Source organism: Parahoeflea olei, assembly GCF_001703635.1.
Lineage (GTDB): Bacteria > Pseudomonadota > Alphaproteobacteria > Rhizobiales > Rhizobiaceae > Hoeflea > Hoeflea olei.
The window spans coordinates 234,288-291,958 of sequence record NZ_LQZT01000023.1 but is presented as its reverse complement, the minus strand read 5'-3'; the positions used below and the strand labels follow the sequence as shown (position 1 = coordinate 291,958).

Annotated in this window: 45 protein-coding genes (1 of these 45 only partly in view); 25 read left to right on the top strand and 20 right to left on the bottom strand. The window is 65.0% G+C overall.

Going from position 1 to position 57,671, the window contains the following annotated elements:
• The 8 genes from AWJ14_RS14190 to AWJ14_RS14155 form a co-directional block, all read right to left on the bottom strand.
• Positions 1–770: the 5' portion of an EH signature domain-containing protein gene (locus tag AWJ14_RS14190; protein ID WP_066180347.1), read on the bottom strand. It extends 661 nt beyond the left edge of the window; 770 of the gene's 1,431 nt are visible here — the first part of the coding sequence; its start codon is at positions 768–770; its stop codon lies off the left edge, out of view.
• A gap of 24 nt (positions 771–794) precedes the next feature.
• The gene (locus AWJ14_RS14185) at positions 795–1,676 is read right to left on the bottom strand and encodes an OmpA/MotB family protein (protein ID WP_066180345.1); all 882 of its coding nucleotides are present in this window, start codon (positions 1,674–1,676) and stop codon (positions 795–797) included.
• The gene (gene zorA / locus AWJ14_RS14180) at positions 1,676–3,838 is read right to left on the bottom strand and encodes an anti-phage ZorAB system protein ZorA (protein ID WP_066180343.1); all 2,163 of its coding nucleotides are present in this window, start codon (positions 3,836–3,838) and stop codon (positions 1,676–1,678) included. The genes AWJ14_RS14185 and zorA overlap by 1 nt, the downstream gene beginning before the upstream one ends.
• 302 nt (positions 3,839–4,140) lie before the next feature.
• Positions 4,141–4,875 (bottom strand): hypothetical protein, encoded by a 735-nt coding sequence (locus AWJ14_RS14175; RefSeq protein WP_066180341.1) that lies wholly within the window; start codon positions 4,873–4,875, stop codon positions 4,141–4,143.
• Positions 4,872–6,197 carry a restriction endonuclease subunit S gene (locus tag AWJ14_RS14170; protein WP_066180339.1) on the bottom strand — a complete coding sequence of 442 codons (1,326 nt, stop codon included), beginning with the start codon at positions 6,195–6,197 and terminating at the stop codon, positions 4,872–4,874. The genes AWJ14_RS14175 and AWJ14_RS14170 overlap by 4 nt, the downstream gene beginning before the upstream one ends.
• On the bottom strand, positions 6,194–7,729 hold the full coding sequence (locus tag AWJ14_RS14165) for an N-6 DNA methylase (protein WP_066180337.1): 1,536 nt from the start codon (positions 7,727–7,729) through the stop codon (positions 6,194–6,196). Before AWJ14_RS14165 ends, AWJ14_RS14170 begins: the two co-directional genes overlap by 4 nt.
• A gap of 96 nt (positions 7,730–7,825) precedes the next feature.
• Positions 7,826–11,239, bottom strand: a complete 3,414-nt coding sequence (gene hsdR, locus AWJ14_RS14160) for a type I restriction-modification system endonuclease (protein ID WP_066180335.1) — start codon at positions 11,237–11,239, stop codon at positions 7,826–7,828.
• Between the two features lie 147 nt (positions 11,240–11,386).
• Positions 11,387–12,295 (bottom strand): helix-turn-helix domain-containing protein, encoded by a 909-nt coding sequence (locus AWJ14_RS14155; protein ID WP_171904884.1) that lies wholly within the window; start codon positions 12,293–12,295, stop codon positions 11,387–11,389.
• Positions 12,296–12,357: 62 nt separating this feature from the next.
• Here AWJ14_RS14155 and AWJ14_RS14150 point away from each other — a divergent pair, with 62 nt between their 5' ends.
• Both AWJ14_RS14150 and AWJ14_RS14145 read left to right on the top strand, forming a co-directional pair.
• A complete protein-coding gene (locus tag AWJ14_RS14150) occupies positions 12,358–13,779 on the top strand; it encodes a tetratricopeptide repeat protein (protein ID WP_083220289.1) in 1,422 nt (473 codons plus the stop codon).
• A gap of 278 nt (positions 13,780–14,057) precedes the next feature.
• A complete protein-coding gene (locus AWJ14_RS14145; protein WP_171904883.1) occupies positions 14,058–16,958 on the top strand; it encodes an autotransporter domain-containing protein in 2,901 nt (966 codons plus the stop codon).
• A gap of 159 nt (positions 16,959–17,117) precedes the next feature.
• Here the strand turns inward: AWJ14_RS14145 and AWJ14_RS14140 are convergent, their stop codons facing one another.
• A complete protein-coding gene (locus AWJ14_RS14140) occupies positions 17,118–17,981 on the bottom strand; it encodes a MurR/RpiR family transcriptional regulator (RefSeq protein WP_083220272.1) in 864 nt (287 codons plus the stop codon).
• A gap of 125 nt (positions 17,982–18,106) precedes the next feature.
• Here AWJ14_RS14140 and AWJ14_RS14135 point away from each other — a divergent pair, with 125 nt between their 5' ends.
• The 20 genes from AWJ14_RS14135 to AWJ14_RS14040 all read left to right on the top strand — a co-directional run bounded on the left by AWJ14_RS14135 (position 18,107) and on the right by AWJ14_RS14040 (position 40,941).
• Positions 18,107–19,366: an ABC transporter substrate-binding protein gene (locus AWJ14_RS14135; RefSeq protein WP_066180325.1), complete on the top strand. Its 1,260-nt coding sequence runs from the start codon at positions 18,107–18,109 to the stop codon at positions 19,364–19,366.
• 10 nt (positions 19,367–19,376) lie between these two features.
• Positions 19,377–20,261 carry a carbohydrate ABC transporter permease gene (locus tag AWJ14_RS14130; RefSeq protein WP_066180324.1) on the top strand — a complete coding sequence of 295 codons (885 nt, stop codon included), beginning with the start codon at positions 19,377–19,379 and terminating at the stop codon, positions 20,259–20,261.
• Entirely contained in the window at positions 20,254–21,072 is an 819-nt protein-coding gene (locus AWJ14_RS14125; RefSeq protein WP_066180322.1) for a carbohydrate ABC transporter permease, read from the top strand. Before AWJ14_RS14130 ends, AWJ14_RS14125 begins: the two co-directional genes overlap by 8 nt.
• Positions 21,069–21,869 carry an ROK family protein gene (locus tag AWJ14_RS14120; RefSeq protein ID WP_066180319.1) on the top strand — a complete coding sequence of 267 codons (801 nt, stop codon included), beginning with the start codon at positions 21,069–21,071 and terminating at the stop codon, positions 21,867–21,869. Before AWJ14_RS14125 ends, AWJ14_RS14120 begins: the two co-directional genes overlap by 4 nt.
• Positions 21,866–22,711 carry a class II fructose-bisphosphate aldolase gene (locus AWJ14_RS14115; RefSeq protein WP_066180317.1) on the top strand — a complete coding sequence of 282 codons (846 nt, stop codon included), beginning with the start codon at positions 21,866–21,868 and terminating at the stop codon, positions 22,709–22,711. Before AWJ14_RS14120 ends, AWJ14_RS14115 begins: the two co-directional genes overlap by 4 nt.
• 7 nt (positions 22,712–22,718) lie before the next feature.
• Entirely contained in the window at positions 22,719–23,282 is a 564-nt protein-coding gene (locus AWJ14_RS14110) for a P-loop nucleotide/nucleoside kinase family protein (RefSeq protein WP_066180315.1), read from the top strand.
• Between the two features lie 32 nt (positions 23,283–23,314).
• Positions 23,315–24,382, top strand: a complete 1,068-nt coding sequence (locus AWJ14_RS14105) for an ABC transporter ATP-binding protein (RefSeq protein WP_066180313.1) — start codon at positions 23,315–23,317, stop codon at positions 24,380–24,382.
• Positions 24,383–25,074: 692 nt separating this feature from the next.
• Positions 25,075–25,902: an IclR family transcriptional regulator gene (locus tag AWJ14_RS14100; RefSeq protein ID WP_066180311.1), complete on the top strand. Its 828-nt coding sequence runs from the start codon at positions 25,075–25,077 to the stop codon at positions 25,900–25,902.
• The gene (locus tag AWJ14_RS14095) at positions 25,902–27,959 is read left to right on the top strand and encodes a hydantoinase/oxoprolinase family protein (protein ID WP_066180309.1); all 2,058 of its coding nucleotides are present in this window, start codon (positions 25,902–25,904) and stop codon (positions 27,957–27,959) included. Before AWJ14_RS14100 ends, AWJ14_RS14095 begins: the two co-directional genes overlap by 1 nt.
• Positions 27,949–29,961 carry a hydantoinase B/oxoprolinase family protein gene (locus AWJ14_RS14090; RefSeq protein WP_066180306.1) on the top strand — a complete coding sequence of 671 codons (2,013 nt, stop codon included), beginning with the start codon at positions 27,949–27,951 and terminating at the stop codon, positions 29,959–29,961. The genes AWJ14_RS14095 and AWJ14_RS14090 overlap by 11 nt, the downstream gene beginning before the upstream one ends.
• On the top strand, positions 29,958–30,707 hold the full coding sequence (locus AWJ14_RS14085) for an SDR family NAD(P)-dependent oxidoreductase (RefSeq protein WP_342587262.1): 750 nt from the start codon (positions 29,958–29,960) through the stop codon (positions 30,705–30,707). The genes AWJ14_RS14090 and AWJ14_RS14085 overlap by 4 nt, the downstream gene beginning before the upstream one ends.
• Positions 30,708–30,717: 10 nt before the next feature.
• Positions 30,718–31,611, top strand: a complete 894-nt coding sequence (locus AWJ14_RS14080; RefSeq protein WP_066180304.1) for a polysaccharide deacetylase family protein — start codon at positions 30,718–30,720, stop codon at positions 31,609–31,611.
• Between the two features lie 80 nt (positions 31,612–31,691).
• On the top strand, positions 31,692–33,296 hold the full coding sequence (locus AWJ14_RS14075) for an ABC transporter substrate-binding protein (RefSeq protein ID WP_066180302.1): 1,605 nt from the start codon (positions 31,692–31,694) through the stop codon (positions 33,294–33,296).
• Positions 33,297–33,412: 116 nt separating this feature from the next.
• The gene (locus AWJ14_RS14070; RefSeq protein WP_066180299.1) at positions 33,413–34,375 is read left to right on the top strand and encodes an ABC transporter permease; all 963 of its coding nucleotides are present in this window, start codon (positions 33,413–33,415) and stop codon (positions 34,373–34,375) included.
• The gene (locus AWJ14_RS14065; RefSeq protein ID WP_066180298.1) at positions 34,372–35,214 is read left to right on the top strand and encodes an ABC transporter permease; all 843 of its coding nucleotides are present in this window, start codon (positions 34,372–34,374) and stop codon (positions 35,212–35,214) included. The genes AWJ14_RS14070 and AWJ14_RS14065 overlap by 4 nt, the downstream gene beginning before the upstream one ends.
• A complete protein-coding gene (locus AWJ14_RS14060) occupies positions 35,211–36,269 on the top strand; it encodes an ABC transporter ATP-binding protein (RefSeq protein WP_066180296.1) in 1,059 nt (352 codons plus the stop codon). The genes AWJ14_RS14065 and AWJ14_RS14060 overlap by 4 nt, the downstream gene beginning before the upstream one ends.
• Positions 36,266–37,276: an ABC transporter ATP-binding protein gene (locus AWJ14_RS14055; RefSeq protein WP_066180294.1), complete on the top strand. Its 1,011-nt coding sequence runs from the start codon at positions 36,266–36,268 to the stop codon at positions 37,274–37,276. The genes AWJ14_RS14060 and AWJ14_RS14055 overlap by 4 nt, the downstream gene beginning before the upstream one ends.
• On the top strand, positions 37,273–38,016 hold the full coding sequence (locus tag AWJ14_RS14050; protein WP_066180291.1) for an SDR family NAD(P)-dependent oxidoreductase: 744 nt from the start codon (positions 37,273–37,275) through the stop codon (positions 38,014–38,016). Before AWJ14_RS14055 ends, AWJ14_RS14050 begins: the two co-directional genes overlap by 4 nt.
• Positions 38,017–38,089: 73 nt before the next feature.
• Positions 38,090–39,322 carry an MFS transporter gene (locus AWJ14_RS14045; protein ID WP_066180289.1) on the top strand — a complete coding sequence of 411 codons (1,233 nt, stop codon included), beginning with the start codon at positions 38,090–38,092 and terminating at the stop codon, positions 39,320–39,322.
• A gap of 47 nt (positions 39,323–39,369) precedes the next feature.
• Positions 39,370–40,941, top strand: a complete 1,572-nt coding sequence (locus AWJ14_RS14040) for a gamma-glutamyltransferase (protein WP_066180288.1) — start codon at positions 39,370–39,372, stop codon at positions 40,939–40,941.
• Positions 40,942–41,098: 157 nt separating this feature from the next.
• Here AWJ14_RS14040 and AWJ14_RS14035 read toward each other — a convergent pair whose 3' ends face one another.
• Positions 41,099–41,887: a glutaredoxin family protein gene (locus AWJ14_RS14035; RefSeq protein WP_066180287.1), complete on the bottom strand. Its 789-nt coding sequence runs from the start codon at positions 41,885–41,887 to the stop codon at positions 41,099–41,101.
• A 74-nt stretch (positions 41,888–41,961) separates the two neighbouring features.
• Here AWJ14_RS14035 and AWJ14_RS14030 point away from each other — a divergent pair, with 74 nt between their 5' ends.
• Positions 41,962–42,345: a MerR family transcriptional regulator gene (locus AWJ14_RS14030; protein ID WP_066180286.1), complete on the top strand. Its 384-nt coding sequence runs from the start codon at positions 41,962–41,964 to the stop codon at positions 42,343–42,345.
• An 85-nt stretch (positions 42,346–42,430) separates the two neighbouring features.
• Here the strand turns inward: AWJ14_RS14030 and AWJ14_RS14025 are convergent, their stop codons facing one another.
• On the bottom strand, positions 42,431–45,544 hold the full coding sequence (locus tag AWJ14_RS14025; protein ID WP_066180281.1) for a multidrug efflux RND transporter permease subunit: 3,114 nt from the start codon (positions 45,542–45,544) through the stop codon (positions 42,431–42,433).
• A 10-nt stretch (positions 45,545–45,554) separates the two neighbouring features.
• Entirely contained in the window at positions 45,555–46,586 is a 1,032-nt protein-coding gene (locus AWJ14_RS14020) for an efflux RND transporter periplasmic adaptor subunit (protein ID WP_245304281.1), read from the bottom strand.
• 323 nt (positions 46,587–46,909) lie between these two features.
• Between AWJ14_RS14020 and AWJ14_RS14015 the strand changes: the two genes are divergently transcribed.
• On the top strand, positions 46,910–47,599 hold the full coding sequence (locus AWJ14_RS14015) for a response regulator (protein ID WP_066180648.1): 690 nt from the start codon (positions 46,910–46,912) through the stop codon (positions 47,597–47,599).
• Complete coding sequence (locus AWJ14_RS14010) at positions 47,596–48,657, top strand: ATP-binding protein (RefSeq protein ID WP_066180277.1); 1,062 nt, start codon at positions 47,596–47,598, stop codon at positions 48,655–48,657. Before AWJ14_RS14015 ends, AWJ14_RS14010 begins: the two co-directional genes overlap by 4 nt.
• 129 nt (positions 48,658–48,786) lie before the next feature.
• Here AWJ14_RS14010 and AWJ14_RS14005 read toward each other — a convergent pair whose 3' ends face one another.
• The 8 genes from AWJ14_RS14005 to AWJ14_RS23100 all read right to left on the bottom strand — a co-directional run bounded on the left by AWJ14_RS14005 (position 48,787) and on the right by AWJ14_RS23100 (position 57,625).
• The gene (locus AWJ14_RS14005; protein ID WP_066180275.1) at positions 48,787–50,469 is read right to left on the bottom strand and encodes a Na/Pi cotransporter family protein; all 1,683 of its coding nucleotides are present in this window, start codon (positions 50,467–50,469) and stop codon (positions 48,787–48,789) included.
• Between the two features lie 122 nt (positions 50,470–50,591).
• Positions 50,592–52,190 (bottom strand): glycerol-3-phosphate dehydrogenase, encoded by a 1,599-nt coding sequence (gene glpD, locus AWJ14_RS14000; protein ID WP_066180273.1) that lies wholly within the window; start codon positions 52,188–52,190, stop codon positions 50,592–50,594.
• Complete coding sequence (locus tag AWJ14_RS13995) at positions 52,183–53,019, bottom strand: phosphodiesterase (RefSeq protein WP_066180271.1); 837 nt, start codon at positions 53,017–53,019, stop codon at positions 52,183–52,185. The genes glpD and AWJ14_RS13995 overlap by 8 nt, the downstream gene beginning before the upstream one ends.
• Positions 53,016–54,050 carry an ABC transporter ATP-binding protein gene (locus AWJ14_RS13990; RefSeq protein ID WP_066180269.1) on the bottom strand — a complete coding sequence of 345 codons (1,035 nt, stop codon included), beginning with the start codon at positions 54,048–54,050 and terminating at the stop codon, positions 53,016–53,018. The genes AWJ14_RS13995 and AWJ14_RS13990 overlap by 4 nt, the downstream gene beginning before the upstream one ends.
• A complete protein-coding gene (locus tag AWJ14_RS13985) occupies positions 54,047–54,838 on the bottom strand; it encodes an ABC transporter permease (RefSeq protein WP_066180267.1) in 792 nt (263 codons plus the stop codon). The genes AWJ14_RS13990 and AWJ14_RS13985 overlap by 4 nt, the downstream gene beginning before the upstream one ends.
• A 3-nt stretch (positions 54,839–54,841) precedes the next feature.
• Entirely contained in the window at positions 54,842–55,645 is an 804-nt protein-coding gene (locus tag AWJ14_RS13980; RefSeq protein ID WP_066180645.1) for an ABC transporter permease, read from the bottom strand.
• Positions 55,646–55,718: 73 nt separating this feature from the next.
• On the bottom strand, positions 55,719–56,717 hold the full coding sequence (locus tag AWJ14_RS13975; protein WP_066180265.1) for an ABC transporter substrate-binding protein: 999 nt from the start codon (positions 56,715–56,717) through the stop codon (positions 55,719–55,721).
• 2 nt (positions 56,718–56,719) lie between these two features.
• A complete protein-coding gene (locus tag AWJ14_RS23100; protein ID WP_425349639.1) occupies positions 56,720–57,625 on the bottom strand; it encodes a substrate-binding domain-containing protein in 906 nt (301 codons plus the stop codon).
• Positions 57,626–57,671 lie beyond the last annotated feature (46 nt).

Below are 57,671 nucleotides of genomic sequence, written 5' to 3'. Positions count from 1 at the left end.
AGCAAAGCATTGGCGACGAGCGCCTTCAGACGCGGAAACAGCAGCGCGCCTTTCGCAGGATCGATGGCCAGCGCCTTGACGAAATCTAGCCGCGCCTCGGGCCTGAGGCCCCTGTCGTGCACGAGCCGTTCGAGCGCGGCGCCGACGCAGGGTTCCACGAAACCGCCCTGCAGGCTCATGGCTCCCGAAACGCCAAGCGACCGCAGCAGTTCGATCGGCGTGCGCCGCTCGCGCAGGGCGCGGGCGCCCATGTTGTCCGGCCCCTGCGGCAGGGAGAAAAGCTGCAGGTCGCGCTGCAGCCCGTTATACGGATCGCCCGCGACGAGGCTGACCGTTTCGAGTGTCCTGCTGACCTGCTGCAGACCGGGCCTGTCTGGCCGAAACTGGTTCAGATAGGCATTGCACAGCGACCGCGACGCCCGCTTGTCGGCAAGCGCTTCGAGCTGTCTGAGATAGCGTTCGAGCACCGGCTCGTAAGCGGCAATCGCCGGGCTCGTCTCCCACAGGCACCAGGCCCCGTCGCGGGCGCGGCGCGCATTGAGCATGGCATTCTGCTTGAGGTCGGACAGCAGCATGTCCGCAATGCGGTCATAGTCCCGTCCCTCGCGCTTCTCCGCCGTGGCATCCCCGGACATGCTCGCTGCCAGAACCTCCAGCCTCGAGGGCGGAACCTCCTCCCCGCGCGGGCGGGCGAAGCGGGCGCCGATATCGGCAATGGCATCCCGAAGCGCCGTTCCGGCCTGCCTGTCCTGTTCCCCGTGCTGATCCATCAGACACCCTCTCCCGAAGCGGCCTCAGCCACCCTTTCCCACCCGGTTTCCCTTCCGGCTCGTCCGGTCCGAACCGCGCAGTTCCTGGATCTTGCCTTGCATGTCGATGAGCAGCTTTTGCACCTGAACCAGCCGCTCCCGCTGGTTTGCCTCCATCACGAAACGCAGGTCGATGCGGCGGTTCAGCCCGTAATCCTCCTTCGTTTCGCCCAAGCTGATCGGACGCGTCGAAGCATAGCCCGACACCGACAGGACTTCGCTGCCCTTGGAATTGTGCAGCCCGCGCAAGGCCGGTGCCGTTTCGACGATCATGCGATAGGTATTGACCGCGCGCTCCGTCGAAAGCGGCCAGTTCAAGGCATCGCCCCCGACGACGTCGGTATGTCCCTCGATGAACACCGTTTCGATGCGGTTGCTGGCTGCATCCTCCGGGCAGCTTGCCGGAGCGGTGCAGTGGGCATAGGCCGGCAGGGTCTCGGCAAGCGTGCGGGCGATCTTCTGGACGTTTGCGCGCGCCACCGGATCGAGAACGGACTGGCTTGAGGCAAAGCGGACCGCATTCTCCGTCAGGCGCAGCACGCCGTTGGCCTCATCGACCTGAACCGAGAGCCCCTGTGCCTGAAGCCGCTCCTTGATGGTCTCCAGCAATTGCCGGCGCGCCGTGTCGGCCCTGTCGAGGAGCGCGAATTCCTCGTTGATGCGCTGCTGCAGGATCTCGATCTGCTCGGTGAGCTCGAGAGCGATTTCCAGCTTGTCTTTCTGCTCATCGGTCTTCTGCCGGAAATTCAGCGCGAAAACCATCAGCATGATGATGAAGATGAACAGGATGCCGACCATCATGTCGGTCATCGACACGAAATAGTTCTCGGCCTCCGCTTCGTGGCTGCTTTCACCTTCCAGCAACATCAGCCTTCACCCTCGAACCTGACACGCGCCTTTTCAACGCCGGTGGCGATGTCCTCGGCCGCCGTCCTCAAATCGCTGAGCAACGGGCTGAGCTTGCTGACCGCATCGGCCAGCCCGCTGTCGACGCTTGCGACCTGCTTTTCGAGAAGCTGGGACTGGTCTCCGGTCGCCCGGGCAAGCGTGGCCACCGCTTCGCCCAGCGCGGTATCGACCTGATCGAACTTGGCGCGAAATCCCTCCCAGAACTCCCGCGCCCTGCCGTTCGCCTCCTGAAGCGATGCGGCAAGCGCGGCGATCTCGTCCTGCATCCCGCGCACGGTGTCCGCCGTCCTTTCGAGGTTGCCGCTCATGCTCTCGCTCGCCGCCGAGAAGCGGTCCCCGACTTCGCCCAGCGGCGCCATGGCCAGGCGCACATCCTGCGCTGTCGCACTGAAGGCGTCCGCCGTCTTGCGCGCTTCGCTGGCCGTGCCTTCCAGCGCCAGCCGCTGGTGGCCCAGGGCCTGTTCCACCCCTTGCATCTGCGCCCCGAGCGCATCGAACCGTTCCGCGATCTGGGCGACAGTCCTGGAGACCGCCTGGTTGAGCATCGCGCCGATGTCTTCGATCGCCCCGGCCACGCCTTCCTGCATGCGGCTCTGGGCCAGCGCCGCGGCTTCCGATGTCCGCTCGATCAGGGCATTTTGCGACGCTTGCCGCTGATCCGAGGCCCGGGACTGCGCGTCCATGGCCGCACGCATGCTGTCGAGGTGGTCGGTCAGCCCCCCGACCTGGGCTTCGAGCTTGCCCATGACGACACCCATGGCCTCCTCAAGCTTGCCGGACGCGCTGCCCGCCGCCGCCCCGAGCCCCGCGGCCATGTCGGCATTGGCGCGCTCCAGCGTCTCGCGCAAGGTCGCGGCGACGCCGGCCAGCGCCTCGCGACTTTCGCTCGAACTCTGGCCGAAGCTGCTGCCGGCATCGACCACGAACTGCTTGAGCTGTTCCGCGGCCTCCACCATCCGGCGGCTGAAATCCTCGCCGCTGCCGCGCAGGTCGTTCTGCATGGCGGACAGGGTCTTTTCCATCTGGCCGAGCGTGGAGGTCAGCGCCTGCATCTCGACCCCGGCGCCTCCCTGCACGGCCCGGCCGAACTCCTGCAGCATGTCGCTCATGCCCGACTGGCTGTTCGATTTCAGGTCGCTGACCGCCTCCCGGATATGGTCCGAAACGGGCGTCATGGCCGAGGCGATGGCCTCTTGCATGCGCGGCGCGATCTCCGTGCCCATGCGCGCGAAGAAATCTCCCTGCGTGATGGTCTTGAGCTGAACAAGCTGCTCCTTCATCGTCGTGTTCATTTCATCGGTGATCTTCTGCGGGGACGCGTAGAGCAGGCCCTGCTCGAGGGCGCTGCAGAACCGCTCGAAGGCCCCCTCCATCATGATGGAGTAGATCCGGAACACGAAAGACAGCACGATGGAGGCGCCGAGCCCGGCAATCGAGGTCGAAAACTTGAAGGTGGCGATGTTGAGCAGATCGGTCATGGCGCCCTGCATCTGGTCCGCATCCGACGCCGCGGTCGCCTGGCCCGCCTTGGCCAGCGCCAGCACCAGGCCGATGAAGGTGAGAAGCAGGCCGATCCCGACGAAATAGCCCGGAATGGCATTCATCATCTTGAAGCCGGGCATGGCCTCCCGCGCCACGCCGGAATGGAAGAAGGATTGCGGCCTGACGGTGTTGCGGATCTCATCCTCGTCGGTGTTGACCAGCGTTTCGCAGAATTCCAGAAAGGCGTGCCCGATCACCGGCCATCTTTGCAGCACGTCGCTGGCGCCGTCGAAGCCCTGGGCGAAGAGGCGCCGCCGCTCCCCGGGGCTGGTCGCAGGCTTCATGATGCGCTCGACGCGCTGGCGTGCGCTGCGCAGCGTGACCACGATCAGCAGCGTGTTGACCAGGAAGGCAACCAGCAAGCCGAGCCCGACCACGGCAATTGCCGCAGCAAAGGCGAACACGAAAGTCCTTTCGCTCAATCCCTCGACCGCGCCCGTGCGGTAGGAGGCAGCGACGGTCGAGCCGATCTTCGACAGGTCGTGATACGGGACAAGGCCTTGGGAGAAAAAGAAGATCGCCAGGAGAATTGCCCAGAAGACAATCGTCCGAACGGACCAATTGACTAAAAACCCCACTATCACGCCCCCACGCCCACGCCAGCAGCATGATTTATTCACAACCCAGAATTTAATTTCAAGTCAATCGGCACATCCATCGACGAAAGTCTGCGGACTGCCGGGCAACCGCACAGCAATGCGGCTGCCATCCGGGCAGGCGGGCGATGGCGCGAGACGGGCCCGAACGGCGCCTGACGGCGGGGGGCCGCCCGTTCAGGGTCAGGGTGAAATTGCCGGCGCCACCCGGCCGCGCGCGCTGCGCGGGTTGCGGCGGGAGACGGCGGATTCGGCATGGGGCAGCAGGCGAAGGGCCGGCTCCCTCACCCCCGCCCTTGATCCTTGACAAGGGTCATCAGGCGCCGGAACTCGGGATCGGGCATGTCGCTTTTCCATTTGTTGACGAACCGGCAGACCACCTGAAGATTGCCCTTCGCGTAATGCCCATTGCTATCGATCCGGTCGAGGGAGGCGAGCATCTGACTGTCCTGCTCGGCGCCGTCGAACTGCAGCGGCAATCCGGACAGGACGCAAACACCACCTTGTTCCTCGATCAGGGCCGCGATGTGAAGCTCCAGTTCGGGTCCCGAAAGGTGCCGCTCCTTGTTCTTCATCGTCTTTGCGACAACCTGCCCATTGGCGCCGGCCACGGTGCTCGCGACCTGCCTTGCCATGCGCGATACGGCTTCCTTCCGGGGATCGGGGGCTTCGGGGGGCGCCGCGCCACGCCGCTCCAGCGAGAGCCGGTAATGCCTGGGGGACAGCGGCGTGAACAGAACCACGTCGCCGGCCGAGGCGCCCGACCGCGTGAAGAACTTGCCGACGAAGGAGCGGGCCTGAAAGTGGTTTCTCGGCTTTTCCGTCCGGGTGTCGTTGGGGACATAGGTCTCCACTTTCAGGTCCTCATATTCAAGTGTCACCTTGTTCGGCGATCTCTTCGTGGCCTTGATCTCGAAGACGTCTCCGGGAAGCTCCTTTCGCAGGGCGGTGATGTAAATATGCCGGTTTTGCGTCTTCAGGTTCGCTTCGGTCAGCGGCTGGCTTCTCAGAACCTTCATCGCCTGGCCCCCCGGCCGCGCTTGCGCTGCGGCGCTGCCTCGCGCTCGGCGCGGATGCGGGCGAGCAGCCGTTCGGCGGGTTCGTCGTTCTCATCCTGGGGCACCAGTTCGCCGCGGAAGGCCTTGGCCAGGATCGCCTCGTCCAGCCGCCCCACCAGCTTGAGCGCGCGCTTTGCCTCTTGCGCCAGCCGGTCGATCTTGGCGAAGGCGGATTCGATGCGGCGGACGATTTCGTGTTGTTCTTCGAGAGAGGTTTCCGGAGCGGGTAAATTCTCAAGCGATTTCTGGCTTATGGTCTTCTGCCCAGAGGTCGAGACAAATTTGCGTTCAATAATCGAACGGATCGGAGGGCAATTGAGAAAGAGTACCGCAAAATCGGGATCCAAGGTCGGCTTAAGGCTGATGCGAATGAAGTGATCGCAGAATGCCCAGACATCACCGGCCTTGAAGCAGAATGTTCTGCCCACCAAGTTCGCACTCCCATTTACGCGAATGACGACGAGTTCACCCTCAGACAGGCGGTACTTCTCGATTTCCTTGTTCGTTAACTTGATTTGCCGCGGTTCCTCAGGTGCGAACTGCCCTTGTTTTAGATCAGTTAACCGAAGCACGTTCGTCCACTCACCATCATCACCCTCGCGTTTTGAAAGGCCATTTTCCGCGGAATTGATGAACTCGCCAAATCGAACTTTTGAACGCGTCAACTCCCCGCTGAACGCCTTGCTGAGCACGGCCTGCTTGTAGCGGGAGACGAGGGTTTCGATGCGGGCGAGTTCGGTGCGGGCGCGGGCGGATTTCGCGTTCAGCGCCTCCAGCTTGGCCACGATGCGCTTTTGCTCGGCCAGAGGTGGGAGAGGAAGCTTGAAAGCTCGGCACTGCGACAACGAGATGTTTACTTGGCCCGCCGAACCGCGGGTCTCATTAATCACGCTCTTCACGCTGTCGCCACCGCAAAGGAAATAGTAGAGCCACTCGGAAGTCAGGGCTTCGCTCGGCCTAAAAATCGTCAATGCTTGATTGACGTTCCACGTTGGGAATGAGCACGGAATTACCGCCACTTTGCCAAGTGGCGGTCCAACGATATTCATTAGCACGTCGCCAGGCAACGCCTGTGACTTGGCCATCGAAGAACGGTGAATGTCAGCGTCGATGAACTGGGGCCGGTATTCAAAGTCGATCTTCTGATCAACGATGTTGTATACCTTCAAGAACGGCACTCCGGGCTTGTCGATGAAGCCTTCCTTTGGCGTACCGCCACTCTGCACTAACTCGCAGATCGTTGAGGCTTCGTCTTCAAACCACCCCCTCGGCAACCCGCTCATTCCGCCGCCTCCGGCGTTTCGTCGCCGAGTTCCGCCATCAGCGCCTCGATCTCCAGCGTCGCGGCTTGCAAATGGCCGAGGATGGCGGCGGCGATGTCGTCGGGTTCGATCAGGCCTTCTTCCGCCTCTTCCTCGGCCTCGCGCAGCCAGGCGATGTCGAGATTGTCGCCGCGGGCGGCGATATCCTCGCGGGTGAACGCGCGCCAGCGGCCGGCCTCGCCCTCGTCAGGTCCGCGCTCCCTGCCAAACGGGTCCTTGCCAAACGCCTGTTCGAAGCCTTCGAAATGCGCCTGTGTGAGCGGCGTGGTCTTGCCGAATTTCGGCATCTGCGCGCGCAGGTCATAGATCCAGACGGACTTGGTGTTGCCGCTCTCGGTCTTGCCGCGCGTGAGGAAGATGACATTGGTCTTCACCCCTTGCGCGTAGAAGATGCCGGTGGGCAGGCGCAGAATGGTGTGCAGCTCGCACCAGTCCATCATCATCTGCCTGAGAGCCTTGCCGCGCCCGTCCTCGAACAGCACATTGTCGGGTACGACGATCGCCGCGCGGCCGCCGGGCTCGAGCGCGCGGATGCAGTGCTCGACGAAGGGAAGCTGGTAGGAGGAGACGCTGGCCGTGACCGAAAGGTCCTGCCGGGTCGGCGCGCCGCCGGCCGGGCCGAAGGGCGGGTTGGTGAGGATCAGGTCGGCGCGGCCAAGCGCGGTGCCCTTGTCGGACAGCGTATCGCCGAGATCGACGTGATCGCCCTCGATGTCGTGCAGATAGAGGTTCATCAACAGCAGGCGCAGCGTGCCCGGCACGTTTTCCATGCCGCGGAAGGCGCGGCGCTTCTGGAAATCCTGCTCCTTTCCGCCGAGCGCCAGATAGTCGTCGGTGCGCGCCTTCATGTAGCGATCGGCGGCAATCAGGAACCCGCCGGTGCCGGCGGCCGGATCCTGGATGATCTCGCCGGGCTGTGGCTGCATCAGCCGGACCAGAAGCTCGATCAGCACGCGCGGGGTGAAATACTGGCCGGCGCCGCGCTTGGTTTCCTCGGCGTTCTTCTGCAACAGGCCCTCATAGAGATCGCCGAACTGGTCGCGTTCCTCTGAAAACCAGTCGAGCTCGTCGATGGCGGTGACCAGGGTCGTGAGGTTCTGCGGTTCGCGCAGGAAGGTGGAGGCGTTGTCGAAGATCTTCTGCACCATCTCCGGCAGCGGCCGGGCATCGGCGTAGCGCTTGCGCTCCTCCGGCGTGGCATTGTCGCCGGGCGGCACCACCAGGGCATCGTCCCGGCCGAGCCGGGTGCTGGCGGCGCCGAGCGTGACCAGCACCTTGCGGTAATGCTCGAGCTTCGCCAGACCGTTGGCGGCGACCAGGTCCGTCCAGCGCATGCCTTTCGGCAGGCTGCCGGTCTCGCGGTTGCGCTCGGCCATCATCTTCAGAAACAGCAGATAGGTGAGTTCCGTGACATATTGCTGGTAGGTGATGCCGTCCTTCCTGAGGACCGTGCAGAGGCGCCAGAGTTTCTGGACGATGGCATTGGCATTCATGGCTTTGATCTTCTCTTTGGACGAAATCGCTGGGGGCGGAATCGGTGGCGGCAGAATCGCTGGGCTGTTTGTAGATCCCTGGCCGGTGCGGTCAATTCAGGCGGCGGGCGGCGACCAGATCGCCTCGTTGAAGGCGTGCAGCACCTCGTCGAGCTCTCCGTCGAACTCCTGGGCGATGCGCTTGAAGCCGCCCTTGTCGGCAAAGGCGCCCTGGTCGAGCAGGGTCGGGTCGGCCACCGGCTTGTCCTTCAGCGCCCGGCCGATGCGCTGCAGCCACCGCTTCTGCCTTTGCGACCAGGGGCGCGAAGCCTCGATCTTCAGGATCGCGCGGTCGACGCGCTCGGCATAGGGAACCAGCGGATCGCCCAGCGCCGCCTGGCGCACGAAACCGATGATGTGGGCGGCGATATCGGCATTGCGGACGCGACCATAGGCGGCGCGCAGCATGGCCTCGGAATAGTTGTTCTCGTCAAGCAGGCCGGCGAGTTCGGAGAGTTCCTTGCGGGTGAGATCGCGCGGGCGCTGGGTGACGGCGATCAGCGCCGGGACCTGGTTCATGTGCTCGCGGACGAAGCGTTCGAAGCCGGTGATGTAATCCTCGGGCGTGGTGTTCTTGCCGAAAATCTCCTCGATGCGCAGCAGCTCGTCCTCATGGGTGGAGATGACCACGCCATCGTTCCTGCCGGTGGAGAGCGGGCGGCGCTCGAGCAGTTCGACGGCGCGGGGATGGGCGGCCAGCCACTGCTGCAGTTCGGCGCCGGAGCGGGTCGACAGCCGCTGCAGCGCCGCATCGGGGCTTTCGCCGGTGTGGCGCTCGAAGCTCTCGCGGGTCTCGGCATCCAGGCGCTTGACCATCGCCCGCATGCGCACGATCACCTGGCCGGCGACCCATTGCCGGTCCTCTTCGCTGTCGGCCTTCTGCAGGTCTGCGACAAGCTGGCCGAGCGAAATGTCCGGCCTGACCACGACCGGGCGCATGTCGCTCATCTCCTGCAGCTCGGCATAGAGATCGACGGCATCGAAGATACGGAAATGCTCCTTGCCGATCTCGGGGCAGAGCCGGGTGGCGCGGCCGATCATCTGGTCATAGAGAATGCGGCTCCTGACCCGGCGGACGAAGACGAGATTGCAGATCGAGGGCACGTCGATGCCGGTGGTGAGCAGGTCGACGGTGACGACATATTTCGGGTAGGGATCGTTCTTGAACTTCAGGATCAGCTCGTCGGGACTTTCGACATTCCGGTTGCCGGTGATCTTCATCACCATGCCATGCGGCACGGCCTCCGTGCCGTATTCCTCCTGCAGTTCTTCGACCAGCAGGCGCACGATGTCGTCGGCATGGGTGTCGCGCGCGGCGAAGATCAGCGTCTTGCCCGGTTTTGACGGCGGGAGCTCGGTGGCGATCGCCCGGCAGACGATGCGGTTGAAGGCTTCGGAATAGACGCGCTTGTTGAAGTCGGCGAGGTCGTAATCGAGCGAAACCTCGTCCGGCAGCTCGAAGAGATCGATCTGGCCTGTCTTGCGGTCGATGATCTCGACCTCCTCGCCACCCTCGAAATGGATGCCGGCTTCCGAGAGAGCCGTGGTGATGCGCTTGGGCGGCAGGTGATCGTTGAGATAGCCTTCGACCACCGCCTGGCGATAGCCATAATGAAAGACCGGGTGGCCGAAGATCTCGCGGGTGTGCAACGCGGGCGTGGCCGTCAGCGCCACCTTCACCGCATCGAAGTAATCGAGGATCTGGCGGTAGGCCGACTGGTAGTCATCGAGATTGCGGAAGCCGATGTCGCTCTCGCGCAGCTCGGCATCGAGCGTGTAACCGCGATGGGCCTCGTCGACGATGATGCAGTCGAAGGTGCCGGGCGTGGGGCGCTTTGTCGGGTCCGGCTCGTTGCGGATGCGGGCGATCAGCGACTGGACGGTGGCGACCTGCACCTGGTCCTCGTCCTCCGGCAGCTTCTGCTCGAGCCCCGCCACCTTGTAGATCTGGGCGAAGTTCAGCATGCCCTCGATCTCGGTGGTTTCGAGCGCATCGCTTGTCTGCCGGCCCAGCGCCTTGCGGTCGACCAGGAACAGGATGCGGCGGAAGCGCTTGTGCTTGAGCAGGCGATACATCAGCGCAATCGCCGTGCGTGTCTTGCCGGTGCCGGTCGCCATGGAAACGAGGATATCGCGCTGGCCTGCGACCACCGCCGTCTCGATCGCGGCGATCGCGTCCTCCTGGTAGGGGCGCATCCGGCCCTTGCCGAAACTTTCTTCGGCGAGCCCCAGGGCAGCGGTGTCGACATCGGTGGTGAGCTTGTCCAGAAGATCCTTCGGCGAGAACCAGCTCGTCATGGCGATGGCATGGTTGGTGTCCCGCCGCACGTCCCGGTACCAGATCCCGGATTTCACCAGCCACTGGCGCAGATGCGGCCGGCCATTGGTGGCGAACACGAAAGGCACGCGGAAGGGCTGATCCAGGCCGTGTCTCCAGGGGCCATGCGGATGGGCTTCGTCCGGCGCGAGCACGATGGTGCGGGCATAGCGTTCGGCCTGCTGCAGGGTGGACGGCACATCGATGCTCGCGCGCTTGGCCTCGATGACACCGATGCATGCCAGGCCGGCGAAAAGGGCGTAATCCGCGCGACCGCCTTCCGCGGGCCACTCGGCGATTGCGAGATTGCGCCCCTCCTCCGGCCGGGCACCGTTCTGCCAGGTGAGACGGGCGCTGTCGGCCTCCCATCCGGCATCGACAAGCTGGACGTCGATCAGCCGGCGGGTCTGGCGCTCGTCGAGCTCCAGCCGGCTCGCAGCTTCGAGACCGGCCTGCTTGAACTCCATCCGGATCTGATCCGGCTGGGCCGCGGCGGCCTTCTGCATCTCGGCGAGCTTGCGGGCGAGACTTGCCTGATTGGCCTCTATCTCGACGGCGGTCTGCTCCCAGACGGCACTGTCGGCCGAGGCCTGGCGGGCCAGTTCTTCCGCAGCCGCCCGGGCCTTCTCCAGTTCCTCGGCCGAGGCATGGGCCGCCGCCAGTTTCTCCGTGGCTTCCCGGACCTGCGCGCGCAGGTCTTCCAGCTCGGCCCGTGTCGCCTGGTCGGCCTCGGCCGAGGCCCGGGGCGGGACGAAAGGACCCGGCCTGAAGCCGGGATCGCGGCCGTAGCTGCGGCGAAACCAGACGCCGAGCGCGCGGCAGAATTTGAGTGCCGCGAGCGCCTCGGCGGGGGAGCCGCCCAGATTGTGGGTCGCCTCGTTGCCGCTCTTGCGCACCGCGTGGAAGATTTGGGCGACCTCGCGCGGCAGGACCTGCTGTGCCGAGAGCCGTCGCAGCAGGTCGAGGGTCGTCTCGCGCGCGGCGGGATCGTAGACGCCGGAATGGGCGGCGATCTCCTTGACCATGTATTCGCCGAACTGGCGGCTCTTGATCAGCGAGGTATTTGCATCCTCGGCAAAGAAGCGCTCGGCCAGCGTGCCGAGGCGGTGCAGCTCCGGGCTGATCTCCTGCAGATGACCGAAATTTACCGACACAATCCCACCCGGATCCTCGCCTCGCCCCGGTGACCATGCCACACGTTTCGGGAGCAGGCAAACCGGAGTTGCAAGCATTTCAGGGAGATACACCCGATTGCGGGCTGCGGCACAACAGCGCCGCCCGGATCCGGCGGCTTCGCCGGCTCAGAGATTGGCGAGCCATGTCGGGAACACGCGCTCGTCGGTGCCCGGCAGTCCGGATGCGGCTGTCTTGTCGCCCAGGGCCGAGGCGCGGAACTCGCTCGGGGAGCAGCCGTGATAGGCCTTGAAACTGGAGGAGAACTGCGCGTCGCTCGAAAAGCAGAAGCGATCGGCCACATCGCCGAGCCGCAGGCCCGTCCCGCCTTCGACGATGGCGCGGGCCGCCGCGCGCATGCGCGCCTCGCGGATGACCTTGGCCACCCCGCCCGCGGGTTCGAACAGCCGGTACAGCGACGACCGGGAGAGCCCGAGCTGGCGTGCCAGCATGGCCGGGCTCAACTGCTGCGAACAGAGCTGCTCGTTGATCGTTTGCCGGGCCTTCGACAGCAGCACCAGTTCCAGATCGGCCTTGTGGCTGTCCGCCGCCAAGGGGCGCTGGCCGAGCAGGCAATTGACCACCAGCGAGGGCAGCATCGCCCCGATCGCGCGCGGGACTTCGCCTTCGAGCCCTGCGCCATGCGACATCACCGACACGAGATGGTCGGCGAGAAACAGTGCGCTCGGGTGCGACAGCGGTATCTGGTGCAGCCTGGCGAGCGCGTCGGCATCCTTGCCGAACAGGCGCCGGGGCAGCACGACCGAGATGTTGTGCCGCGGCGTGACATTGCGCTCGGAGACCTGCGCGAGGTCTATCAGCACGAGCGCCAGGGGCCGGGACCGGTGATCCGGTCCGTTCTCGAGATCGACCCTGATCATGATGTGATCGATCAGGTCGCTTGCGACCCGGCGGCGCTGCCGGTCATAGACGAACGGTTGGGTTCGCATGCGGCTGACCAGCATGGAGCCGAAATGGATGCTCTCGATGGCCGCCTCGAAGGGCTGCACCACCCGCGAGCGCTCCATGTCGAACATGGATCCGATCCGCAGGCTGAAATGGTCGAACTGTTCTTCGGGCGCAAACACGGCAGTCGAAAATGTTTGTACCGCTCGCTTTGTCGAACCAGCCATCGCCTCGATCCCTGCCTCGTGACCACGGCCCGTTTTCTACTGATTGGGACAAAAACGCAAGAAGTGCCGCGACCTGCGAGACACAAACGGTAACGGATGCAGCTTTCGTTGCTCTATTTCTGGGCGCAACGGATGAACGGGAGACCGCGATGTCTTTTGCCCCTGCGCCCTCTTTCTTCAAGACGTTCGCAATTCTGGGTGGTTGCTTCCTCGTCTTCGTGGGAATGTCGATCGCCAATGACGAGTCCGGGGCTGCGTGCGACCGCCTGGCGGGCAGCCCCAACGATCCCCGCTTCGGACCCGCCGGCATTCCCCAGCTCGAGATCGACGGTGCCGCGGCGCTCGATGCCTGCCGGAAGGCATACGCGGACGCGCCGGACGAGCCCCGTTTCGCCTTCCAGCTCGCCCGCGCGGAGCAAGGCACCGGAGACTATCAGGCCGCGCGCCATCATTTTGCCGAGGCCGCCGGGAACGGCTACCCCCTGGCCGAAGTCGGCCTAGGCATGCTGTTCGACCAGGGTCTGGGGGGCGGGCAGGACCTGGCGATCGCGCGCAAGCATTATGAAGCCGCGGCCGAGCGGGGCGTGGGCGTCGGCATCCACAATCTCGCATGGCTTTATCTCGACGGCGCCGGCGTGACCAAGGACCCCGGACAGGCCGCAGCCCTTTTCCGCAAGGCGATCGAGGCCGGATACCGGCCCGCCGCCGGCGGGCTCGCGGAGGCCCTGCACGAGGGCTGGCAGGCGGGAGACGATCCCGCGCCGGTGGTCAAGGCTTACCTCGACGCGGCGGATGGCGGCATCGGCTTTGCCCATACGGTTCTGGGTCACTTCTATCGCGACGGCTCGCTCGGCCTGCCGGTCGATCTGGTCGCGGCGAGCGGGCATTATCGCGCCGGCATGGCGCTGGGGGACAACTGGTCCGGCCTCTATCTCGCGCAGATCCTCGCCTTTGCCGACAGGGAAAACCGCCTGAATTCGGAACCCGAAACCATCTTGCGCAGGCTTGTGAGCACCGAGCAGGGATCGCTCAAGGCGCAGGCGATGGCCTCGCTTGCAGCGCTTCTGACGCGCCGCGGTGAGATGCTGGAAGCGGCCACCCTGGTCGAGGAGGCGCAGGCGATCGCCCCCTCCGACAGCACCGTACTTTCCTCGCAAGCCGGATTGCTGGCTCTTGCTCTCCAGTTCGATGAAGCGGACCAGCTCCTCGCCAGGGCGATCGAGCAGGATCCGGACTGGGCGCCGTTCCATGCCCAGCGCGCCGATCTTCAGTTGAAGCTCGGCGACAAGGCCATGGCCGCAAGATTGCGCGAAAGCGCGACTGCGGCCCAAGCCGGGCGCGTGTTTCTCGGCCCTCGTCCCGGACCGCTGCCTCTGCCGCCGTCCTAGTCTCCTGCCTGGCGATCCGGCGAGACAGACGGATTGCCGCCAGCCAGCCACTGCCCGATTTGGATCTCAACCCATTGCCCTGACTTTCACCCTTCACCCTCCGGCCAGGCGCCCCGGTTTCGGCATTGTCGCCATGCAGAGACCATCGAGCGTCGTCCTGCCATTGTCCCGCAGCCCCAACCCCAGTTGATCCCATGCGTCCCATTGTCCTTTCCGGTCTTTTCATCTCGCTCCTTCCCTGCGCGGCCGGCGCGCAATCGATCGAGGCGACAGGCAGCATGAATGTACCCCCACCGACGAGCGCGACATCGTGGGCGCCGGGGCAGTTGAGGGTTGGCCTGGTCGGCGATGGCGCGGTGACGGTGAGAGATGGCGCGACCCTCGACACGCAAATCGCCCTGATCGGCTTTTACCTGTTCCGCACCGGCACGGTAAGCGTGATCGGGCCGGGATCGCGCTGGTCGAATACCGGCAGTCTGCACATCGGCAGCGCGGGATACGGGGTCGTCAGCGTCGAGAATGGCGGCCAGCTCACCAGCGAGGCGGCCACCCTGGCGTCAGGTAGCTCTTCCACTGGCCTTGTCCTGGTGACGGGCCCGGGGTCGGCCTGGACCGCGTCCTCATTGGTCAATATCGGCTATTCCGGAATAGGCACGATGAACATCTCCGATGGAGGCCTGGTGAGCAACGCCAACGCGCTTGTCGGTGTTCAGGGAGGGAGCGGCCGGGTCACGGTCACCGGTGACGGCTCGCGATGGGAGACCAACGGATCCCTGACCGCCGGCGCAAACGGGTCGGCCACGGTGAGGGTCGAAGACGGCGGATTTCTTAGCAGTGAGGGTGGCATTCTGGGCCGATCCTCCCTCGGTTCCGGCCTCGTTAACGTCACCGGTGCCGGGTCGACCTGGGTCAACAGTAGCGCACTCACCGTCGGATTGGCAAAGACAGGCTGGTTGATCGTCTCCCGCGGGGGCACGGTCAGCAATACCTATGGCGCGATCGGCGATGGCAGCCAGGCAAGCGGGAGCGTCGAAGTCACGGGTGACGGATCCCTCTGGAGCTCCAGCACCGATCTCTATGTCGGGCGTCAGGGCCGGGCATTGCTGCTGGTCGGGGATGGCGGCACGGTAACCGTCGGAGCACAACTCGGTGACGGCAGCCATGGCGGCACGGCGAGACTTGCGGAAACCAGCAGCGCCATCGCCACGCTCTCGATCGGCGCAGCGGAGGGGAACGCCGCCACCCGGGCGGGGACCTTCGATGCCGCGGCCCTCGTCTTCGGCTATGGCACCGGCACGCTGGTGTTCAATCACACCGATGCCGATTACGGCTTCCGGGCGGCGCTCTCGGGGAGCGGTGCGATCCGCCAGCTTTCGGGCACGACCACGCTTACGGCCGACAATTCAGCCTTTTCCGGCACCACCACGGTGGCCGGCGGCGGGCTGATGCTGGCCGACGGGGCGCTGCTCGGCGGCGCCATCGACGTGTCGGCCGGCGGGCTTCTCGGCGGTTCCGGCACCTTCGGCACGGCGGGACGCAGCGTCACCATCGGCAGCGGCGGCACGCTGGCGCCGGGCTTTTCGCCGGGCACGCTGACGATTGCCGGCGATCTCGTGCTCGATGCCGGCTCGACCTATGCCGTCGATGTTTCGGCGGCGACCGCCGACCGCACGAATGTGGCAGGCACGGCCACCATCAACGGCGCCACGATGCAGGTCACCGCGCTCGATGCCGCCACCAGCTACCAGGAAAGCCAGACCTACACCGTTCTGAGCGCCGAGGGCGGGATTACCGGCGATTTCGCCAACCTGCTCGGCGATTCCGCCTTCCTTGACGTCTCCTCCGTGATCTCCGGCAACGACGTGCTGCTGACCGTCGTCGTCGCCCGGGACGATGGCGGCGATGGGGACGATGGCGGCGACGGCGATGGAGATGGAGATGGGGGCGGAGACGATGGCGGCAGTGGGGGCGATGGCGGCAGCGGCGGCGACGGGGATGGAGAAGATGGCGGCGGCGGCACGTTCGTCACGGTCGCCCGGACCGGAAACGAACAGGGGGTCGCCCGGGCGCTCGACACCTTGCAGCAATCCGGTCCGTCGCTGGCGCTCTACAACAGCCTCCTGCCGATGAATGCGGAAAATGCCCGCAGCAGCTTCCGGCAGCTTTCGGGTGAAGTGCATGCCTCGACCACGCCGCTGCTGACCGTGGGCGCCCAGGCGATGAACGCCATGCTCAACACCCGCATGCGCGGCCAGTCCGGCGGGTCTGTGGAGCAGTCGGCGGGCACAGCCACCGCCTATGCGCCGGAAGAAGAACATGCGGCGGCCGGGCGTTTCGCCGGTTTCGACGGGGCGGACGGGTACGATACCGGCCGCTTCGGCTTCTGGGCCAGCGGCTTCGGCGCCCGCGGCAGCATCGACGGCTCGGGCGGCACGCTTGGCAGCGACCTCCGCTCGGGCGGCATGCTGGCCGGTCTCGACGGCATGGCGGGCGACTGGCGGGTCGGATTTTTTGGCGGCTATTCCAGCGCCTCGGTCGGCACGGCGACGGAACTGGCATCGAGCGACAATTATCATGTCGGGTTGCATGGCAGCCGCGATTTCGGCGCCCTCTCCTTCCGCTCAGGCCTCAGCTACACGTTTTCCGGCATCGACACCGTGCGCGATGTCACCATGCTCGGGCAGAGGCTCACGGCCGCTTACGACGCCGGCACGCTCAATGCGTTCGGCGAGCTCGGCTACCGCATGGCTGCGGGCTCGGTCGAGCTCGAACCCTTCGCCAATCTCTCGCATGTGCAGATCCGCACCGACGGCTTCACCGAGAGCGGCGGCAGCGCGGCCCTCACCGTGTCCGCCCAGAGCGACGACGTGAGTTTCACCACGCTCGGCCTCAGGGCGGCGGCCGGCTTCGATCTCGGCGGCGCGGCGACGGTCGCGCGCGGCATGATCGGCTGGCAGCACGCCTTCGGCGATACCGCCGCCAGTTCGACCGCGCGCTTTGCCACCGGCGACAGCTTCACCATCGCCAACACGCCGGTCGACAGCAACGCGCTGGTGATCGAGGCCGGGCTCGACTTCGCGCTCGCGCCCTCGGCCACGCTCGGCATCGGCTACAATGGCCGCTTCGGCGAAACCGCCCGCGCGCACAGCGCCACGGCAAGACTCAAGGTCGGGTTCTGACGGAGGCATCTCCGGCCCGCCCCGAAGCCGACCATCCCGTCCGCCGCGATCACCGGAGCAGCCGCGTCGGGCGGCGGCGGCGACCGAAGACAGCGGCACGTGGCAGAAGCCGGGGCAGTCCGGGAGAGCGTCCACAACGGATTGCGGGACGAAAGCTCTCTAGAAGCCCTTTTGGCCCCGCAAAATCTCTTCGATCTGTGACACTTTCTGCATCATTTCCGCGTTTCCGAATGCGAGGCAGTGAAAAATGACCTCATTGAAAGACAGCTCCAGCGCCCGGGTCATCACCGCATCCGCGCCGAAAAGGTTGATTCCCGGCGGCAGGATGATGGGGATGTCGACGAGCTCGGCAAGCGTGCTGCCCGGCAATCCCAGCACGGCGGCCAGCGTGGCGCCGCGGTCGCGGGCGATGCGGGCGGCCTGAACCGTCAGGCTGGTGCGGCCCGAATAGGAAATCGCGATCGCCAGGTCGCCCGGCTCCATCAGCGAAGCGCCGGCGATCTGGTTGTGGTGATCCTCCGAAAAGCTCACCTTGATGCCGAGCCGCATCAACCGCTGGTGCATGTCCAGCGCGACGACCGCCGAGCCGCCGACGCCGAAAACCTGGATCGATTTTGCCTTGCGGATCGCGTTGATCAGCCGATCGAGATCATCCGATTGCGACAGCAGGTCGGCGAAGCGGAGCGAGCGGACCGAAGCGCTGTGAAAGACCTTGTAGGCGATCTCGGTAAAGCTGTCGGCCTTCTCGATGGCTTCGGCACGGCTTGCGACCACGGGCATCCGCATGCCCTGGCTTTCCTGGAGCAATGCGCGCCGCAGCTCTTTCAATCCCCGGTATCCGAGCCTCTTGCACAGCCGGTCGACGGTCGAGCGGCTGGTCTCGCTTCTCTGGGCGATCTCGGCAGAAGACAGGCCCGCCACATCATATTCGGCAACGCTCAGGAGCAGCTCGATCACACGTTTTTCCGAGGCGGAAAACTGCATTCCCGAGATCCGGGTCAACAGCGATTGATGTCTTTTCATTCTCTCCCCCCTGTCGTTTTGACGCACTTTGCTTCACATTTACATGATAAAAATGGGTTGCGAAACAAAAAACTTCATGTAGAGATATCCCCGTTTTTCAAGGCGCCTTTTCCAGGGAGGAAAAAATGAGGTTCACCCAAAAACTCACGATTGCCGGTCTCGTTTCCGGCACGGCATTGCTGGCCCTGACCAGCACATCGTTCTCCACCGAGTTGACCTTCTGGCACCACACCTACCCGCCGGCGCGCGATTTCATCGAGAAAAAGGCCGCCGAATTCACCAAGCTGCACCCCGACATCACCATCAATCTCCATGACGATCCGCATGGCGACTACGAGGTGAAGCTGCTTGCGGCGATCGCGGCCGGAAATCCGCCCGACATCGTCAACGTGCTCGACTACCTGTTCCCGCTCTATGCCGGACGGAACATTCTCGCCGAAGTCGACAACGCGGCCTTCGGCGTCGACAGCACCGAAGCGCTCAACGAGCTCTACCAGCCGCAGGCGCTCTCCGGCCTGACCATCAACGGCAAGGTCTACGGCGTGCCCGAAGAGTTCAACACGCTGGCACTGTTCATCAACAAGGCGCATCTCGAGGAAGCCGGCCTGGACGCGGAAGCCGATGCGCCCAAGACCTGGGAAGAGCTGTTCGCCCTTGCCGAAAAGCTGACCACCGAAGACGGCTCGCGGCTCGGCTTCAACTGGGTCTGGAACCTCGATCCCTACTGGTATGCGCAGCAGTACTGGCCGATCCTCAAGCAGTATGGCTGCGACGTGATCGGCGAGGACGGCAAGGCCGCGATCAATTCCGATGCCTGCGTGGCCGCCTTCACCGAAACCTGGAAAGTGCTGATCGACAAGAAGATCGGCGGCCCGTCGATGGCCACCGTGAACCCCGTGAACGCGCTTCAGGATTTCAGCGAAGGCCGCCAGTCGATGGCGATCGCCGGCATCTGGGCGCCGCCGCTGTTCTCGGACGCAGTCAAGGAGCAGTATGTGGTGGCCCCGCTGCCGCAGCTTGATCCGGAAAACCCCGCAACCCTTCTCAACTCCTACGCCCTGGCGGTCACCGCCGGCTCGAAGAACAAGAAGGAAGCCTTCGAGTTCCTCAACTTCCTGACCTCCGACAGCGACGGCTATCTCGAAGCCACCGGTTACGTCACCGGTCGCAAGGGCTGGAACGAGACCGAAGCTGCGAAGAACACCCGTGGCGCACAGGTCTTCGCCGAAGGCCAGAAGCACGGCTCCTTCGTCTGGCGCTCTGAGACCTGGACCCAGGAAGGCAACGCCATCAAGTCGGCCATCGAGCAGTTCGCCCAGGGCGTGCCGGTGAAGGAGGCGCTCGACCAGGCAGCGTCCCAGATCGACAGCGTCCGCAATCGCTGATTGACCAACCATGAGGATCGGGAATTCAAAGCTGTTCGGAGATCGCATCGCGCTGTGGGGCATTCTCTTCGCCCTGCCGGGACTGGGATATATCCTCCTGTTTCAGCTCTACCCGATCCTCTTTTCCGTCTATATCAGCCTGCACGACTACGATCTTCTGTCCGAGCCGGTGTTCGTCGGCTTCAAGCATTTCGCGGCCCTTCCCCGCGACCATGCCTTCGTCAATTCGCTGTGGGTGACGATCGCCTATGTGTTCTACACCGTGGTCCCGGTGCTGCTGATGTCCTTCGTCATGGCCTGGGCACTGACGCAGGTCAGCAAGTCGCGGGGGCTTTTCCGCACGCTGCTGTTCATTCCGTCGGTCATGCCGATCGTCTCGGTGGCGCTGGTCTGGAAGCTGATGTTCAATTTCAACGGCCCGATGAACGATGTCGCGGGGCTGGTGCTCGACAACCCGGTTCCCTGGCTCAACAGCAGCACCTACGCGCCGATCGCGCTGGTGGTGATGAGCTGGTGGCACGCGGCCAGCTACTACATGATCATATTCCTCGCGGGCTTTCTCGCCATTCCCAAGGACTTCTACGAAGCGGCCGAAATCGACGGTGCGCGCGGATGGCAGGTCCTGCGCTACATCACGCTGCCGGCCATGAAGCCGACCATCGCGCTGGCGGTCGTGCTGGCCACGGTCAACGGGCTCAAGACATTCGCCTTCCAGCAGATCGTGACCAATGGCGGCCCGGCGGATTCGACCCAGATCCTGACGCTGCTGATCTACAAGACGTCCTTCAGCTACCTCGACATGGGCCGGGCGAGCGCCTATTCCGTTGTCCTGTTCGGGGGAATTCTGGCAATCAGCCTGGTTCAGCTGTGGTTTCTGAGAGACCGCAATGCCTAAAAGCCTCCTTCGCAAATTCTTCGCCTATGGCGTCATCGCGATCGCGCTGGTGCTGACCTTCTATCCGGTCGCCTGGATGCTGTCGGCCTCGCTCAAGGAAAGCGGCGAGATCTTCACCACGCCGGTCTTCTCGTCCGGGTCGGCCGGATTGGGCAACTACGTCTCGGCCTTCGCGGAATATCCGTTCTTCCTGTATCTGCTGAATTCGGTGTTCGCCTCGCTGGTCTCCGTGCTGGTGACCGTGCTGCTGGGCGCACTCGCCGGCTACAGCTTCGCCAAGTTCCGCTACGGCCTGTCGACCGTGTTCTGGATCGTGGTGCTGGTCTCGCTGATGATCCCGCTCGAGGCGGTGGTCATTCCGCTGTTTCTCGAGGTCCATTCCTTCGGCTGGACCAACACCTATGCGGGCCTGGTGCTGCCGACCGCCTTCAACGTGGTGGGCATCTTCATCTTCCGCCAGGCCTTCGTCGCCCTGCCCGACGACTATATCGACGCCGCCCGGGTGGATGGCGCGGGCGAATTGCGCATCCTGTTTTCGGTGATCCTGCCGATGGTGCTGCCGACCGTGGTCGTGGTTTCGGTCCTCACCTTCAATCTCAACTGGAACAGCTATCTCTGGCCGCTGGTGGTGACCTCGGATGACGGGCTCAGGACCCTGCCGCTCGGCATGGCCGCCTTCCAGGCGGGCTACAACACCCAATATGGCGAGGTCATGGCCGTGTCGGTGTTCGGCACGCTGCCGACCGCCGTCTTCTTCCTCGCGCTTCAGAGATATTTCGTCGAAGGCACCATCTCCACAGGTGTGAAATGAGGTTCGCAATCGACATTGGCGGCACGCATATCCGCGTCGGCGCCGCCTCGGCCGGGTTTGACTGGCAGCACATGCACCGCTCGCGCTGGAGCGACAGGATCCGCCCCGAAGAGGTTCTCGATCTCGTGGCCGGGCTCATCGACGAGTGGAAGACCGGCCGCCCCCGTTCCATCGGCGTGTCGATCGCCGCGGTGGTGGACGGCGACGGCCTGCTCTCGGGGTCCGAGAACCTCGGATGGGCAGGCGTCAACCTGCGCCATGAGATCGAACAGCGGTTCGGATGCCCGGCCGTGATCGAGACCGATGTCAATTGCGGCGCCCTCTACGAACTGCGCGCCGGCGAGGCGCAGGGCGCCAACTCCGCGCTCTATGTCGCCATCGGTACCGGCGTCGGCCACGCCTTCATTCTCAACGGCCAATTGTGGGTCGGTGCCCGCCGCGGCGCCAACGCGCTCGGCCACCTGGTCATCAACCCCGATGGCAAGCCCTGCTATTGCGGCCATCTTGGCTGCCTGTGCACCGTGGCTTCCGGCCGGGCGCAAAGCGACGGCAAGGCCGGTGCCGAGGCGTTGGAGGCGCTTGCCCAGGCACTCGGCGCCGCCGTGACCCTGATCGAGCCCCAGCGCATCATCCTGGCGGGAGGCGCGTTGAACCAGCCGTGGTTCGACCTGCAGGCGCTCATCGACCTGCTGCCCGCCTATTCCTTCCCCGCGGCCCTGCAGCCGCATCTCATCCGAACCCAGGCGCCCGACCCCAATCTGTGCGGCGCCCTGCTGCTGACCCAGGAGAAGACATGATCAGAGAAAGCGCAACCTACTGGATCAACAAGGCCTACAAGGAAGGATGGGCGGTCGGCATGTTCAACGCCCACCATCTCGAATTCGTCCAGGCGATTGCCGGGGCGGCCGAGAAGACCAAGGCGCCGGTGATGCTCTCCACCTCGATGGGCGGGCTGCGCCATGTCGGTCTCGATTACTTCGTTTCCATGGTCGAGGTCGCGCGCCGCCGCACCTCGGTGCCGCTGATCCTCCATCTCGACCACGGCGCGGACTACGAAACCGTGCGCATGTGCATCGAATCCGGCTTCGATTCCGTCATGATCGACGCCTCCAGCGCCTCCTACGACGCCAATGTCGAACTGGTGCGCAAGGTGGTGGCGCTCGCGCGCAGGCACGGTGTGGGCGTGGAAGCGCAGATCGGCGAGACGCTGGCTGAGGAAGGCGAAGAGGTGATCGAGCGCAAGACCACGGTCGAAGAGGCCGTGTCCTTCGTGCGCGACACCGAAGTCGATTATCTCGCCGTCTCGATCGGCAACACGCCCGGCGCACTGGGCGACGAGGCGCCGATCGATGTCGATCTGGTCAAGAGGCTGTCGGCGGCGCTCACCATGCCGCTGGTCCTGCATGGCGGCACCAGCGTGCCTGCCGATACGGTCTCCACCCTGGTCAAGGCCGGCATTGCTAAGATCAACATCGATTCTGCCATCAAGGACGGGTTCCGCAAGGCCTTCATCAAGGCCTATGGCGCGGAAAATCCGGTCATCGACACGCGCGTTCCGGCCGCCGAAGGGCGGGCGCTTGGCGAAGCCGCCGTCGCCGAACGCATTGCGATGTTCGGCGCATCGCAGAAGGCGGAGTGAGCAGGCCATGCAGGATCGAGGCGCCCCCACGCTCGTTCTCCTCGTCGGGCTTCCCGGCGTCGGCAAGACCACTCTCGCCAATGCGCTGGCGGAGCCTCTGGGCGCCGAGATCGTCAGCCGCGATCAGATCCGGGACTCGATCTTTCCGAAGATCTATCTCGACTACTCCCGGGAGCAGAACGAGGTCGCGACCAACACGCTTTACCGCGTGTTGGCCTACCTGCTCGCACACTGCAAGCCGGACTGCCTGATCATCGACGGCAAGCCGTTTTCGCGGGCGCACGAGATCCGCGACGTCCTGGAGCTTGCCGGGCAACATGGTGCCGTCGTGAAGGTGGTGCATTGCGATGCGCCGCTCGACGTCATCAGGGCACGCCTCGGGCGGCGCCAGGACGAGGCTGCGAATTCGCGTGCCGGCCGGACGCCCGAAAAGGCGGAGCGGGTGCATCGCGAGTTCGAACCGATCGCCGTCGACCATATCAGGGTCGACATGACGCATCCGATCGAACAGGTGGCCGCCGAGGTGATCGCCTATTCGCAGGTTTCGGCCAGCCCCGGGGCACATCGCTGAAATCGAAGCAATCGAGAACGGGAAGACGGAAAATGCCGGGCGTAATACTCAAGGACGTACGAAAGTCGTTTGGGAAGCATGAGACGATCCACGGCGTGTCGGTCGAGATCGGGGATGGCGAATTCGTCACCCTGGTCGGACCGTCCGGCTGCGGCAAGTCGACCGTGCTGCGCATGATCGCCGGCCTGGAAACCGTCACCGCCGGCTCGATCAGCATCAACGGAAAGGAAGTGAACGGCATCGCGCCGAAAGACCGCGACATCGCCATGGTGTTCCAGAGCTACGCGCTCTATCCGCACATGACGGTGGCCGAGAACATGGGCTTCTCGCTGAAGATGCGCGGCCTGCCCAAGGCCGAGATCGACGCGGCGGTGAAGAAGACCGCCGGCATTCTCGGCCTCGAGCCTTACCTCGCGCGCTATCCCAAGGCGCTGTCGGGCGGGCAGCGACAGCGCGTCGCCATGGGGCGGGCGATCGTGCGGAACCCGGCCGTGTTCCTGTTCGACGAACCGCTTTCCAATCTGGACGCGAAATTGCGCGTGCAGATGCGCACCGAGATCAAGGACCTGCACCACCGGCTGAAAACAACCACGGTCTATGTCACCCACGACCAGATCGAGGCCATGACCATGGCGGAGAAGATCGTCGTGCTCAATGACGGCCGGATCGAGCAGGTGGGCACGCCGCTCGAACTCTACGACACGCCCGTGAACCGTTTCGTGGCGGGCTTCATCGGCTCGCCGTCGATGAATTTCCTGCCCTGCCGCCGCGATGACGCGGGCGGGCTGACCTCGCCCACCGGCCAGAAACTGACCGACACCGCTCCGGAAGGGCCGAAGGACCAGCCCCTCATCCTCGGAATACGCCCGGAGAACATCACCCTGCAGCCCGGCGGCATTCCGTGCGAAGTCAAGCTTGTCGAGCCGACAGGTGCCGAAACCATGCTGTCGCTGGAGCTTTCCGGCGTTGCGGTGACGGCAGTGATGAAGGCCCGGGTCAAGGCACGCCCCGGCGAGACCATCCATATCGGCTTCGAGCCGGATTCGTGGCATGTGTTCGACGAGGACAGCGGGCTTAGGATTCCGACCGCAGGTTCCTGACCTGCTTCCAGGGCGGCCCTGACCGGCGAACAGGTCCTGCCGGTCCGGGCCTTGCCTGCTTAGACGGCCGGCGTGCCCGCCCCGCGCCCTGCCCCCCAACTTGCAGAAGAAGGCCGTGATAGCCGGCAGGTGAGACCGCGACGGCACACGGAAACGCGTCTCCGGCTTCGGCGGCTTCGCATGAATCCAGAAGAAAAACGGGCCGCCCCGGGAAAAAGAATCCGGCCGGCTGCGGCGTTAGAGGTCCGGTTCAGACGCTCCGATCGCGGCATCCGGCTGACTCACCCTGGGTAGAAAACCGCTCCGGACCCGCGACGGATGATCGGCTCATGCAGCCGTCTCCGAACGCCGTTTGGCCGCGCCAGGCCCGCGGTGCCCGCGCAGCATCCGCCGTGCAGGAAAAGTCGGAAAAACTCAGATAAGCCATTGATTTATAGATCTTTCTGACAGGCACCCGTTTGGCGTCGCCGGCTGTCTTAACGCGCGTGCTGGAGCCGGGGCATTTCCCGCGCAACCCTCACGTGCGGCGCCGTTCTCGCCTTGCCCGCTTCTTGCCTGCTCCAGCGCGTCCCAAACCAGACCCACACCGGCCCGGATCCGGCGGCGAAGCGCGGCCGCACGAAAATTTCCGTGTTGACATAGGTCAAATCAGTTGGGAACGTTGCACATATAGGCGCACAAGGTTCACATATATGAACACGCAAGTCAAGTCAGCAGCCAGGGTTCTCGATCTCCTGGAACTCCTTTCGAGCCGAACCGAGCCGATGCGGCTCAACGAGTTGGTGGCGATCATGGGGATTCCGAAATCGAGCGCCTACGGGCTTGTCTCGACCCTGGTTGCCCGCGGCTACGTCACCAAGGACAGCGCCGACCGCTACATCCTGGTCGAGAGTTTTCGGCAGGGCTTCGGCTGGGTAGGCGGCTTCGAGGGCCTGCTCACCTCTGTCTCCGTGCCTATCGTCGAGGAGATCCGTGACCGGCTCGACGAAACCGTCTTTGTCTGCGTGCGAACCGAGCATCAGGACGCCCGGCTGATCGCCAAGGCGGTCAGCCGCCAGCCGATCCGCTATGACGCCTCCGAACAGGCCTCGCTGCCGGGCTACGGCACGGTGATGGGACGCGTGCTGCTCGCCTGGCAGCCGCCCGAAAAGATCGACGCATATTTCGCCAGCACCCAACTCAGCCCGTTCAACGACAGGACGCCCACGACCGAGAGCGAGATCCGGGCGGCGCTCGCGAAGATCCGTGCCGATGGCTATGGCACCATCGTCGACGAATACGCCCTGGGCGGCGCGGGCATTGCCAGCCCGATCCGCAATGCGGCGGGCGAAGTGGTCGCGGTTCTCGACATCGCCACGGTCACCGCTCGGTTCGAGTTGCGTCGCGACGAGATGCTGGCGGCCGTGCTCGACGGCGCCGAACGCATCAGCCTTCGCCTCGGATACCGCCGGCCGACCGAACCTTCCACGGCCGGCACCGACAGCCCGACAAAGACATCAACACAACAAGGAGACGCGTGATGAGCTACCGCGTGGGCGTGGACATCGGCGGGACCTTTGCCGACTTCTGTGCATTCGACGAAACCATCGGGACCATGGGCACCGTCAAGGTGCTGACCACACCCGACCGCCCCGGCCAGGAGGTGATCGACGGACTGAAGGCGCTTGAGGACCGGTTCGGCATCAAGCCGGCGGATATCTCCTATTTCACCCACGGCACCACCGTCGGCATCAATGCCATCATCATGCGCAAGGGCATCCGCCTGGCCATGTTCACCACCGAGAATTTCTGCGACGTGCTGGAACTGGCGCGGCTGAAGATGCCCGATCCCTACCACCTGCTGTCCTCGCGCCCCGAGCCGCTGGTGACCCGGGATCTGGTCTTTGGCGTCTCCGAACGGATCCTGGCGGACGGCTCGGTCGACACCCCGCTCGACCCGGAAAGCCTGAAGGCCGCCGTGGATGCGGCCCGGGCGCGGGGCGCCGAAGGCATCGTGATTTCCTTCCTCCATTCCTACAGGAACCCGGCCCACGAGCTCGAAGCGAAGCGACTGATCTCAGAAATCGCCCCCGAGCTGCATGTCTTCTGCTCGCATCAGGTCCGCCCGATCATCCGCGAATACGAACGCACCTCCACGGCCGTCATCCATGGCTATGTCCAGCCGCGCGTCTCGCAATATCTCAGCGCCCTTCAGGACGCGCTGGGCGGGCTGGGGGTCGCACCCGAGCCGATGATCACCAAGTCGAATGGCGGGGTCATGTCGGTCGAGGTCGGCAAGTCGGCCTGCGTCGAGATGCTGCTTTCCGGCACCGCCGCCGGCGTCATGGGCGCGGCTTTCGTGGCGCGCGCGGCAGGCGAGGACAAGGTGCTCAGCCTCGATATCGGCGGCACCTCCGCCGACGTGGCGATCATCACCGGCGGCCAGCCCGGCTACGGCATGAACGAAACCGTCGGCGACTTTCCGATTTATGTGCCCACCGTCTCGGTGACCTCGATCGGCGAGGGCGGCGGTTCGATCGCGCGGATCGACACGGCCGGCCTGCTGACGGTCGGTCCCGACAGCGCCGGCTCCACGCCGGGTCCGGCCGCCTATGGGCGCGGCGGAACCAATGCCACGATCACCGACGCCTTCGTGAGCCTCGGCCTGCTCGACCTTTCCACGCTTGGCTACGGCATGGTCTCCGTCGACCGCAACAAGGCGGTCGCCGTGATCGAGCCGCTGGCCCACAAGCTCGGCTCCACCCTCGAAGCCACCGCCGAAGGCATCATCGGCATCGCGGTTTCGGGAATGTTCCGGGAAGTCACCAAGCTCTGCTCCCGGCGCGGCATCGACGTTCAGGAATTCAGCCTGCTGGCCTTTGGCGGCGGCGGGCCGATGATGGCCTGCTTCCTCGCCCGTGACTTGGGCATGAAACGCGTGATCGTCCCGCAGTCCCCAGGCGTGCTCTCGGCGCTCGGCGGGCTGACCGCCGACGTGCGCAACGATTTCACCGAGACCGCCTATTACGATCTCGATGCGGCGAACACGCCGCGCATGCGCGAGACGATCGACCGCCTCATCGAAAAGGCGCGACACTGGATGGTCGAGGAACAGCATTACCACGGCACCCCGGTTTTCCATGCCGCAGGTGAAATGCGCTATCGTGGCCAAAGCTTCGAAATCGAGGTGCCGATCGATCCGGCCGCCGTGGCTGCGGGCGATGTCAGCCCGATCACCGAAGCTTTCCACGCCGAACACCGCCGGCTCTACGGCCACGCCGACACGGACGCACCGATCCAGATCATCGCCATCAATTTCGTCGTCACCGGCCATTCGGTGAAGCCGACCCTGTCGAAAAGCGATCCCGAGCCCCGGGACGTGGCGCCCGAAAAGACCATCCATGCCCATGTCGATGGCGCGCGCCGCGAAGTCGCGCTCTATCGCCGGTCGGAGCTGACCCCCGGGGCCCGCTTTGGCAGCCCCTGCGTGATCGCGCAGGACGACACCACCACCATCGTCCCCACGGGCTTCACCGGCACGGTGGACTCGCACGGAAACCTGATCCTTACGCTCACGGAGACCGCCCATGCGCACTGATCCCGTCACGCTCAAGGTGCTCGAGAACCATGCGCAGGCCGTGGCCGAGAGCATGGCCTACACCTTGTTCCGCACCGCGCACTCCACCTTCGTCAAGGAGACCGAGGACTTCACCACCGGCCTGGTCGCGCCATCGGGCATGACCTTCGCCTCGCCGCGGGATCTCGGCGCCACCTGGTTCATCGGCCTCGACTACAAGGGCGCGATCGATCTCATCGACAGCTATGAGGAAGGCGACATCTGCGTCACCAACGATCCCTATTCCGGCTTCGTCTGCTCGCACACGCCCGACATGCACATCTGGAAGCCGATTTTCTGGGACGGCGAGATCATCGCTTTCGCCGTCGGCCATATCCACAACACCGACATGGGCGGAGCGGTGCCCGCCTCGCTGTCCCGGGCGAACACCGAAGTTCACCAGGAAGGGATCCGCTTCGCACCGACCAAGCTCGTCAGCCGCGGCGTCCTGAACCAGCAGCTCGTCGACACGATGATGCTCAATGTGCGCATGCCCGACCAGAACCGGGGCGACCTCAATGCCCAGATCGCGGCGGTCAACACCGGCGAAGCCAAGATGCATGCGATGATCCGGAAATTCGGTGTCGAGACGGTGAAGAACGGGATCGAGGACCTGCTGGACGTCGCCGAAGCGCGCGCCCGCGCGGTGATCTCGGACCTGCCGGACGGCGATTTCCGCTTCGTGGACTATCTTGACGAGGACGGGCCGAACGGCGTTCCCGTGCGTCTGGAGCTCAATCTGAAGATCCGCGGCGACGGCATCGTGATGGACTTCACCGGCTCCGATCCGCAGCTCAAATCGGCGCTGAACATGCCGACCGGCGGCAACCCGCGGCACATCCTGCTGATGGTCGGCTTCAACTACTGCCTTTACACGCTCGATCCCTCGATCCCGCTCAATGGCGGCATTCTCCGGTCCGCGACCTGCATCGTGCCGGAGGGCACGGTGCTCAACCCGCAGCACCCGGCCGCGGTCGGGATGCGGTCGCTCACCTGCGGACGCCTGCAGGGCGTCATCATGGGCGCGTTCCATGCCGCAGCCCCCGATCGCCTGCCGGTCGGTGCCGCGGGCGGCGGCGGGATCGTCAACGTCAAGACCTTTGACGCGCGCTCCGGCAAGCTGTCGATGGCCTCGATCGACCCGGTGACCGGCGGCGCCGGCGGCTCGGCCCTGGGAGACGGCGCCGACGGATCGGGCGCCAACACCGCCTTCCTCAAGAACACGCCGGTCGAGATCAACGAGATCGAGGTGCCGATCAAGTTCCGCCGCTACGGGCTCGTCCCGGACTCCGGCGGCGCCGGCAAGGCGCGGGGCGGCATGGCGACCGAACTCGAGGTGGAAGTCTTCACCCCGGACACCGTGGTCACCGCCCGCAATCGCGACCGGTCGGTCTTCGCCGCCTGGGGCGGCGCGGGCGGCATGCCGGGTGCGCCATCGCTGTTTACCCGCCTGACTCCGGACGGCAAGCGGATCGACCTCGGCAACACCGACGTGGTGCCGCTCTCGCCCGGCGATGTCTTCAACCTCACCTCCGGCGGCGGTGCGGGTTTTGGCGATCCGTTCGAGCGTCCGGTGGAGCTGGTGGTGCGCGATGTGCTGCGCGGCTCGGTCACGCCCGCGGCAGCCAGGGCTCATTACGGGGTCGTGGTTGACATCGACGGCGTGCTGGACACGGCGACCACCCAGGCCCTGCGCGCGGCCCATGTCGCGCCTCAAGTGGAAACCTACAGCTACAACGCCAGCCGCCGCGCCTTCGAGGCGATCTGGACAGACGCCAACTACGCGGCGCTGACCGAGGCGCTGTCGATGATGCCTGTCCACTGGCGCCATTTCGTCAAGCGTTCGGTGTTCGAGCGCATCGCGGCCCTTCCCGAAGCGGAACGGCACGGCGACGGCAGCGAGATCCGGGCCGCGGTCGAGGCGATCAAGGCCAGCGTTCCCGGACTTGCCAGCTCGATGGACATGCTGGAGGCGGCAGAATGATGACGTTCGACTTCTCGGGAAAGACGGTTCTCGTCACGGGCGCAGCGCGGGGCATCGGGGCGGCGATCGCCACCGAATTTCTCTCCGCCGGGGCCGAGGTGATCGCGGCGGATATCCTCGAGGACGCGCTCGAAGCACTTGCCGGGGCGCATCCGGGCCTGAAGACCGAATCCATCGATCTTGGCGAGTCCGACACCGTGAAAGAGCGCTTCGGCGCCATCGCCCCCGATATCGTCGTCACCGCAGCCGGTGGTGTGCGCGGCCAAGCCGCCAAGCCCCTGGAAGAGGTGACCGACGAGGAATGGCGCGCGATCTACGACGGCAACGTGATGTCGACACTCAACGTGATGCGCGCCGTCGTGCCCGCGATGAAGGCGCGCCGGTCGGGGCGGTTCATCACCATTTCCTCCGGTGCGGGGCTCAAGCCCAGCCTGACGGGAATCCAGTCCTACTGCTCGGCGAAACACGGGCTCATTGGCCTGACCCGGCAGATGGCGCTGGAGCTCGGACCGTTCGGCATCACCGTGAATTCGGTGGCGCCGGGCTTCCTGCGCACCTCCCCCGATTACGAGCGCCAGTGGGCGAGCTATGGCGCGGAAGGGCAGCAGCGGATGCTGTCGGGCATCGCCATGCGCCGACTGGGCGAACCGGGCGACATCGCCGCAGCATGCGCCTTCCTCGCCTCCGACCGCGCGAGCTTCATCACCGGGCAGGTGCTGCCCGTCACCGGCCACCCCTTTCCCTGAGGAGCGAGACATGAGCGAACAGACCAATCCGTGGGAATGGCCCGAGGAGAAATGGCGCGGCCGGGTGAACCGGGTGCGCGCCGGACGCAGCCTGAAGCCGGCGGCCTGGCCGAACGGCGCCAGGTGCGCGGTCGCCCTGTCGTTCGACGTCGACCACGAGACCAATGAATTGCGCGACGGCGGCGAATCGATCGGTGCGATGAGCCGGGGCCAGTATGGCAACCGCCAGGGCATTCCCCGGATCATGGAGATCCTGCGCCGCCATGACGTCGCGGCGAGCTTCTACGTTCCGGCCGTCGTCGCGCTTCTCTACCCCGAAGAGACCCGCATGTTCGCCGCCGAAGGCCACGAGGTCGGCATTCACGGCTGGATTCACGAACGCAATTCGATCCTGCCGCCGGATGTGGAGCGCGATCTGCAGATGCGCTCGGCCGACACGCTGGAGCGGATCGCCGGCGTCCGGCCGGTCGGCATCCGCACGCCGTCCTGGGATTTCAGCGATGCCACGCTCGAGATCACCCGCGACATGGGGCTGATCTATGACAGCTCGCTGATGGCCGATGTCGATTGCCACACCCTGCTTCTGGACGGCGAAGACACCGGCGTCATCGAGCTTCCGGTCGAATGGATCCGCGATGATGCGGTCTATTTCAACATGAACCGCTTCTCGGCCCTGCGGCCCTACACCCCGCCGGAAGCGGTGTTCGACATCTTTTTGAAGGAATTCGAGGCTGCGCATGCGGAGGGGGGCATCTTTCAGCTGACCATGCACCCCCATGTCACCGGATACCGCAGCCGTGTCTGGATCCTTGAGCAGCTCATCGAGCGGATCAAGGCCAAGGGCAACATCTGGTTCGCCACCCATGCGCAAATCGTCGAATGGGCGCGCGACAACGCTGCCTGAGGCAGGCTTGCCAGGCCGGTTCTCCGGTCTGGCCAACAAGAACAACAAGCAATGCCCCCCGCAACTGAGAGGAACTCAAGATGACCAGCACAAAGACATTCGGAAACGTCGATCGCCGCTCCATACTGAAAATGATACCGGCGGCAGCCCTCGGAACGATGGCGTTTCCCGCGATGGGAATGGCCGCGGGCGGTGCCGGCGGACGCTATGTCCACGCCAACAACTCGGCCTATGACACCCTGGACCCCCACACCGTCAACGACGTGGCACGCGTGGCAAGCCGCCTCAACTTCTATGACGGCCTGTACCGCTGGGTCGACAACCCGCCGAAGATGATTCCGTGGCTCGCCACCAGCCACGAGGTCAGCGAAGACGGCCTGACCTGGACCTTCCAGCTGCGCGACGACGTGACCTTCCACGACGGCACCAACATGACGGCGGAAGATGTCGTCTATTCGCTCGAACGGATGCTCGAACTGAAGCAGGGTGCCGGCTCGCTGTTCATTCCGATGATCGATCCGGGCCAGACCAAGGCCGTGGACAAGTATGTCGTGGCCTTCACGCTCAAGGAACCGTCGGCGATCTTCGGCTCGCTGGTGCCGAGCATTCTCGTCGTCAACTCGAAGCTGGTGAAGGCCAACGAGGTGAACGGCGACCATGGCCAGGCCTTCCTGATCGACAATGTCGCGGGAACCGGATCGTTCACGCTCAGCCGCTACGACCCGGCACGCGGTTTCGTCGGCAAGCGCTATGTCGAGCACTTTGCCGGCTGGGGCGACAACTATCTCGATGAGATCGAATTCCGCACGGTGCTCGAAACCAACACCCGCATCCAGGGCCTCATGAGCGGCGACTACAATGGCCTCGATGGCTATCTTGCGCCCGACCAGGTCGAGCGTTTGCGCTCCAGCGGCAAGGTGCAGGTGTTCGAACAGGAATCGATGCGGGTCTTCCATATCGCCATGCACAACGGCCGCGCCCCGCTCGACGACAAGAACTTCCGCATGGCGATGGTGCATGCCTTCGACTACGACGGCTATATCAACGAGATCATGCAGGGCACGGTGGCGCGCAACCCGACCATTCTGCCGGGCAATCTCTGGGGCGCGCCGGATGTGGAGGGATACAGCTTCGACCTCGAAAAGGCGAAATCCTATCTCGACGCCTACAAGGCCGAGCACGGCGACGAGATCCGCACGCTCAAGATCGGCACGCTGGCCGGGTTCTCTGAAACCGAACAGGTCGCCTCGCTGATGCAGAACGCCCTCGCCCAGCTCGGCATCAAGGTCGATATCGAAAGCGCACCCTGGCCGGTCATCAGCACGATGATGCAGAGCCCCGACACCATGCCGGACATGGTTCCCTACTGGAAGTCGACCTACTACGTCGATCCCAACAACTGGGTCGGCGAACTCTACGGCAGCCGCTATGCGCCGACGCGCAACATCTCGGCCTACCACGTCGACTATGTCGACGAGCGGTTGGAAAAGGCGCTCGTCATCACCGACCAGGACGAACGGGCCAAGCTTTACGAAGAGGCGACCCGGCGGATCTATGACGATGCCGCAGGCATCTGGATCTACAACACCAAGTGGTACGGGCCCTACACCAAGAACGTGAAGAACGTGCGCTTCTGCCCGGTCGGCAACGGCCAGGACATGCGCTGGAGCTATGTCGAAGACTAGTCTTCGACACAAGCCGTTCCGTGGCGCCGCTTGCCTCGCGGCGGCGCCACCTGTTTCCCTCCAAACACGGAGACCGTGCAGATGCGCAGACTGGAAATCATCCTGTCCCGCCTGGTTTGGTTCGTACCGTTGGCCTCGTGTTCGTGGTGTTCTTCATTTCGAATGTGGTGCCGACCGACCCGGCGCGGATCGTAGCCGGCGAAAACGCCACCGAGGCGCAGGTCGTCGCGTTGCGCACCGAAATGGGTCTCGATCAACCGCTCTATGTCCAGTTCGGCCGCTACATCGCCGATCTGGCGACGGGCGACCTGGGCAAGAGCCTCTACACCCAGCGCGCGATCGCAGACGACCTGCTCCACCGCCTGCCCGCCACGCTGGAACTGACCATCGCGGCGATGATCATCTCGATCGGGGTCGGCGTGCCCCTTGGCGTGATCTCGGCGGTGAAACGAAACTCCTGGATCGATCAGTTGCTTCGCATCCTTTCGGTCTCCGGGCTCGCGGTCGCGAGCTTCTGGCTGGCCATGGAACTGCAGATGTATTTCTCGACGAAGCTGGGATGGACTCCCCTCAACGGCCGCATTGGCGGTTGGGGACCGGATGAAATCACCGGCTTTTACGTGATCGATTCCCTTCTCGGCGGGGATTGGGCCTCGCTGTGGGATACGCTGCATCACATGCTGCTTCCGGCCGTCACGCTCGCGCTGCCCGCAGCCGCCACGCTGGTTCGGTTCACCCGCGCCGGCGTGCTCGAGGTGATCAATTCGAACTATGTGCTCTACGAGCGCGCCATGGGGTTCCCGACCTCGCTGATCATCTGGAAATATGTGCTGCGAAATGCCCTGATTTCGACAGTGACGCAGATCGGCCTGATCTTCGGCGCGCTGTTCGCGGGCGCCGTGGTGGTCGAGGCCGTCTTCGACTGGCCTGGCCTCGGCACCTATGCGGTGCAGTCGATCCTGCAATCCGACACCAAGGCGATCCTGGGCTTCTCCATCGTCGTCGGCATCGTCTTCATCGGCGTGAACCTGCTGGTCGACATCGTCCACACCTTCATCGACCCGAGGACAATCCAATGAGTGTGCTCAAGCGACTTCTGTCGGACCGGGCCGCCAGCCTTGGCGCGGCCATCATCCTGGGCCTCGTGCTGGTCGCGATCCTCGCCCCGTGGATCGCTCCCTATCCGGGCGACGTGACCGCCTTCCACCTCGCCGACCGTTTGCAGCCGCCTTCCGCCGAGCACATCTTCGGCACGGACCGGATGGGCTCGGACGTCTTCTCGCGGCTTCTCTTCGGCGCCCGGATCACCATCTCCATCGCGGTGATCGCGGTCGGGGTCTCGGTGGCGATCGGCGTTCCGATCGGCCTGCTCGCGGGCTATTACGGCGGCTTTCCCGGCGGCTTCCTGATGCGGACCTCCGACATCTTCCTGGCGGTGCCGCAGATCGTGCTGGCCATTGCCATCGCCCAAACCCTCGGCCCGTCGGTTGAAAACGTCATCCTGGCGCTTTCGCTCACCTACTGGCCGTTCTGGGCGCGGCTCGTCTATGCCGAGACGAACGCGCTGAAGAAGCAGACCTTCGTCGAGGCCGCACTCGCGCTCGGCGCGTCGGACCTGCGGGTCATGGTGCTGCATATCCTGCCCAACACCGCCTCCGCGATCATCGTGCGCACCTCGATCGGCATGGGCGCCACCATCCTCACCGCGGCCGCACTCGGCTTTCTCGGGCTCGGCGCCCCGGCCCCGACGCCGGAATGGGGACGCACGATCTCCGAGGCGCGGGAATTCCTGCCGGAAGCCTGGTGGTATGCGGCCGCCCCCGGCCTCGCCATCTTCCTTGTCGTCATGGGCTTCAACCTTCTGGGCGACGGCCTGCGCGACATCCTCGATCCCAAACTGAGAAAGGGCAGCCGATGACAGACGCTCTCCTGACTGTCGATGGGCTTTCTCTCGGCTTCCGCGGGGAAGGCGGCTTTGCCCATATTCTCTCGGACGCCAACATGACGATGCGGCGCGGCGAGATCATGGGGCTGGTGGGCGAATCGGGCTGCGGCAAGTCGACACTCGCCGGCGCCATTCTCGGCGTGCTGCCGCGCACGTCGCTGCAGGTCCGCGGCGGAACCATCAATTTCGACGGCATCGACATGCTTTCGGGCGCCAATACCCGCGCGCAGGAATCCGTGCGCGGCCGCCGGGTGACCTTCATTCCGCAGGATCCCTTCACCTCGCTCAACCCGGTGTTCACGATCGGCCAGCAGATCACCGAACTGATGAAGTGGAAATCCCCGCGCCGCGCGCCGGGTGGGGTCCGCCTGCCCGCGCTGATGACGCCCTATCCGCGCGCCCGTCGCAGGGCCGACCGTGACCAGGTGATGGAGATGCTCAACCTGGTCCAGCTTCCCAACCCGGAGCGGCTTCTCAAGAAGTATCCGCACGAAGTTTCGGGCGGCCAGCGCCAGAGGCTGATGATCGCCATGGCCTTGCTGCCGGAGCCCGACCTGATCATCGCCGACGAACCGACGACGGCGCTGGACGTCACCATCCAGGCGCAGATCCTCGGGCTGCTGCGCAGCCTTGCGACCGACCGGGGCGTGGCGGTGATGCTGACCACCCATGACCTGGGTTCGGCCTACGAGATCTGCGACCGGATCACCGTGATGTATGCCGGCCAGGACGTGGAAACCGCGCCGGTGGCGGAGTTTTTCAACCGTCCGACGCATCCCTACACCGCCAAGCTTCTGGACTCCTTGCCCGAAGGCGGCGGCGGGATGACCGGCATTCCCGGCGAACTGCCGAGCTTCTATGCCCCGCCGCCCGGATGCAGGTTCCAGACGCGCTGCGAACGCATGACCGAGGCGTGCAAGCAGCGTCCGCCTTCCGACATCGCCGGTCCGGATCACGTGGTGCGCTGCTTTCACCCGCTTCACGCCACCATCACCGATGCCCTCGCGACCAAGGAGGCAAGCCTGTGACGGACAGAACCATTCTCAAGGTCACCGATCTCTCCGTGCGCTTCCCGATCCGCGGCCCCTTCGGCCGGACCCTCGGCCAGATCAAGGCGCTCGACAGCGTCAGCTTCGACCTCAACGAAGGCGAGATCCTGGGCCTGGTGGGGGAATCGGGCTGCGGAAAATCGACGCTCGGCAAGACCCTGATGGGCATTCAGGGGCCGAATGAAGGGTCGATCCTATTCGAAGGCAAGGAAATCGCCGGACGAACCCCGCGCGAGGCCCGCGCCCTCAGGCGACGGCTTCAGTACGCGTATCAGGATCCCGGCGCTTCGCTGGACCCGCGCTGGAAGATCGGCAAATCGCTCGAAGAGCCCTTGATCATCCACACCAAGCTGCCGCATGGCGAGCGCATGACCAAGGTCCGGGAAATCCTGACCTCCGTGGGCTTGCCGGCCGGCCATGCCGACCTGTTCCCGCACGAAATCTCCGGCGGGCAGCAACGCCGGGTCGGTCTCGCCCGCATCCTGATGCTGAACCCGGAAGTCATCATTCTCGACGAACCGACCGCCGGTCTCGACGTGTCGGTGCAGGCCACCGTGCTGCGCCTGTTCAGGGATCTGCGCGACACGTTCGATCTGACCTACATCTTCATCTCGCACGATCTCTCGGTCGTGCGGCTGATGTGTCACCGGGTGGCGGTGATGTATCTCGGCCGGATTGTAGAGATAGGTCCGGTCGAGGAGCTGATGGACAACCCGAAGCACCCCTATACCCAGTCGCTGCTGGCCGCGATCCCGAAGGTCAACGGTCCGCGGGTGACGGAGAATTTCTGGCTGAAAGGCGAACCGGCCGACGCCTCCAACCTTCCGCCCGGCTGCCGGTTCCAGGGCCGCTGTCCCCATGCCCAGCCGCTTTGCCGCGAAAAAGACCCCGACGACCGCCTGATCGGCGCAAGCAGCGTCGCGTGCCACTTCGCCGGCGAACTCACACCTCCCGTTCCTGCACAGAAAGAAAGACTGACCTTATGACGAAGACGGCTATCATCACCGGCGGCGGCCGCGGCATCGGACGCGGCTGCGCCCACGAACTCGCGCGCCAGGGCTGCGATATCGTGCTCGTCGACCTGATCGCCGAGGATCTGGACAACACCCGCGCCGAGATCGAGCAGATGGGCCGGAGTTGCCGCACCTATCTGGCCGACGTCGCGGACTTCGCCCGGGCCCACGAGATCGTGGCCGAGATCGAGGCCGCCACCGGGCCGGTCGAGATCCTGGTCAACAATGCCGGCAAGTCGAACACCGACGGCATCACCGAGATCACCGAGGACTCGTTCGACCGCACCATCGCCATCAACCTCAAGGGCGCCTTCAACTGGACCCATGCGGTCGCCCCGGGCATGGTCAAGGCGAAGAGCGGTCGCATCGTGATGATGTCGTCGCTCAATGCCCACAGCGGCGGCGTGACGAGCGCCGTCTCCAAGTTTTCCTACACCACCGCCAAGGCCGGGCTTCTGGGCATGACCAAGGCGCTTGCCAAGGAACTCGCACCGCATGTGCTGGTCAACGCGGTCTGCCCCGGCGTGATCGAGACCGAGCGCTCGAACGACATGATCCGCGCCCGCAAGGACGACCTGGTGCGCGGCATCAGCCTGGGGCGCACCGGCACCCCGGCGGACGTGGCGCAGGTGGTTGCCTTCCTGAGCCTGTCCGAGCCCTGCTTCGTGACCGGACAGGACATCAAGATCGACGGGTTGCAATGGATCAGCTAGCGGCGGAGCCGCCCATGATGATGGCCCCGCTCCCGCTTTTGCCCGGCGACATGACCCGGCGGACCACCCTGCGATGACCGGTTCGCGCGGCCCGGCCGCGGCATCCGCCTGGATCCCGCTCGTCGTCACGGTGACGCTGGTGCAGGCGGTGCTCGCGCTGATGAGCCGAGCGCTGCCGCTGTTCGGCATGCCGCTGACGGCATCGAGCGGCATGCCGCCCGAAGCGGTCGGGCAATTGTCCTCGGCCACCAGCCTCGGGTCGATGCTGTTCTTCCTCTGGGGGCCGGCCCTGCTCGTCCGCCTGCCTTCGATCCGCCAGTTGCAGCTCGGCTGTGCGGTCAGTGCGGCGGCCATGCTGTTCTGCGCGGCGGGGCGATGGGAGGGGCTGCTGATCGCCGCCTTCGGCATCGGCCTCGGTTATGGTCCGTCGACGCCGGCGGGATCGGACCTGTTGATGCGGGTCACACCGAAGCACCTGCGCGCAACTGTCTTTTCGATCAAGCAGGCGGGCGTCCCGCTCGGCGGCCTGGCCGCGGGCCTGCTGCTGCCTGCCGTGGCCGCCTTTTTCGGCGGCGTGGACGCAGCACTTGTGACCGCCGCAGTTCTTGCCCTCGTCGCCGCCGCCGCGCTCGGCTTCTGGAAGGGAACCGTGGACGATGCCCGCCCGGCGGCGAGCGCGGCGTCCCCCTTCCGCCACCTGCTGCTCGCGCCAGTTCGCCTGATCGGCCTGCTGGTGCACGCGCCGCGGCTGCGGCTGATCACGGCGGCGGGGTTCTGCCTCGGCGTCGCCCAAGGCGTGCTGATGGGGTTCTTTCCGGTGTTCCTGTCGGATCATGCCGGCTGGTCGCTGACGGCGGCCGGCGCCGCTTTCGCGGTGCTCCAGGGCCTGGGCGTCGGCGGCCGTGTCGTCATGGGCTGGATGTCGGACCGTCTGGGCGATCCCGTCCGGGCGTTGTCGGGGATCTGCCTTGCCTCGGGCCTGACCATGGCGCTGCTGGCGAGCATCGGCCCCGGCTCCTCCCCGCTGTGGGTGATCGTACTTTCCTCGCTTGCGGGGCTGACCGTGGTGTCGTGGAATGGCGTCTTCCTGACCGGGCTTGCCGAAGCCGCACCGGAGGGGCGCGTGGGCGAGATCACGGCGGGCGGAACCTTCGTGCTGTTCAGCGGCTACGTGGTGTGTCCGCTGCTGATGCAGGCGGTGATTGCCGCCACCGGCGGCTATGCCATCGGCCTGATCCTTGCCGGCCTCGCCCCCGCGATTGCCGGGCTCGCGCTGATGATCGGTGCCGGACGACGCCAGAGATGAAACCGAGCGCCAGGCGACCTGGCATCGAGCAGACGAAAGAGGCAAGCATGAGCAATTTCTCAAGGACCCAGCAGATCCGCAAGCAAGTGATCTGGACCGAAGGCGGCGTGGTTGCCTCGCAACACCGCAAGGCGGCGGAAGCCGGAGCTGCGATCCTGGCTGCGGGCGGCGACGCGATCGACGCGGCGATCGCCACTTCCTTTGCGGCCGGCGTCGTCGAGCCGTGGATGTCCGGTCCGATGGGCGGGGGCATGATGACGCTCTGGCGCGCCGGCGAGCAAAAGGCGGAAACGATCGAGTTCGGAATGCGCGCGCCGCAGGGCCTGGATGTGTCGGACTACCCGCTCCAGCCCGAGAAGAAGGCGGGCGACCTGTTCCCCTGGATGCGGGTCGAGGGGGATCGCAACATCTACGGCGCCACCGCCATTGCCGTCCCCGGCACGGTCGCCGGCATGGAGCTGGCCCACCAGCGCTACGGCACCCGCGACTGGGCCGACCTGCTGGCGCCGGCGATCGCGCTCGCCGAAGAGGGAATGCTGATCGACTGGTACGCGTCGCTGATCATCGCCTCCGCCACGCGGCAACTCGCCCAGGACCGCGACGCCGCCAGCCTCTTCCTGATCGACGGACAATGGCCCAACATCTCGGGCTGGACTGCGCTGGCGGAGAGCCATCTCGATCAAAGGACCCATGCCAAAACCCTGCGGCGCCTGGCGGAAGCCGGCGCCCGCGACTTCTACGAGGGCGAGATCGCGCGCATGATCGTCGAGGACGTGCAGGCCAAGGGCGGATGCCTGTCGCTCGACGACCTTGCCGCCTACCGCGCCCAGGCCGCGCAGCCGCGCACGATCGCTTACCGCGACGCCGTGATCCACGCGCCGTCGGGCCTGTCGGCGGGAGCGGAACTGGTGGCGACGCTCAAGCAGATGGAAGCGGCCTTCACGCCGGGCAAGGCGCCCTCGGCCGAAAGCTACACCGCGCTGGCCCAGGCCCTGACCGCGGCCTATCTCGACCGGCTCGAAAACGCCGGCGACACCGGCGAAAGCCCCCAGTCGCCGGCCTGCACCACCACCTTTTCGGTCGTCGACCGGCACGGCAACATGGTCAATGTCACCCAGACGCTGCTGTCGATCTTCGGCAGCCACGTGGTTTCGCCGCAGACCGGCATGTTGATGAACAACGGCATCATGTGGTTCGACCCCGAGCCCGGCAAGCCGAACTCGCTGGCGCCGGGCAAGCGCTGCCTGATGAATATCTGCCCGATCGTCGGCCAGGCCGGCGGACGCAGTTTCGCGCTGGGCGCGTCGGGCGGCCGCAAGATCCTGGCAGCCGTCGCCAATCTCACGAGCTTCATCGCGGATTTCGGCATGGATCTCGAAACGGCATTTCACATGCCGCGCATCGATGCCTCGGGCGGGGGCGTCGTCATCGCCGACGAAACCCTTCCGCAGGATGTGCTGGAGACGCTCGCCGGGTTCGCACCGGTCAAGACCGCAAGGCGCACCGTCCACCCCTATGCCTTCGCCGTGCCTGCCGGCGTGATGCGCGAGAACGGACGCAACTGCGGCGCCACCGAGATCATGACACCCTGGGGTGACGCGGTCAGCGAGGCCGGCTGAGCCCCGCGCCGCCTGCCCTCGACGCATGGCCTTGCGGGCACCCGCCTGCCCCGGCGGCCGCACCCGCCGCCCCGGCATCATCAGGCTTTCCGGCAACACCCAGATCCGGTTGTCGCCGGAAGGCTCTTTCGGCCCGGCTTGGCGCGTGACGCCCATGCTAGAACGCGTAATCGCCAAACAGCCCCAGCGACATGGCCGCCATCCAGACCGCCATCGCGATCATCATCAGGTTCTCGGTCAGCGAGAGAAACCCCAGGGGCACATTGCTCGACCCGCCGACGCAGGCGCATTTCAATTCACGCCGGTCGACATAGACCGCCTTGACCACCGAGACGGCGCCGACCGTGCCGATGAACAGGGCGACCGGGACCGAAAGCCAGCTCAATGCACCGGCGACCATCAGCACCCCGGCCAATGCCTCGGCATAGGGATAGATATAGCTGTAGGGGACCCAGCGTTTGGCCAGCAGGTCATAGTTCAGGAACATGGTGGCAAAGCCTTCCACATTCTGCAGCTTGAGCATGGCCAGGGCCACCATCAAAAAGGCGATGAACCACTCCGCGGCGCGCACGGTGAAGGCATCGCCGGTGACCGCATAGCTCGCGGCCGCCGCCATCAGGGCGGTCAGGGCGAACAGCACTGCAACAGGCCGGTAGCTCGTCGCCTTCGGATCGACCACCTTCTTGCCCAGAAACCGCCTCAGGTCGTCATGCCCGCCGATACGGTTGCCGCCGATAAAGACCTGCGGCGTGGTGGCGACGCCGTGCTCCTCCTTGAACCTGTCCGTCTCCTCGCGGGACTTGAGGTGAACATCCTCGACCCGGTATCCGGCCGACTTGAGCAAATGGATTGCCTTGATGCCATAGGGGCAGGTGTGCTGCGGCGTCGCCATCCGGTAGACGGTGGCCGTCCCGACCTGATGATCCCGATGAACGCGGTCCAACATTTCACGATCTCCTTCGTGTTGTGAAACTGTTGGCGAGACCATACATTCCGTACCATGGTACGGAGTCAAGACCCATGGACATGACCATCGGAAAGCTGGCAGCGGCCGGCGGCGTCGGCGTGGAGACCGTCAGGTTCTACCAGCGGCGCGGCCTTCTGCCGACGCCGCGGCGCACCGAAGGCGCGCGACGCTATTCGGCTGAAGACCTGCGCAGGCTCACATTCATAAGGCAGGCGCAGACTGCCGGCTTCACCCTCGAGGAGATCGGCCGCCTGCTCGCGCTCGATGCCGGACAGGACCGGCAAGCGGTGCGCGCGCTGGCGGGCGACCGGCTGGCGGCGCTCACCGCGCGGATCGCCGAGCTCGAGGAGGCGCGACGCTCCCTGTCCCGATTGCTGGCGGAATGCGCCTCGGGGAGCTCCGGGCCATGCCCGATACTGCGGTCTTTCGGGGTCTGAACTGCCGAAGCGGCATGCGCAGGCATCTGCCGCGCATGTGCTCAACCGAGCGTGCGAGCGCAGGCGATGCCGGGCGCATCGCCTGCTATTCCGAGGGACAGGCTTCAGGTGCACTGTTCCGCCGGCGTGTCAGCCGGGTGACGACGACGTAGAACACCGGGACGAAAACCACCGCCAGCACCGTGCCGGAAATCATGCCGCCGAACAGGCCGGTTCCGATGGCATTCTGGGTTTCCGAGCTCGGGCCCGAAGCCAGCACCAGGGGCACGACGCCCAGGGTGAAGGCGAGCGACGTCATGACGATCGGACGCAGGCGCAGACGCGCGGCTTCGACGACCGCTTCGGCAAGCCCCTGGCCATCCCTGTAACGTGTGCGGGCAAACTCCACGATCAGGACCGCATTCTTTGCGGAAAGGCCGATCAGGGCGATCAAGCCGACCTTGAAGAAGACATCGTTTTCCAGTCCGCGCAGATGAACCGCGATCACCGCCCCGATGACGCCGAGGGGAACGACGAGCATGACCGACAGCGGCACGGCCCAGCTTTCATAAAGCGCCGCCAGCACGAGGAAGACGATCAGGAAGGAAAAGCCCATCAGCAGCGGCGCCTGGGCACCGGATTGCCGCTCCTGCAGGGATTGTCCGGTCCATTCGACGGCAAAGCCCTTGGGAAGCTCGAGCGCCAGCCGCTCGATCTCGTCCATCGCCTTGCCGCTGGAAACGCCCGGCGCCGCAGACCCGGACAGGCTGGTCGAGGGATAGCCGTTGTAGCGCGTGACCTGCAGCGGGATGGTCGACCACTGCGGGGTGACGAGTTCCGACAAGCGCACCATCTTGCCGGTATCGCTGCGCAGGTGAAGCTTGAGAATGTCATCCACCTGCATCCGGCTGGCCGGCTCGGCCTGGACGATGACCTGCTGCAGGCGGCCATCGCGCGGGAAATCGTTCACATAGGTCGAGCCCACGGCACCGCCCAGGGTGTCGCCGATCGTGGCATAGGCCACGCCCAGCGCCGCGGCCTTCTGCCGGTCGATGTTGAGCGTGACGCTCGGACCGCTCGGAAGCCCGTCGACGCGCACGTCGCTCAAGAGCTTGCTTTGCGCGGCGAGTTGGGTGAGCTGGGCCGCAGCGGCAGCCAGCGCCGCATCGCCCTGATTGGAACGGTCCTGAAGCCGCAGCGAAAAGCCGGATGTCGTACCCAGTTCCTCGATTGCCGGCGGCTTCAGGCTGAAGATCTCGCCTTCATTGGCCGCGGACATGGCGGCCGCGGCCGCGTTCAACTCCGCGTCCACGGTAGTGGTGCGATTGCGCCAGTCCGTCATGGTGGTGAACGCCATGGCCGTGTTCGGCCCGGATCCCGAGAAGCCGAACCCCATGATGGTCAGGTTGTTGGCGATGTTCGGGCGGCCTTTCACATGCTCCTCGAACAGGTTGACCACCTCGCGCGTGCGCTCGGCCGTCGCCTCCGCGGGCAAGGTGAAGGAGGTCATGAACGAGCCCTGGTCTTCTTCCGGCACGAAGGTCGTCGCCAGCGTGGCGTAGCCATAGGCCACGGCCCCGACGATGGTCAGATAGACCAGCATCGTTCTGCCGGTCCTCTGCACAAGTCGCGAAATCCAGCCGGCATAGCGCTGCGTCAAGCGCTCGAACCCGCGGTTGAACCAGCCGAAGAAGCCCTTTTTCTGGTGATGCCCGGGATCGACCGGCTTGAGCAGCGTGGCGCAGAGCGCGGGCGTGAGGCTGAGCGCAAGGAAGGCGGAAAAGAGGATCGAAACCGCCATCGACACGGTGAACTGGCGGTAGATCGCGCCGACCGAGCCGGAAGCCAGCCCCATCGGCAGGAAGACCGCCGTCAGCACCAGCGTGATGCCGATCACCGCACTGGTGATTTCGGTCATCGCCTTGCGGGTTGCCGCGCGCGGCGACAGCCCCTCCTTCGCCATCAGCCGCTCGACATTCTCGACCACCACGATGGCGTCATCGACGATGATGCCGATGGCGAGCACCATGCCGAACATGGTCAGCACATTGATCGAATAGCCGATCGCCAGCATGACGGCAAAGGTGCCGAGCAGCGCGATCGGTGCGACAATGGCCGGGATCAGCGTGTAGCGGACATTCTGCAGGAACAGCAGCATGATCAGGAACACCAGCACCATGGCTTCGACAAGCGTCTGCACCACTTTCTGGATCGAGACCTTCACGAAGGGCGCGGTGTCGTAGGAGATCGCATACTCGACCCCTGGCGGCATGGTGAGGGCCAGTTCCGCCAGCCGGGCGCGCACACCGTTCGAGGTATTGACGGCATTGGCGCCCGGCGTCATCTGGATGGCGGCCGCGGTCGCCGGCTTGCCGCCGTCGAGAATGGCGAAACTCTCCGATTGCGAGCCGACTTCGAGCGTGGCGATGTCGCCGAGCGTCAGCTGTGAGCCGTCCGCATTGGAGCGAAGAATGACCTGCGCGAATTCCTCGACCGACTGGAGCTGCCCCATCACGTTCAGCGGCACGCTGACTTTCTGTCCGGGCACGGTCGGACTGTCGCCCAGCCGGCCCGGCGCCACCTGGATGTTCTGTGCCTGGATGGCCTGGGTAACTTCCGCCATGGAGAGCGAGTGGGCCAGGAGGCGCACGGGATCGATCCAGATCCGCATGGCCGCTTCCGACCCGAACGACTGCACGCGACCGACGCCGGCAACCCGCTTGAGCTCGGGCGAGATGTTGCGCACCAGATAGTCGTCAAGCGCCAGCGCGTCGAGCGAACCGTCCTTCGACTTCAGCGAGACGATCATCAGGAAGCCGGTGGAGGCGGATTCGACGGTCAGCCCCCCGCGGCGCACCTGCTCGGGCAGGCGCGGCTCGACGGACTTCAGCCGGTTCTGGATATCCACCTGGGCAAGCTCCGGATCGGTTCCCGGCTTGAATGTCACCGTGATGGTCGCCGACCCGGAGGAATCCGCGGAGGAATCGAAATACAGCACGTTCTTCGCGCCCGAGATTTCCCGCTCGATCAGGCTGGTGACGCTGTCGTTGATCACCTGCGGCGTGGCCCCGGTATAGGTGGCGAAGATCGAGACGCTCGGCGGGGCAATCACCGGGAACCGCGAAACGGGAAGCTGCGGGATGGAGATCAGCCCGGCGATCACGATCATAATGGCAATGACCCAGGCGAAGACGGGCCTGTCGATAAAGAATTGCGGCATGACCCGTTCCTTAGCTCTGCGTTCGGGGGCTGGCTTGCGGCGACGACATTTCCAGCGGCTGGCCGGCTTGCACCCGCTCCTGGCCCAGGACGACGATGGTGTCGCCGGCCGCAAGCCCGCTCTTCACGAGGTATTTGCCGTCGACCAGCGGTCCCAGTTCGACGCCCCGCCTGTCGCCGGTCCTGTCCTCGGCGATGACGATCAGCTGCGGCCTTCCGGCCAGGTCGCGGATGACCGCCTCCTGCGGGACCATCAGCGCCGCGTCGTAGATCTCCCGGGGCACCATGGCGCGAATGAACATGCCCGGCAGGAGGTGCCCTTCCGGATTGGGAACGAGAATGCGGATTCCCAGGCTTCCGGTGGCGTTGTCGACCGAAATATCGGAGAACAGGACCCTGCCGGCGTGAGCGTAGGGCTTGCCGGTGATCGTCCTGATCATGACGGGCAGTTCGCCGGGGTCCGCCGTCCCCTTGTCCGGGGCTGCGTCCTGCAGCTGTTCCAGGCTCATGGAGGATTGGCGGACATCGACATAGACCTGATCGATCTGCTGCACCACCGCGAGCGGCGATGTGGCGGAGGTGGACGCCAGCCCGCCCTCGCTCATGAAGGACTGGCCAATGATGCCGCTGATCGGGCTGCGGATGGTCGCATTGGACAGCTCCAGCTTGCGCCGCGCCAGGTTGGCCTTGGCCTCGGCAACGCTCGCCTTGGCCTGGGCCAGGGTCGCCGTCGCATTGCTGAAGGCCTCGTCGCTGGTGACCTTGCGTGCCGCAAGCAGTTCCGCCCGCTCGAATTTCGACCGGGCATTCATGAGTTCCGCCTCCGCACGCGCCAGCACCGCCGCAGCCGCATCGGCTTCGGCGGCGAAGGGCGCGGGATCGATCTGGAAAAGCGCCGTGCCGGCCGCGACAACGCTGCCTTCCTCGAACAACTTGCCCTGGATGATGCCGCTTACCTGCGGCCTTATCTCCGCGGTGCGGAAGGCGGAGACGCGCCCCGGCAATTCATCGTAGACGGTGACGGCCTCCGGCCGGATGGTCATGACGCTGACACGGGCCGGCTGCGCTTCGGCCCGGGCGTCGCCTTCGGCGTCCGTCTGATTGCTGCAGGCACCCAGAAGCATGAGCGGCAGGCACAGGGCGCCGATTATCCAGAAACGAGATCGGCTTTGCATCGATATCCACCATCCACGTTGCGCGGGCCAGGTTGCCCGGGCCAGATTGCTCGGGAGCGTTTGAGGTGATGATCTAGCCGCGTGACATTGGGGGTTTGTGGAGGTTTTGTTGCGATTGTGTGGAGGCAAAACCCGCCTACTCGACGCCTGGACGGTTCGATGGCATTGACGTCGCAAGGAGCTTGATGGCCATGGCAGAACTTGTGTTGATTGCCGAAGACGATGCGGAGATCGCCGGCATTCTCGAGGCTTACTTCAGTCGGGAAGGTTTCAGGACCGTGCATGCCCGCGACGGGCAGGTCGCGCTGGACCTGCACCGCTCGCTCAAACCCGACATCGTGCTGGCCGACATCACCATGCCGCGGCTGGATGGCTGGGAGCTTCTCGCAGAAATCCAGAGACGCGGCCGCACCCCCGTCATCATGATCACGGCGCTGGATGAGGATGTCGACCGGCTGCAGGGGCTGCGCATCGGCGCGGACGACTATATCGTCAAGCCGTTCAATCCGATCGAGGTGGTCGCACGCGCCAAGGCTGTGTTGCGCCGCGCGGGTCACGGCCAGACCGGCGCGGTGATCCGGGTCGGAAAGCTCACGATCGACCTGGACAGCTACCAGGCCAGGATCGAGGCCGACGGTTCCCAGGTTCCGCTGTCCCTGACATTGACCGAGTTCCGGCTTCTCGCCCATCTCGCCAGGACGCCCACCAAGGCTTTCTCGCGCAGCGAGCTCGTGGATGCCTGCCTGCCCGGTTCCGATGCGCTGGACCGGACGATCGACAGCCATCTCAGCAAGTTGCGCAAGAAGCTCGAACAGGCCGGGGGCGAAGGCATGCTGGCCAGCATCCGGGGCATCGGCTACCGGCTGGCGGTCGATCCATGATGGTGAAGGGGCTCAGCCGGCAGATCCTGTTTGCCATGGCCTCCGTCACCGTGGCTGCCGGGTTGCTGGTCTTCTTCGGCACCTATCTCGCCTTTGCCCTCCTGTTCTATTTTTCCCCCTGGTCCGAAGGCACCGACAACTGGCTGACGGGCTTCGACTTCATGATACTCGCGGTGCTGATCTTCATCGCGCTGATCGTTGCGGCGCTCGCCTCGCTCAGGCTGGCCCGGCGCATTCTCGAGCCGCTGGAATCGCTGGCGATGAGCGCCCGGCGCATCAAGGACGGCGATCTTTCGGCCCGCGCCCTTCCCGGCGACCATTCGCTCGGCGAGACCGCCCTTCTCGTCGAAGACTTCAATGCCATGGCCCAGCGCCTGCAGGACATGGCCTCCGACATGACGCTCTGGAACGCCACGATCGCCCACGAATTGCGCACGCCGCTGACCATCCTGAAAGGACGCCTGCAAGGCATGATCGACGGCGTCTTCGAGCCAGACGAAAAATCGCTCAATGCCCTGGTGCTGCAGGTGGATTCGCTTGCGAGGCTGGTCGAGGACCTGCGCACGGTGACGTTGGCCGACAGCGGCCACCTCGACCTGCGGCTTCAGCCCGTCCGGCTCAAGGACGAGATCCAGCGGCTGGCGGGGGTGCTGGAACAGGAGCTGAAGCAGGAGGGCTTCGAACTCCGCCTCGACCTGTCCGACGTCCTGGTTACCGTCGACGCGATGCGGATCCGGCAGGTGCTTCTCGCGCTCGTCACCAATGCACGCCGCTATGCCGTGCGCGGTGTCATCGAAATCAGCCTGCAGGCGGAGAACGAGCGGGTGGTCCTGAGGGTGGCCGACGAGGGGCCGGGCCTCGCCCCGGACATCGCCGCTTCGGCCTTCGAACCGTTCCGGAGGGGTGGGCATTCCGGTTCCCTCGAGAAGGGCGGCAACGGCCTCGGCCTCTCCGTGGTGCGCGCCATCGTGGAGGCGCATGGCGGCACGGTCCGTTACGCCCCCTCCGGCAAAGGCGGCGCGATGTTCGAGATTTCCCTGGGCAGGCCGGTCTCCTGAGCCGAAGCCTTCTGCCGCCAGGCCAACGGGAGGCATCGGCCAGGGGCGGCCGCGACCACCGGTCTCCAGCCGCATGGCGAGAGCGGGGAGCGCCCAGGTTGCCGGCGCGGGTGGACGCCCGCAGCCCCCTCAGCCCATGGACGACGGCACCCCGCTGTTGGTGCTCAGCCTGCTCCGCAGGAGGTCGCCGCTCTCCGACAGGATCGGATAGGCGATGATGGTAAAGGCCGAATTGATCTGCTTGAGCGCCCGAAGCGTCTCCTGGTGCACGCTCGAGGTTTCGATGCTTTCCGGCAGGCCCTGCCGGAGGCGCTCGAGATGCGACCGCTGCAGCTTCTGCTCCTCGTCGCGCACCTTTTCCTTTTCTTCCACCAGGGCGCGCGCGGCATCCGGGTTGAGCGTCATCAGAACATTCAGGGCCGCCTGCACGTTCGACAGGATCCGGTCGTGGAAATCGGCGATCTCCTCCCAGCCGGCTGCCGAGAAATGCGTGCCTTCCTGATCGAGCCGCTTCGCCAAGGCCAGCATGGAATCGCTCACTGCATTGCCCGCCCCATCCAGGTTGACGGCCATCTCGGCCAGTTCCATCACCCGGCCATTGACATCCGCATCCTGCGAATTCCGCTGGATTTCGGCAAGATAGAGTTTGATCGCCAGATGCATCCGGCCCACTTCCGTTTCCTTGGCCTGGATCGCCGCGGCGGCGTTGTCGTCCCATTTCTGGAAAAGCGTAATGACCGAACGCAACATCGCCTCGACCATCTCGCCCATCGTCAGGACTTCGCGGGCGGCGCAGGCAAGCGCCCGCTCGGACTTGCGCAGCGCGGCGGGATCGAGCGCCGAAATGCGGGTCAGGCCGGCCTTGTCCGCAGGCTCGCGGAACAGCGGACCCACGGCGCGCAGGATCGGATTGACGAGCGGCAGGGCCAGCAGGGCGAGGGAAAGATTGAAGATGAGATGCAGGTTGATCACCTGCCGCGCCTCCGTGCCGCCGATCCAGTGCAGCGGCGGCGAGAACACCAGAAGCAGCAGCAGCGCGGCGAATGCGCCCCCTCCCCTGACCAAAAGGTTGGCGGCGATGACCCGGCGCGCGGCAACATCCGAACCGAGCGTCAGCATGTAGGCGATAATGGCGCCGCCGAGATTGGCGCCGAGAACCATGGCGAGCGCCGCGGTTACCGGCAACAAACCCTGGGCGGCGAGCGTGACGAACAGCAGCACCGCCGCCACGGAGGAATACATCATCCAGGCGAGAATGGCGCCGATCACGAAGGCGGTCATGGGGTCGCCGCCGAGATAGGTCATCGCGGAAATCAGCCCGGGGCTGTCCCTCAGGGGCTCGGTTGCGTCACGCAACATGCTCAGCGACACGAAGACGAGCGCGAGGCCGATCAGGATTCTGCCCGACATGCGGGTATTGCTCTGCCGTCCGCGCAGGAACAGCGCAACGCCCGCAAACAACAGGATCGGCACCAGCCAGTCCGCGCGTGTCATCAGGATCTGCGCGACTATGGCCGAGCCCACGTCTGCGCCGAGCATGGTCGCAAGCCCCGCCGGCGCAGCCAGCGTGCCGGCGGAGACGAAATTGCCGGTCAGGATCGCCACCGCCGTCGAGCTTTGCAGAAGCACCGCCGCGGCGGTGCCGAGCCCGGCGGAAAACAGCCGGTTTTCCCCGCCCCGGCGCAACAGTTTTCGCAAACCAACCGACCAGCCTCGCTCGACCCCGGTGCGGACGAGCCGGACCGACCAAAGCAACAGCGCAGCAGCGCCGGAGACGTGCAGCAGGAAAAGGAGCGGTGAGGATTCGGGCATGATAGTCCTTCTGCGGTTGGTTTGTACTGGAGATGGCCTCGGCGACCGTTCGCATCCAAGCTTCCGGACCGGGGGAAGCCATCTCTTCAGCATAGACTGGCGGCTCGCGGCCGACCTTCCCTTCAGCTTCCCATGGCAACGCGCTCGGCCGGACGGGACCGCGCGCGCATCCAGGCATCCAGGGCTTCGGACTGCGTCAATGTCATGCGCAGGCCCAGCTTCGAGCGCCGCCAGACGATGTCCTCGGCGGTACACGCGAACTCGGTATCCATGAGCCAAACGACCTCGCGCTCCGTCAGGGTCGCGCCGAAATCCCGTCCGAGATCGGCGGCCGTTTCGGCGCCCGCGAGCAGGTGTCGCGCATCCGTCCCGTAGGCGCGGATCAGACGCCTGGCCCAGGCCTCCGACAGGAAAGGATAGGTCTTTTGCAGCTCCGTCACCAGTTGCTCGACGGCGCCGACCGGAAAATCGCCGCCTGGCAAGGCGGCTTCCGCCGTCCACGGGCCGGACTTTGCGCCGAGAATCCGGCCGATCTGCTCCAGCGCGCTTTCGGCCAGTTTCCGGTATGTGGTGATCTTGCCGCCAAACACATTGAGCACGGGCGCGCCCGCGGTCCTGTCGACCTTGAGCGTGTAGTCGCGCGTTGCCGCGGTGGCCGATCCCGATCCGTCGTCATGCAGCGGCCGGACGCCGGAATAGCTCCAGACGATGTCATCCGGTGTTACCGGCCGCTCGAAATATTGCGATGCGAAGGCGCACAGGTAGTCCCGTTCGGCCTCGGTGCAGACCGGCTTGTTCGAAGCGCTGTCATGGTCGGCATCGGTGGTGCCAATCAGGGTGAAATCGGTTTCATAGGGGATCGCGAAGATGATCCTGCCGTCCTCACCCTGAAAGAAATAGCACTTGTCGTGCTCGTAGAGCCGCCGGGTGACGATGTGGCTGCCACGCACCAGACGCACGCGGTCCTTCGAGTTCAGGTGCAGCGCGCCGCGAAGCACGTCGGGAACCCAGGGCCCCGCGGCGTTGACCAGCATTCTCGCCTTGACGCTGTAGGTCCCGCCTTCGCCGGAAATCGTCACATTCCAGAGCCCGTCCTTCTCGTTGGCGGCAAACACCTTGGTGCGCGTCAGGATGGTGGCGCCCCGCGCGGCGGCATCCCGCGCGTTGAGCGCCACCAGGCGCGAATCCTCGACCCAGCAGTCCGAATATTCGAACGCCTTGCGGAACTTGCCCTTGAGAGGCTTTCCCGCGGGATCCGCGGCCAGGTCGAGCGTGCTCGAGCCCGGCAGCAGACGACGCTTGCCGAGATGATCGTAAAGAAACAGCCCCAGCCGGATGAGCCAGGCCGGCCGCCGCCCGCGCAGCCAGGGCATGAGAACGCCCAGGATGCGCGAGGTCGGCGTTGTTCCTTCGAAGCGCATGTCCTCGTGATAGGGCAGCACGAAGCGCATCGGCCAGCTGATATGCGGCATGGCACGCAGCAGGGTCTCGCGTTCGAGCAGGGCTTCACGGACGAGGCGGATCTCGAAATATTCGAGATACCGCAGCCCGCCGTGAAACAGCTTGGTGGACGCAGACGAGGTCGCCGAGGCGAGATCGTTCATCTCGGCGAGGCACACCGAGTAGCCTCGCCCGGCCGCATCCCGCGCGATGCCGCAACCATTGATGCCGCCGCCGACCACGAAGATGTCGAACACATCGGTGTCGGCGCGCTCAGGCACGGCTTGCCCCTTCCGGCTTTTCCTCAGGCGAGGAGAAGGGATGGCGATCGGCCGGAAACCGCGCCGCCACGGTATGCGACACCAATCCGTTGCGCCATTCGTGCAGCATGAAGCCGCCCGGCTCGAGACTGAGCGTGTGCGGATTCTCCTCGCGCTGGTCGAGCGTCACGGAATGCGACACGCCTGGCGCGATCATCGCGACGGAGGAGCCGTACACCGTCGTCACCGACCGGTGCACGTGACCGCAGATCAACCGCGTCTCTCCGGCATAGGCATCGAGGATGTCGCGCAGCAGGCTGCCGTTGCGCAGGTTGTTGACATCCATCGGAATGATGCCCGTGGCAAAGGGCGGATGATGCGTGGCAACCAGCACCGGCTTGCCGTTGAACGCCTCCAGCGCGTCGACCAGGAACCGCACCGCGCGATCGTCGAGCAGTCCGTGATGCTGGCCCTCGACCAGGGTGTCGAGCGCCACGACGCCGAAATCCGGCAGGTCCACCGACCAGACGATCGGCCCGGAATCGGGCATCCAGCCGTCTTCCGAAAAGGCCTGGCGCAGGTTCTCGCGCAGGTCATGATTGCCGGGAATGACCCGGTAGGGAATCGGCAGCCCGTCCATGATGTTGCGGAACCGCGCATATTCCTCCGGCGATCCGAAATCCGTCAGGTCGCCCGTCACGATCGCGAGATCCACCGGACCGTACAGATGCAGGTCGCGGTTGATGGTGTCGACGGCATCCGCAAGAGCCGCGGCCGTATCCACCACACCGTAAGCCAATTGTCCTTCGGGCACGATGTGGGGATCGGAAAGTTGCAATAGGCGCGTCATGAACGGTCATCCTCCCGCGGCAGGAGCATGAGGGCGGAGGGGTGCATGGCGACACGCACCTGCGAGCCCAGCGCAGGCGATTTCTGGCCGGCGTGATTTGCGAAGATCGTTCTCGCCCCCAGGCCTGAAAGCCCGACACGATAGTGGGTTCCAAGGAAGGTCGATGACTCCACCGTCGCCTTGAGCGGGCCGGCTTCGTCAAGCGCCACGTCTTCGGCCCGGACATAGACGTCGCAGTCGTCGCCCGCGCGCGGGAGTTCGAGCCTGCCGCCCGACATCTCCAGGACCGAGCCCCTGACCTGCCCTTCGAGCTGCATGGCGTGACCGACGAAGCCGGCGACGAAGCTGGTCTTCGGATTGCGGTAGAGCTCTTCCGGGGTTCCGGTCTGCACCACTTTTCCGTGCGACATGACGGCGACCTTGTCGGCGATCGCCATCGCCTCGTCCTGGTCGTGCGTGACGAACAGCGCCGTGATGTTGAAGCGGCGCAACAGGCCTGCCAGTTCCTCGCGCAGGGTGACGCGCAGCGCGGCATCGAGTGCCGAGAGCGGTTCGTCCAGAAGCAGGATCCGCGGCCGCGGCGCAAAGGCGCGGGCAAGCGCCACGCGCTGGCGCTGGCCACCGGACAGCGCGGTGATCCGCCGGTCGACATAGGGTTCGAGCTGGCACAGCCGGATGACCTCGGTCACCCGTTCTTCGATCGCATCGCGGCCGAGCTTCTGCATTTTCAGCCCGTAGGCGATGTTGCCCTTGACGGACATGTTGGGGAACAGCGCATAGGACTGGAACACCATGCCGACCTTGCGGTGCTCGACCGGCATGTTCGTGACGTCGTCGTCGCCGAAGCGGACTTCGCTGCCGGCATTGGGCGTTTCCAGACCGGCAATGATCCTGAGCAGCGTGGTCTTGCCACAGCCGGACGGGCCGAGAAGGGAGACGATTTCTCCCGGTTCGACATGGAGTTCGGTCGGCTGCAGCGCGACCGTGCCGTCCGGATAGGTCTTTGATACGGATTTGAGCGTGAGCGTCATTGGGCGATCCTTTGCGCACGATTCGAGGCCCATTGCATGGCCATCAGAAGCGGGACGATGATGACGAAGAAGACGAGCGTGTAGGCGGACGCGACCTCGAGGCGCATGGAAGCGTAACTGTCCGCGAGCCCGACCGGCAGCGTCTTGAGATAGGGGGTGTGAAGCATCCAGGTCAGGTTGAATTCACCGATGGACAGCGTGACCACGGTGAGAGCCCCCGCAAGGATGCCCGGCATGGCGTTCGGAACGACGATGTCGCAAAAGCGCCGCCAGGGGCCGGCTCCCAGGGATGCCGCACCTTCCTCCAGGGTCTTCAGGTCGATGACCGAAAGCACGGCCAGCACGGAGCGGACCATGAAGGGCAGCGTGTAGAGGACATGGCCGGCCAGAATGAAGGTCCAGGACGTCCTGAAGCCCTTCATCGAGCCGTAGAGCTGAAGCAGCGCCAGCGCCAGCGCCAGGCCGGGAATGGCCAGCGGAAGCGAGATGAACTCTTCGAGCACCCGCGACACCCATCCCGGGCGCCGCGCCAGGCCGTAGGCTGCCGGCACGCCGATGATCAGCGTGCAGACCAGGCAGGCGATGGCGAGCCAGATGGAAAGGAAGATGCTGTCGGCATAAAGTTCCCAGACGCGGCCGATCCATTTCAGGGTCAGGCCGGAAGACACGCCCTTGAAATAATTGACGGTCACGCCGGCGAGCACGGATTGCAGCGTCGGCACCAGAAGGAACGCGCAGGTCACGAAGGTGACGGCGATCTGCAGCATTTTTGGCAAGGTCAGCTTCATCGCTCAGCCTCCCGCCGCTGCGGTCGTGCCCGAGAAACTGCGGGCAATCACCAGAAGAAGCCAGGTCACCAGGCCGAGCACGACCGACAGGGCGGCAGCCATGGCGATGTTGGCCGACAGCGTGAACTCGGTGTAGATCACCATCGGCAAGACATCGATATTGGTGGCAAGCGTGAAGGCTGTTCCGAAGGCACCCATCGCGGTTGCGAAGGCGATGGCGCCGGCAGCCACGAGCGAGGGCGCCAGACCGGGCATGATGACATCCTTGATAACGTGAAAGGAGCCCGCGCCGAGCGAACGAGCCGCTTCCTCCAAGGCCGGATCCAGCTTTTCGGTGGCGGCCATGACGGTCAGCAGGACGCGGGGGATGGAGAAGTAGAGATAGCCCAGGAACAGGCCGAACATCGTGTAGGCGAACACGACATGTCCGGACGTGATCTGGTTGAACAGTCCCTGGCGGCCGCCCAGCAGGATGATCAGAAAGCCGATGACGACGCCGGGAAAGGCGAGCGGCAGCGTCAGGACAGACAGGATCATTCCCCGCCCGCGAAACTCGTTGCGGGCGAGAAACAAGCCCACCGTCGTCGAAATCACCAGGGCAGCGATCGTCACCGCCAGTGAGACAAAGACGGTCTGCAACAGCGCATCGAGATAGCGCGGTGTCGTGACGACCTTCCAGTAAATGCTCCAGCCGTCTTCGCCCGAGACCGAACTTACGAACAGCCGCACCAGCGGCAGGGCCAGGAAGGCCAGCGTAAAGATGATCAAGGGCAAGAAGCACAGCTGAACGAATGCGTTCGGACGCATGGTGTCTTCCTTCAATTCGGAAAAATGAGACCGGCAAAGCCGGTCTCCGTTGCTCCGGCAGCTGCCGGGTGCGCTACTTGACTTCGTTCAGGTAGCGTTCGCCGAAGCCGGACTGCGCCTTTTCCATTTCGGCGTAGTCGACCGCGACCGCGCGCTCGTAGTCGCTGGCCGGCAGGAACTTCGAGGCGACGTCTTCCGGCAGGGTGATCGGGCGCGCCGGCTGCAGATAGGCATTGGTCCAGATTGCCTGGCCTTCGTCGGACAGGATGAAATCGAGCACCTTCTTGCCGAGTTCCGCATGCGGGGCGCCCTTCACCAGGCTCATCACATACGGCACGCGGATCGTGCCCTCGCAAGGCAGGACGAATTCGAAATTGCCGTCCTCTTCATACTTCGCGCGATAGGCATTGAAGTCATAGTCGAACAGGATCGGGATCTCACCGGACACGACGCGGGCAAACGAGGTCTGCTTGGGGACGATCGGGCTGTTCTCGGAAAGCTCCTTGAAATAGCCGATCGCCGGATCGAAATTGCCCAGGTCGCCGCCGAACGCGTGGTTGACGGCCACCGCTCCCGCATAGCCGACAAAGGCCGACGACGGATCGAGATAGCCGACCATGCCGGCATATTCGGGCTTCTTGAGGTCGGCAAAGCACTGCGGCACCGGTGCGCCGCCGAGCGCATCGACATTCACGAACAGGCCGACGGTGCCGTAGTGAACGGCAAACCAGCGCCCTTCGGGGTCCTTGAGGCCGTCCGGAATCTCATCGAAACCCTCGGGCTTGTAGGCATCGACCACGCCTTCGCTGGCCGCCTTGATGCCCCCCGTGACACCGTAATAGGCGACGTCGGCGACCGGGCTGCCGCGCTCGGCCAGCAGCTGGCTCAGCGTCTGGCCGGAATTCTTGTTGTCATGCGGCATGTGGATGCCAAGCTTGGAATCGATGGCTTTGAGCATCGAATCCCAGTCCGCCCACTGCGGCGGGCAATTGTAGCAAACGGCCTCGTCAGCCATTGCGGGTGCGACCATGCCGACCGTTGCCACCAGGGCCAAAGCAGCTATATGTTTCATTGTCATCTCTCCTGTTTGGACGTTTCCTGTTTCGCGCGGGCGAGTGAACGCTGACGGAGAAGCTGCAACTTCTTCGTCAGCATCCCGCGTTCTGCCGCCGCCCCAATACTTCCTCCGGGGCGGAACCTGAATTGCGCCGCTTTTGGCGCGGGAGCGGGCGATGCGGTTTTCGAGATCGACGACAGCACCATCTCGGCCGACGCCTGCCCCATTGCATAGGGATCGGTCACGATTGTCGCGAGCGTCGGCTGCATCATCTGCCCGAACGAAATGCCGTCGAACCCGATCACCGATATGTCGTCGGGCACCACGAGGCCGAGGCGCCGAAGCGACGCCATCAAATCAAGCGCCATCAGGTCGTTGGAGGCGAATATTCCACTGATCATCGGGTTGCCGGCGAGAAAGGCCGCAAGCTTGCTGTCGATGTCCCGCGCCTGCTCCTCGATTTCCAGCAGCACGGGCGCCGGCAGGTCAAAATCCCGGCAGGCGGCGGAGAGGCCTTCCAGACGCTGGCGCGCCCGATCCGACTGCTTGAGCCGCAGGGTCACGAAACCCAAAGCCCGGTGACCGTGCTCGGCGAAGGCCTTGCCGGCCTGGTAGGCGGCCAGGGCATTGTCCACCGCAGCGTTGCTGGGCGCACCGGGCTCGTGATTGAAGAGAAGGCAATAGGGCAGTTTCCGCGACCGGATGAGCTTGACCGCTTCGGACCGGCTGGCATCGCTCATCGTCAGGATCAGGCCGTCGACGCGTTTTCCGATCAGCGTCTTGACCGCCGCAAGCTCCTGCTTGATGTCGTAGCCGGTGCACGACAGCAGGATCTGGTGCGCGTTCCGCGTCGCCACTTCCTGCAGTCCCTGCACGGCTTCGGCATAGACCGGGTTGTTAATCGACGGAACCACGCAGCCGATCGTCTTGGTGATGTTGCTCCGGAGCGAGCGGCCGAGATCGCTGAAC

Bases quoted from the DNA above. Each gene is read 5' to 3' on its own strand.
- AWJ14_RS14075 (WP_066180302.1), top strand. From the start codon at position 31,692: ATGACCAGCACAAAGACATTCGGAAACGTCGATCGCCGCTCCATACTG.
- AWJ14_RS14025 (WP_066180281.1), bottom strand. From the start codon at position 45,544: ATGCCGCAATTCTTTATCGACAGGCCCGTCTTCGCCTGGGTCATTGCC.
- AWJ14_RS13975 (WP_066180265.1), bottom strand. From the start codon at position 56,717: ATGAAACATATAGCTGCTTTGGCCCTGGTGGCAACGGTCGGCATGGTC.
- AWJ14_RS14110 (WP_066180315.1), top strand. From the start codon at position 22,719: ATGCAGGATCGAGGCGCCCCCACGCTCGTTCTCCTCGTCGGGCTTCCC.
- AWJ14_RS14125 (WP_066180322.1), top strand. From the start codon at position 20,254: ATGCCTAAAAGCCTCCTTCGCAAATTCTTCGCCTATGGCGTCATCGCG.
- AWJ14_RS14080 (WP_066180304.1), top strand. From the start codon at position 30,718: ATGAGCGAACAGACCAATCCGTGGGAATGGCCCGAGGAGAAATGGCGC.
- AWJ14_RS14065 (WP_066180298.1), top strand. From the start codon at position 34,372: ATGAGTGTGCTCAAGCGACTTCTGTCGGACCGGGCCGCCAGCCTTGGC.
- AWJ14_RS14135 (WP_066180325.1), top strand. From the start codon at position 18,107: ATGAGGTTCACCCAAAAACTCACGATTGCCGGTCTCGTTTCCGGCACG.
- AWJ14_RS14015 (WP_066180648.1), top strand. From the start codon at position 46,910: ATGGCAGAACTTGTGTTGATTGCCGAAGACGATGCGGAGATCGCCGGC.
- AWJ14_RS14140 (WP_083220272.1), bottom strand. From the start codon at position 17,981: ATGAAAAGACATCAATCGCTGTTGACCCGGATCTCGGGAATGCAGTTT.
- AWJ14_RS14040 (WP_066180288.1), top strand. From the start codon at position 39,370: ATGAGCAATTTCTCAAGGACCCAGCAGATCCGCAAGCAAGTGATCTGG.
- AWJ14_RS14005 (WP_066180275.1), bottom strand. From the start codon at position 50,469: ATGCCCGAATCCTCACCGCTCCTTTTCCTGCTGCACGTCTCCGGCGCT.
- AWJ14_RS14130 (WP_066180324.1), top strand. From the start codon at position 19,377: ATGAGGATCGGGAATTCAAAGCTGTTCGGAGATCGCATCGCGCTGTGG.
- AWJ14_RS14010 (WP_066180277.1), top strand. From the start codon at position 47,596: ATGATGGTGAAGGGGCTCAGCCGGCAGATCCTGTTTGCCATGGCCTCC.
- AWJ14_RS14085 (WP_342587262.1), top strand. From the start codon at position 29,958: ATGATGACGTTCGACTTCTCGGGAAAGACGGTTCTCGTCACGGGCGCA.
- AWJ14_RS14165 (WP_066180337.1), bottom strand. From the start codon at position 7,729: ATGAATGCCAATGCCATCGTCCAGAAACTCTGGCGCCTCTGCACGGTC.
- AWJ14_RS14100 (WP_066180311.1), top strand. From the start codon at position 25,075: ATGAACACGCAAGTCAAGTCAGCAGCCAGGGTTCTCGATCTCCTGGAA.
- AWJ14_RS14150 (WP_083220289.1), top strand. From the start codon at position 12,358: ATGTTTGTACCGCTCGCTTTGTCGAACCAGCCATCGCCTCGATCCCTG.
- AWJ14_RS14060 (WP_066180296.1), top strand. From the start codon at position 35,211: ATGACAGACGCTCTCCTGACTGTCGATGGGCTTTCTCTCGGCTTCCGC.
- AWJ14_RS13980 (WP_066180645.1), bottom strand. From the start codon at position 55,645: ATGCGTCCGAACGCATTCGTTCAGCTGTGCTTCTTGCCCTTGATCATC.
- AWJ14_RS14105 (WP_066180313.1), top strand. From the start codon at position 23,315: ATGCCGGGCGTAATACTCAAGGACGTACGAAAGTCGTTTGGGAAGCAT.
- AWJ14_RS14115 (WP_066180317.1), top strand. From the start codon at position 21,866: ATGATCAGAGAAAGCGCAACCTACTGGATCAACAAGGCCTACAAGGAA.
- AWJ14_RS14175 (WP_066180341.1), bottom strand. From the start codon at position 4,875: ATGAAGGTTCTGAGAAGCCAGCCGCTGACCGAAGCGAACCTGAAGACG.
- AWJ14_RS14095 (WP_066180309.1), top strand. From the start codon at position 25,902: ATGAGCTACCGCGTGGGCGTGGACATCGGCGGGACCTTTGCCGACTTC.
- AWJ14_RS14145 (WP_171904883.1), top strand. From the start codon at position 14,058: ATGAATGTACCCCCACCGACGAGCGCGACATCGTGGGCGCCGGGGCAG.
- AWJ14_RS14155 (WP_171904884.1), bottom strand. From the start codon at position 12,295: ATGTTCGACATGGAGCGCTCGCGGGTGGTGCAGCCCTTCGAGGCGGCC.
- AWJ14_RS13995 (WP_066180271.1), bottom strand. From the start codon at position 53,019: ATGACGCGCCTATTGCAACTTTCCGATCCCCACATCGTGCCCGAAGGA.
- AWJ14_RS14050 (WP_066180291.1), top strand. From the start codon at position 37,273: ATGACGAAGACGGCTATCATCACCGGCGGCGGCCGCGGCATCGGACGC.
- AWJ14_RS14030 (WP_066180286.1), top strand. From the start codon at position 41,962: ATGGACATGACCATCGGAAAGCTGGCAGCGGCCGGCGGCGTCGGCGTG.
- AWJ14_RS14185 (WP_066180345.1), bottom strand. From the start codon at position 1,676: ATGTTGCTGGAAGGTGAAAGCAGCCACGAAGCGGAGGCCGAGAACTAT.
- AWJ14_RS14090 (WP_066180306.1), top strand. From the start codon at position 27,949: ATGCGCACTGATCCCGTCACGCTCAAGGTGCTCGAGAACCATGCGCAG.
- AWJ14_RS14170 (WP_066180339.1), bottom strand. From the start codon at position 6,197: ATGAGCGGGTTGCCGAGGGGGTGGTTTGAAGACGAAGCCTCAACGATC.
- AWJ14_RS14035 (WP_066180287.1), bottom strand. From the start codon at position 41,887: ATGTTGGACCGCGTTCATCGGGATCATCAGGTCGGGACGGCCACCGTC.
- AWJ14_RS14120 (WP_066180319.1), top strand. From the start codon at position 21,069: ATGAGGTTCGCAATCGACATTGGCGGCACGCATATCCGCGTCGGCGCC.
- AWJ14_RS13990 (WP_066180269.1), bottom strand. From the start codon at position 54,050: ATGACGCTCACGCTCAAATCCGTATCAAAGACCTATCCGGACGGCACG.
- AWJ14_RS13985 (WP_066180267.1), bottom strand. From the start codon at position 54,838: ATGAAGCTGACCTTGCCAAAAATGCTGCAGATCGCCGTCACCTTCGTG.
- AWJ14_RS14045 (WP_066180289.1), top strand. From the start codon at position 38,090: ATGACCGGTTCGCGCGGCCCGGCCGCGGCATCCGCCTGGATCCCGCTC.
- AWJ14_RS14020 (WP_245304281.1), bottom strand. From the start codon at position 46,586: ATGACCATCCGGCCGGAGGCCGTCACCGTCTACGATGAATTGCCGGGG.